The organism is Alkalihalobacillus sp. FSL W8-0930, assembly GCA_037965595.1.
Lineage (GTDB): Bacteria > Bacillota > Bacilli > Bacillales > Bacillaceae_D > Alkalicoccobacillus.
The window spans coordinates 2,882,244-2,938,628 of the sequence record CP150183.1; the positions used below are offsets into that span (position 1 = coordinate 2,882,244).

The window sequence follows — 56,385 nt, forward strand, 5'->3', positions numbered from 1 at the left end:
AACAGAACGTTAATGGATACATGGATGAGGGTGGAACATAACGTTAATGTGGGTGGCAAAACACGAATATAGCAATAAATCCGCTTCAGGAGAATCCCTCGCTTTCCACGGGAACGGCCTCAGCCCCTTTCGCGGATAAAGCGCCGCTACAGTGTCTTCACCGCGTTCTGTTCCGTAGGAGTCTCGGGTTCTCCTTCCGCTCGTCTTAATATATAATCCGAAAACACAAATGGCGAATGATTCGATCGTAGAATCATTCGCCGTTTTTTAATTGGTTTTTAGTTTTGTCTCAACCCTATTTTTATCGGCATCAAAAAAAAGCCCCTGCGTTTAACCGCAGAAGCTCTTTGTAGATTAAAGCTTATTTTTTTGCACGTTTGTTAAGATCAGCTTGGATCTCGTTAGATTGCTTTAACCATTCTTTAAGCTTGTCTTCAAGTGTGTTGAAGCCTTGTTGCTTTTGTTGCTGTTGTTGTGGCTTACGAGATCCGCCACCAAAGTTACCGCCACCGCCGCTTGGACGTGGTTTGCTCGCTGGACGAGCTGGTGCTTCTTGTGTCGCACGGATTGATAAAGAAATTTTTCCAGAGTTCTCATCAACAGAGATAACTTTAACTTTCACTTCATCTCCAACTGTAAGAACATCATTGATGTCCTTAACAAAACCGTGAGCCACCTCCGAAATGTGTACTAATCCTTGTTTTTGCTCGTCAATTGCAACGAAAGCACCAAAAGGCTTAATACCTGTGATTTTTCCTTCGATGATACTTCCTACTTCATAATTAGCCATGCACATACATCTCCCAACTATTTTTTAACCTTTTGATTTTAACATAGGTTTTGAATTTATGCAAAAAACGATTCAATAAGCTCCAATTGAATATTCGCCTTTTTCATCGTATAAACGCAACGGTTCGTCGTTAAACCTTTAAATCCTTCTCCAGTCGACCTTTTCTTAGAAAAACTTTCTCTGGAGTAAGCTTCAAATCGCGCTCTAGCTGTCCAATTTTATAGCCTTGATGTTTCTCAAGTAATGTAATGACCTGACCAGCTTTACCCACTCGACCTGTTCTTCCTGCTCTGTGCAAATATGAATCTGCCTCAGCCGGTGCATCTAATTGAATGATATGTGTAACATCTTCTACATCAAGCCCACGTGCAGCTAGATCAGTTGCCACTAAAATGTGCAGATCACCTTGCCTAAATTCCCTTAACACATTCTCTCGCTCTTGTTTTGTATGGTCTGAAGACAATGCTGCCGCTTTGATTCCTCTGTACTTTAGCTTCTCTGTTGTTTCTGCCAAACGTTCTAATTGGTTCACAAAAACAATTCCTTTTTCAATCTCTTCTGCATGAACCAATTTGCGAACTGTATCAATTTTGTCCCTGGCTTCACATTCAAGATACATATGAGTCACATTCTCATTATTCACAAGTTCACCTGAAGCTTCGATCTGAACTGTAAACGGGGCAAATAAAGCTGTTTTCTCTGTAAGATTCTCTGGTATCGTCGCTGACACAAATAAAAACTGCTTATCTCGTCCGATACGTTTAGAGATTTCAGATACCGCGTCCCACGAGGACTTCTCAGCAAGCATACGATCCGCTTCGTCTACCGTAACAGTTGCTACATCGTTTACTTTCAGCTTTTTCATTTGCATAAGCTCAAGCAAACGACCAGGAGTACCTACTACTAAATGCGGTTTTTGTTTTTTTAGCTTTTCGATTTGACGGTTCACGTTCGCTCCGCCAATAAAAGCGCCTATATCAAACGGCTCGTCCCCTATAAGCTGCTTTGCTACCCCAACAATTTGCATAGCAAGTTCTTGAGTAGGTGCGAGAATAATACCCTGGATCGCCTTTTTTGATGGGTCGAGCTTACTTAAAATAGGCAGGAGATAGGCCATTGTTTTGCCCGTGCCCGTCTGTGAGCGAGCAATCAAACTTTGACCATCCATGGCCTCAGGAATCATTTTCTCCTGAATATCTGTAGGTTCAGTGATGTTCATGTCCTTTAATGACTGTTGCAAAAAATCAGGCAAATCCTGAAAGGTAAAACGTGTACTCATTTTCGTTGCCACACTTTCGTTTATCTATTTTTTCGTTTCAATTCGTTGTAAGTTTAAAGCCTCTTCGCCTGATACTAATCCTAATTGATCAATAAAGGTTTGTCCAAATGAACCATAGCCATCTTCACTAGCTCTATCAAACGCTTTCTCTGCAGCCACACCATAATAAGAAACAGCATGTGCACAAGCTTTTGTATAGTCAGATTTGTCTGCCGTTGCAGCAAAAGCAGCTACTACTCCGCCAAGTAAGCATCCGGTCCCAACTACCTTGGTTAACCATTGATGGCCATTTGAGACCATGAATGTTTCTGTTCCGTCCGTAATAACGTCCACTTCTCCTGTTAACACGGCTATACATGAGAAAGAGGTTGCGACTTGTTTAGCAATCGCTTCCTTATCACCATCTGACGAACCATCGACACCTTTCACTACACCTTCCGCCCCAACAAGAGCCGAAAGCTCTCCAGCATTTCCTCTGACTATTGTCACATCAACTTCTGTTAAGATTCGTTGACAAATTTCTGTGCGATAGGGTGTTGCACCTGCTCCCACTGGATCAAGAACTACAGGCTTCCCAGCTTGATTCGCTGCTTTCCCTGCTATGATCATCGCATCGATTAGTTCGTTTGACGGTGTACCGATATTCAATAATAAAGCTCCGGCCACCCGCGCCATATCTCCTACTTCTTCCTTCGCATACGCCATAACAGGAGATGCACCTAAAGCGAGAAGCCCATTTGCTGTATATGTTGTCACAACCATATTGGTCATGCAATGAATCAGTGGATTATCTTGTTTCACTTTTTGAAGCATATTTAATCAACTCCCTACTTCTATCGTATCCGTTTCTACACATGAAGAAACCACTTATTGGCTCAGCCAATAAGCAGCTTCATACGTCTTATGCATATTTTGTTAAAAAACGACCCATTCTAGTCATTGCTTCTTGTAACTGCTCCATAGATGTAGCATAAGAGCATCGGATATATCCTTCTCCACCTTCACCAAATACATGGCCAGGCACAACGGCTACCCGTTCTTCAAGAAGCAGCTTCTCTGCAAACTCTTCTGAAGTGAATCCTGTATTCTGAATAGAAGGGAACGCATAAAATGCGCCTCCTGGCGAATGACAAGACAGACCAATTTCAGCGAATGTCTTCACTAGATAGTTTCTTCTTTGGCGATAAGAATTACGCATTTGTTCTACATCTTCCATCCCATTTTCCAGCGCTTCAATGGCTCCATATTGAGCCATTGTTGGTGCACACATTAATGTATACTGATGAATTTTAAGCATTGCAGCAAGAATATCCGGCGGTGCCATAACAAACCCTAATCTCCATCCAGTCATCGCAAATGATTTTGAAAAACCAGAAATCAAAATGGTTCGGTCCTTCATCCCATCGAGCTCTGCAATACTTACGTGTGGTTCATCATAAGATAGCTCGGCATAGATCTCATCAGAAAAGACGAGTAGGTTATGCTCCTCACAAAGCTTCGCGATTTGCTTTAAGTCTTCTCGACCTATTGTTGAGCCAGTTGGATTGTTCGGAAAACAAATCATTAAAGCCTTTGTTCTCGGTGTGATTGCTTGTTTGATTTGCTCAGGTGTCACTTTAAACTGATCTTCAATGCCTGTCCTGATAGGAACAGGGACACCACCAGCCATAGACACAAGTGAACGATAAGAAACAAAGGTAGGTTCAACAATAATGACCTCATCACCAGGATTTAAAATCGCACGCATACCAATATCAATGGCTTCACTAGCTCCTACTGTCACCAACACTTCGGTATCTGGGTCGTAGGAAACAGAGAAACGTGTTTCCATATAATCACAAATAGCACGGCGCAGCTTAGGAACGCCAGCATTTGCAGAATAAGACGTGAATCCTCTTTCAAGTGATGAGATGCTCGCTTCTCGTATTTTCCACGGTGTGGTAAAGTCAGGTTCACCTACACCAAGAGAAACCACGTTCTCCATTGTTGATGCTAAGTCAAAGAAACGACGAATGCCTGACGGTGGAATTTCCTGTACTCGATCTGATAACCTAGAAGTTCGGTTTAAGCTGATTGGACTCATGGAGACACCACCATACGGCGATCTTGATCAGGTTCAGCAAATACAACTCCATCATGCTTATACTTTTTCAATTGGAAATGTGTTGTTGTGGAAATGACTGAATCGATTGTTGAAAGCTTCTCTGAAACAAAACGAGCACTTTCAGACATCGTTTTGCTTTCAATGACAACTGACAAGTCATACGCGCCAGACATCAAATACAATGCCTGAACTTCTGGGAAGCGGTAAATTCGTTCAGCTACTTCATCAAAACCAACCCCACGTTTTGGTGTGACTTTCACATCTATAACGGCTGTTACACCTTCTTGGTTGCGGACTTTAGTCCAGTCAATAACAGCTGAATAACTAAGAATAATTCGTTCCTTTTCCAGTTGAAGGAGATATTGCTTTACTTCTTCTTCTGTGGCCTCTACCATCTTAGCTAAGATTGGTATTTCTACTCGGCCATTTGATTCGATAATTTGAAGGATTTCAATTGCTTTTTGATCCATTATGATGTCCCCTTCCCACCCAAGGATGTAATCTCTATATTTCGTCTATCATAACATAGTGGACACATTTGCCGAACATTCTTTTTTACCATTCTTTTCGTTCTTTTATCACAATGGAGGTGTTACCCATCGAGAAGACATCTAAGTCTAAAAATAAAACAGCACTAGTCATTATTGATATGATTAACGCAATGGATTTTGAAGATGCAGATCAATTGTATGAACACGCGCTCCCTTGCGCAAAACAGATTGCAGATTTAAAAAGAAGAACAAAAGATGCAGGGATTCCCACAATTTATGTGAATGATAATTATGGAAGATGGCAATCCGACTTTAAAGAAATTGTAGGGTTTATTATAGATGAGGATAAAAAAGGAAGGCCCATCACTGAACTACTCAAACCTGCTGATGAAGATTATTTTGTACTGAAGCCTAAATTCTCAGGTTTCTTTGCGACTCCACTTCATTTACTACTTGAGCATCTTATGGTGGAGACAGTGATTTTAACAGGGGTTGCCGGAAATATGTGCGTGCATTTCACAGCGAATGATGCATACATGCGTGACTACAAGATCTATGTTCCTGAGGATTGCACAGCCTCTAACACAACATCTGCTAACGAAGAAGCCATGCATCTAATCCGAGATGTACTTAAAAGCAGCATTACCCCGTCCTCGCGTCTAACGTTTAAAGGAAATACTACAGACGACATTGTTGAAGAGGATGAATCATAAAACACAAAAAACAGGAATATAAGAACGAATCCGCTATAGGAGAAGCCCTCCGCTCGTTTTATTAAAAATACAAATGGCGAATGATTCAATAGTTGAATCATTCGCCATTTTCTTATTGATTTTAGTTATGTCCTGGTCTCTTTTTTAATAAATCTCCCGTAACGTGGCTTTATCTTGACTCAACCAATACTTCATTAATTTTTTCGCACCTACCAGATCATGCAGCTTCGCTTGGCCACATTGCTTTTCCGTTGCAGCTGGCACTTCATCAATCTCGATTGAATACTTCATTGTCTCTTCTAACACATCAATAATGTCATCAACTGTCGGAGTTCCGTGCATAATAAGGTAAAAGCCTGTTTGGCAACCCATTGGTGATAAATCGACTACATCAAAATGGTTATGTGGTTCAGCAAAACGACGAATGTTTAAAGCAAGCAAATGCTCCATTGTATGGATCACGTCTGGCTTCATTGCTCCTTTATTCGGCTGTATAAAACGAATGTCAAACTTCCGAACCTCTCCGTCTGATCCAACCTTAATCGTTCCGCATGGACGTACGAAAGGGGCGCTTACGATGGTATGGTCTAATTCAAAGCTTTCTACTGTTGGCAAGCTACTCACTCCTTTAGCATTATTTGATCAGTATATCTGGAATCCACTTGAATGTCACTTGCCTTGTTTAAGGAAGTTCTGCTCTTTTACTGGAATAGAATTCTTTTCTGCAAAGTCTTGAATGTCTTCTATGTATGTAACTGGTTTAAACCGATGAAGCTTTAATCGTATGCTGTTTGTTATTTGGACTAATACAATCGTTTGGCGTTCATTTTTGATAAGAAGGATTTGTTTAATTGAAGCGGCCTGCACCTTCCTTTGAAACAGTTTTAAGCCAAGCACATAACACGAAAAGATAAGCCATTCTTCTTCAATTTTTAGTGTGTATGAAGAAAACAGCACCAAAACAAATACTACAGCTAGGATAAGAAATACAATTCGGAGTGCAGTATCTTGATAGAATGCATAGGTTAACGATAAGAGTAAGAGGACAATCCATAAGAATTTTGGTTCCTTGGCTTTGTAAAGCATAATACCCCTTCCTTTCTAAATGATTTTCCGCTTTTTATTATACAGGAGTTTAGACTAAGAGAAAGAAGGGGATTTAATTCAAAGAATTCATCTAAACTTTAATCATTGAGGATGATGTATATGCGCAAAAGAGAAAAGACATTTTCAAAGCAGCTTATCACTAAGCTAAAGACCGACCCTATCCCGGATTGGTCGGCAACACTTGCCTATTACTTTATGCTATCTATTTTTCCACTGATCATTTTTCTGCTGGCTATTATTCCATTCTTTAATTTAGATTCAAATGTTATTGAAGGGTTTATCGGCGATTATTTGCCTGAGGAGATTGGTTCATTATTCTCAGAAACCATTATTGAAACGGTAAACGAGCCATCTGGTGGCTTATTATCATTTGGTATCCTAGCAACCATCTGGTCTGCCTCAAATGGATTAAATGCCTTAATCCGTGCGATCAACCGCTCGTATGATTTAGAAGAAACACGTAACTTTGTGAAGATGCGCCTTTTATCCATCCTTTTAACGATCGGAATGATTGTGACCATTGTGATTACACTAATCATGCCTGTGTTTGGTAATGTCATTATCAACTTCTTAGAAACGTATTTAGCGATGCCAAACTCAACGGCTAGTTTGTTAAATTTCTTACGTTACCCAATAGGGATCATCTTCATGATTTTACTTGTTACTTTAATCTATTGGATTGCTCCAAATGTGCGTTTGAAAGTAAAAGATGTATTGATTGGAGCTATTGTTGCCACAATTGGTTGGCAGCTTGTCTCGTTTTTCTTCTCATTGTATATCAGTAACTTCGCCAATTACTCTGCCACATATGGCAGTCTTGGTGGTGTGATTATCCTGATGCTTTGGTTCTTCATCACAGGCATTATGCTCGTTCTGGGTGGCCAAATCAACGCCGTCATTTATCAACGAAAACGATTTGTGTAAGATTTTTTTAAGATGATGTATAGGACGCGCTTAATTAGGTAACGATGGTAGCAGGTCTTAACCTAGACAAAAGGAGTTGTCCATACATGAACAAATCAGAACTTATTCAAGCTGTAGCTGAACGTTCGGAGCTAACAAAGAAGGATGCAGGCTCAGCTATACAAGCGGCTTTTGACATTATTTCTGAAACACTTGAAAAAGGAGAAACCGTCCAATTAATTGGTTTCGGAAACTTTGAAGTAAGAGAACGTGCTGCACGTAAAGGACGTAATCCGCAAACGGGTGAAGAAATTAGCATTGCCGCAACAAAAACTCCAGCATTTAAAGCAGGAAAACAATTAAAAGATGCAGTGAAGTAAGTCATGTAAAAACAAAAAGGCCAATGGACTCCATGTCCATTGGCCTTTTGTCTGTTATGAGTGAGAAACAACTAGACGTGTTAACGTACGAGCCATTGCCCCTGTTGCCCCGGCTGGTCCGTTCGCTGTTGCTTTGTCCTGCCATGCAGTACCTGCAATATCTAAATGAACCCATGGTGTATTCTCAACAAATTCACCGATGAATAATCCTGCAGTGATACTTCCGCCTGCACGTCCTGGCGCGTTATTTAAGTCTGCCACGTTACTGGTTGCTAGCATCTTCTTATATGGCTTATGGTTAGGTAATTGCCAGATCCACTCACCCGCTGCCTCAGAAGCTGCGGTAACCTTTTTCATCCACGCATCATTATTTGTAATAGCACCTGTTGTATAATCACCAAGCGCAACAATGACCGCTCCTGTTAAGGTTGCAACGTCAACAAGGTAATCTACCCCAAGCTGGCGTGCATAAGCCACAGCATCGGCCAAGATCAAACGACCTTCCGCATCTGTATTACGGATTTCAATCGTTTTCCCTGTCATTGCACGAACCACATCACCTGGTTTCAATGAAGAACCATTGATTAGATTTTCAGCTGAAGGAATAACCGCAACAACATTTACATTCGGCTTAAGTTGTCCAATGGATTCCATTGCGCCAAGTACTGCACCTGCGCCACCCATGTCCATCTTCATCTCATGCATACCTGCTGCTGGCTTTAGTGAAATCCCACCTGCATCAAAGGTAATTCCTTTTCCAACGAGACCAATTGCGTTCTCCCATTTATCTGTTCCTTGATACGTTAACACGATGAGCTTGGCAGGTTGATCACTTCCTGCTGTTACTGCAAGTAGTGCCCCCATTCCAAGACGCTTCATATCTTCCTCTTCAAGTACTTCAAGCTTAAAGCCATATTTGTCAGCAAGCTGCTCTGCTTCACCTGCAAGATCAGTTGGTGTTAACAGGTTCGCAGGCGTATTCACAAGCGTTCTCGTATAGTTCGCTCCTGTTGCGTACGCATTTCCTTGTTTGGCAGCCTCAACAAGCTGAACCTCTGATTCTGTGTAGAACGTAATCGATTCAAGCTGTTTATCAGGCTTATTTGACTTTTCTTTATAATCAACGACTTCATATGTACTTAATGCTAAACCTTCACCAAAAAGGAAAGCCAATTCTTCAGTAGAAAGTGAATCGTTAGTAAACGCGTCAAGGCTAATAGCTAGATTTGTTACACGATCAGCTTTTACTTTTTTTCCAATCTTACCAGCAAGCTCTCGAATGTCTTCTTGAGTTAAGTCATCCTTAGATCCTAGACCAAGTGTCAGAATGGTAGGTGTATTTGCTTGCCCAAATGTAAAAAAGGAGCGTAGCTCACCTTTATCTGTAGAAAGCAATCCCTGCTTCTTTAGTTCGTCTAATTGTCCATTAATGATCGAATTTACTGCGGCCGCTCCTGAATCAAGATGACCGTTTTTTGACAGACCCACAACTAGCACGTCATGTGTCGTTTCCTTTGAAAACTGTCCCGCTTGTGTATACAAACAAATCCCTCCTCATTATTACACTAGTATAACATATTTTGCCGAAAAACAGCTTAAATGTATGATGACTATCTTTTTTATCTGTAGGTTGACTATGATATAATAACGGTATTCGCTACGTGAGTTTGTTTCGTTGGAAAGGACGTTATTGATAATATGGAGATCTTTTTGAACTATCCTTTGTGGTCTGCACTTATTGCGATCATTACGGCTCAATTTATTAAAATTCCGCTTGCCTTTATTGCAACTAGAAAACTCAATTTCGAGCTCTTCACAAGTACTGGAGGAATGCCTAGCTCTCACTCCGCCGCAGTGACTGCCTTATCGACTGCCGTGGCCATTGAGCTTGGACTTGATTCACCCGTATTTGCTGCAACAGCCATCCTCGGAATTATTGTTATGTTTGATGCAACAGGAGTAAGACGTCATGCGGGATATCATGCTACTGTCTTAAATCAACTGGTCGCTGACTTTAACAAACTAGTTGATGAAGTAAAAACCTGGCCTAAAAAAGAAGACTCAGACAAACTGAAAGAGCTTCTAGGTCATCAGCCCATCGAAGTGTTCTTCGGTGCCTTGCTTGGGATTTTCTTAACATTAGGTTTGTATAACTGGATTTTTTAAGTCACACTCATTCCAATGAATAAAGCAGATGATTCATTCGCAGAATCATTTGCTTTTGGTGTCTATAACTAAAAAACTGCCTTTGTCATCAACTAGATGACAAAGGCAGTTTTAAGACGTAATAAGCTAGTCTCTATTTTATTATGGATCAATTTGTTCCCTGAATACCTGTACCGCTTCATCCTCATTCATCGCGTCGAGCTCTTCTTGACTTAACGAGCCTGAGCCCTCTTCAACAATAAAGACATCAAGATCTTTTTTGCCCCATCGCTCGTACACATCATCCACCGTTTGGTAATACAGATCAATTTTGTTTCCTTTGATCGCAGAGCCCGTGTCTGCTACCACACCATATCCATATCCCGGAATATATAAAACGGTTCCTATTGGAAAAACGGATGTATCTGCAGCAATGGTTGAAAAAACATCTCGCGTGACGGGTACACCTGAATATGTAATACCGTACGCTGTATCACCAGGAACTTTACCTGTTGATTCGTACCCTGCTGTATAGCCAGTTGCTTCAACGTGATGCGTTGGATACTTAGACCAATCTTCTGATTCATCAAGATCCTTCTCGCCCTGCACGTGTGCCTCTACCCTCTCTGATAGCGTTGCATGTGCAGTCTCATAGCGAGGGATTGTCTTCTCTTGTAAAAACACCTGTTTGTGTTGATACTCACTTGCTTTGTGGGTTACGTCTTTCGCCTTCATAACCTCTGATTGAAACCACGTGTTCACCTGACTCGCTTCTACTCCTGATACAGTTGTGAAGGTTGCCCATATGGCACAAACGAGCATAATGCTCATCACGATTCGAATGGTATTCATTCCTGTATGACGCCGTTTTGGCCTATTCAAGAATATTCACTCCTCTCACAAAACAGCTTCTCCAAAATATAGAAGAAGTATTCATGAGAGAGAGTGGAGCCATTAGAACATTTGGTAGCCTCTAACACGTAACATTTTAATCACAATACCAGCTACAATGGAACCAACCATTCCAAACGTTAAGACGAGATGGTCGACTACTTTTAAGTTAATTAACGCACTTCCTAAGTTTTGTAGCTCAAGAATCGGTTGTGTTAAGTAACTTCCAAACGGACTTTGATTGACAATAATAAGAACAACGAGTGGATAGATAAACGCCATCAACCACGTTGAACGAAGCAACATATTTAACAAGAAACCGATTCCAAAAAACATGACTAAAAAGATCAGCATAGAAATTACTAGCTGGGGTATATTCATTCATTCCTCACTCCTTGTCTGCTTCTATAGTTTACATAAATGAATGAAACACCGTCAATCCAATGTTTAAAGAAACATTGAAAGAGGATGAGACATAACAATGATGTGGATAGCTAAAAATGAACATAGTACAATATCCGCTACAGGAGAATCCTTCGCTTGTTTTAATAAAATCACGAATGGCGAATGATTCGATTGTAGAATCACTCGCCATTTTCGTGTTGATCTTTAGTTATGTCCCAGGCTCTCATTAAACATAATTACTTATTAAAATGGCTTCTTCCCTTTTTTAAGGGTAAGGCCCACTCCACCTAGCATAAACAGGTAGCGGTTATCAATCATTTTTTTCATGAAGTTAGCTGTTCCGCCGTATAACTTACGGGAGCCTACTGCACCAATTGCTTCTTTTCCTCCAAGTGATGCAACCGTTCCTTTAATGTCCGGCTTAAAGGTTTTAAGTTGTCCACCACCATTTACTAATGATTGAAGATTACTTGCACATACTTCAGCCATCTGCATTGCAATTTGAGCAGTTGGTGGATACGGACGATTGATCTCTTCATTAATGATTAGTGCACAGTCACCAATAATAAAGATATTATCATGCCCTGGTGCACGAAGATCAGGTTCAACTTTAATACGCCCACGCATGTTGTCAAAACCAGAGCGTTCAATGATTGAGCTTCCACGAACTCCTGTAGCCCAAACTACTGTAGATGCTTTAATCTCTTCGCCTTCACCAACAACCACTCCAGAAGCTGTAACTTCCTTGATAGGTGTATTGATTTTGAATTCAACTCCACGGCTTTCAAGTAAATTCATTGCATATTCAACGAGTTCAGGATCAAATCCTGGAAGAGCTGTTGGAGCGGCTTCTACAACATACAGCTTCACTTTATCACGCGCAATATCATATTGTTTACAAAGCTCAGGTACACGTTCAGATAACTCTCCAATAAACTCAATGCCTGTGAATCCAGCTCCCGCTACAACAAACGTTAAGAGACCTTCTTCTTTTTCCGCTTGATTGTTGTATTTTGCAAAACAGTTATCAATGTGATCTTTAATTTGTCTTGCACCGTTCACTGTCCACTTACTATAAGCATGTTCCTTTACGCCAGGAACACCAAACGTTTCTGCTTCTGCACCGAGTCCTACTACAAGGTAGTCATAGTCTAACTCGCCATCCTTTAAAAGAACTTTTTTGTCTTCAGTTTTAATTTCAACCACTTCGTCTTGTACAAAGTTCACTTTGCGGAAGTCTACTACACTATTGATTGGCATTCTTGTTCGCTCCGGCTGCATCGTTCCAGCTGCAGGTTCATGTAACCAAGTTGTTTGATAGTGGTAGTCATGCTTGTTTACTAGTGTAATTTTTGCTTCATTGTCTCCCATTTTTTTTTGGAGTCTTGTTGCAGTAATCATTCCACCGTACCCAGCACCAAGAATAACAATATGTGGCTTATTCACAGTATCACGTCCATTGATATATTTTTTGTCAGTCTAAACTTTGTGATCCATTTCACGAACTTGTATACAGACATACTTTCGTCTAAAAATAGACACAAATTATCTACATCCTATGATATGTGTTTTCTCTAGACTTTTCAACATTTTTCGTGCGATTTATGAAAGATCTTCTGACATTCGAATGCCCTCTTTCTTATCGTATAAAAAAGATGATTAAAATATGAATGAAAAAGATTCTCATTCTTTGTTTTTCCTAGGAAGTAAAGCTATAATGGGTAAGGCAGATATTAATTCGGAGGTGTCCATAGTATGTCAGAGCAAGAAGAGTTATATGACATTACCATTATCGGAGGAGGGCCAACTGGTTTATTCGCTGCCTTTTACGCGGGAATGCGAAAAGCAAAGGTGAAAATCATAGAAAGCATGCCACAGCTCGGCGGACAGCTTTCAGCTCTTTATCCTGAAAAATATATATACGACGTAGCAGGGTTTCCTAAGGTAAAGGCTCAGGATCTTGTGGAACAGTTAACCATTCAGGCGCAGCAATTTAACCCTGATATTGTTCTTGAACAAGCTGTTAAACATCTTACGAAACAGGAAGATGAGACTTTTATCATTGAAACAGATAAAGAAACTCATTATTCTAAAGCGATAATCATTACTGCTGGTGCTGGTGCATTCCAACCCCGTCGCCTTCAATTAGAAGGAGCAGAAGCGTACGAATCGACTAATCTTCATTACTTCATTAAAGACCTTAACGCATTTGCAGGCAAACGAGTGGTTGTGTTAGGTGGAGGAGATTCCGCGCTTGACTGGTCACTTATGCTTGAGCCACTTGCTAAGGAAGTGACGATCGTGCACCGTCGAGATAAATTCCGTGCTCATGAGCATAGCGTACAGCTCCTTGAAGAGTCGAAAGTGAATGTGATGACTCCATATGAGATTACTGGATTAAACGGTGAGAATGGAGTCATTACGCAGGTAGAATTAAGTGAGGTAAAAGGTGAAGATAAACAAACCATTGATGTTGACGCACTAATCGTAAACTACGGATTCGTTTCCTCACTAGGACCAATCAAAGAATGGGGTCTTGAAATTGAAAAGAACTCCATCGTTGTGAATTCCAAGATGGAAACAAATATCAAAGGTATCTACGGAGCTGGAGACATTTGTACGTATGATGGCAAAGTCAAATTAATTGCTACTGGTTTTGGTGAAGCACCTACAGCCGTTAATAATGCGAAAGCATATATTGATCCAAAAGCCCGTCTACATCCGGGACATAGTACAAGTTTATTTTAAGTAGTATTTAACATTAAAAGCCTGACGCGTTGATAGATCAACGCGTCAGGCTTTTCTTTATAGTAATGCTTTAATTAATGGGTGATTTTCCTCAAGACCTGTAACTTGTAATAACGTTTCTTTTTTGCCTTTTTCTTTTAAGAGCTTTTGAAGCTCCTGGCTTTCTGAGTCATCAGCGACATCAAAATGTAAGGCTGCCTTTATTGCCTCGATTAGAGTGGTTGGCATGTCACCTTGCTCTATTAGCATTCTAGCTGGCTTCACTAAACGATCGTTAAATCCTAATTTTCGAATCGGTCCTCTACCTACTCGCACAATATCATCGGACAAGTACGGATTCTCAAAACGATTAATAATTTTTAAGATGTACGCTTCATGCTCTGATTGATCAAACCCGTATTCATTAACAAGCACCAGCTTTGTTTCATTTAATCCATCAACCACTTTTTGCTTAACCTCTTTATCATCCATTGCTTCTTTAATCGTCGTAAGACCTTTCTGATAGCCAAAGTAAGCGGCTAATGCGTGCCCTGTATTTACTGTGAATAATTTGCGCTCAATGAACGGAATTAAATCATCAACATATGTTACTCCTTCAATTGAGGCATTATGGCCTTTAAGGGTTGTCTTTTCAACCACCCATTCAAAAAATGGCTCAACTGAAACAGCCAATAAATCTTCATTTTTCTGATTCGGGACAATTCGATCAACTGCCGCATCAGCAAATCCCGTTTTTTCAAGAATTGTAGCCCACTCTGATTCAGATAATAGATCCTTTGTGTATTCCGCTAAAGTGGAGGTTGCGCGAATGGCATTTTCACATGCGATTACATCGACAGGACCCGCATCAGGAGAACGCTGCGTTAGACCCTTTGCGAGAACAGGTGCGATAAATTTCAAGATTGTTGGTCCAACTGCGGTTGTAATTAGATCAGCCGTTGCAATTTCATCTAGTAAAGCGGCTTCGTCTTCATTACTGTTCAATCCACGAACACCTGTAATATGCTCCTTGCCACCTTCCTCACTAGCAAGTGTAACCGTATATTCGTTACGTGCATTCAATTCATTAATAATAGCTTCATTTACATCGGCAAAAATGACTTCATAACCTGCTCTATTTAAAAGGGCGCCGATAAAACCGCGCCCAATATTTCCTGCTCCAAAATGAACAGCCTTCATTATTCATTCACCTCTGAGAAAAACGACAATACTTCTTCAGAAGACTTAGACTCTAACAGCTTCTCAACATTTTCTTCTTCAGAACATGCAATCGCAATTTTAGAAAGAATGTCTAAGTGCTCATTTCCTTTACCAGCAATACCAATGACAATGCGAACGTCATTGCCATCCCAGTCAATTGGATTGTTATATAAAAGAATTGAAATTCCAGATTCCTTTACTTCTCCTTTAGCCTCTTCTGTTCCATGAGGGATTGCAAGCATGTTCCCCATAAATGTAGAAGTTAACTCTTCACGTTCGTGCATTTTTGCTACGTACTCACTCGTTACGTATCCACGATCAGCCAGAAGTGTACCTGCTTCCTCAATTGCTTCCTCTTTCGTTTTTGCTTGTGCGCCTACTACAATATTGTCTTGTTTCAGAATTGAATTTGTCATGGTTTAAGCACTCCTTTTTGTACTAGCTTTTGTATATATTCAAAACAATGTTGACTAAGCAGCTTCTTAATCTCCCCCGCATCTCCATTTTGCATCAATTGCATGTGCTCTTCACTTGAGATAAGCATCACACTTAAGCTACTAAGTAAATCAAGCAGCTGCTGATTTGCATGACTTGGGGCGAGCATTAAGATGACTCTTTTTACAACAATAGGCTTATCACCCATTGATGCAAGTGGCTCTTCTGCATCTAGTCGAATCATTGTAAAGACCGGCTTTAACACGTGCTCTGTTCGCGTATGAAATAACGCTAAATGTGTGTCAGGTATGCCAAGCCCACCCAACCGCTCCCTTTGCAGGAGAGCCTCAAAAACGGGTACTGCATCTGCAAGGCTTCCAGACTGCTCGAGCTCCGTACAAAGATGTGCAAGAGCTTCGTCCATTACTTTACCCGGATTCAATGAAAATGAATCTAAAATCTGCGTAATATCAGTACTTAACATCGCTAACTCTTCAAAAAAAGTAGCTGAGATCTGTTTCGTTTCCACTCGTTTTTGCTTAAGCGCAGAACGACTCACAATCGGTCGTTTTTGCCCGATGAGTTGAATTTGTTTTCGGATTTGTTCCGTTTCTTCCTTTGATAAGAATGGCTTCACTAAAAAATATGGTTCATTTTGTGGCAGGGGAATCGTTGAAATGATTAAATCATAAAATCGTGCTTCCTGTTTATTAAAATCAAATAAAGACACTTGATCAATCTGTTCGATTTCAGGAAATTCCTTCTCTAATCGACTGGCTAAAAGCTTGGAGGAGCCAATTCCGCTAGAGCAAATAACAATGGCTTTAAGCGGTGTATGCTGATTCTGACGTTCAATCGCTGACCCAAAATGCATTACCAGGAACCCAATCTCTTCTTCCGGTATGGATAAAGGATCAAATACGTTCTTAGATACATTCTTAACCGCTTCATAAAGGGATGCATCGTTTTGTTTAATCCGCTCAAGTAAAGGGTTATGAATTTTCATTCCATGATTCATTCGGTATAACGCCGGTTCTAGATGTGAGATGAGCCCTGGATATAAGGATTCATCGTCGAACACGACATTCAACTTACTTTCCATTTGTTTAATCATTCGATCCGCATAATAGGAAAGCTCCGCATACTCCTCGTTGTTAAAAAGATGATATTCACGTTGAATCTTTGCTCCACGTAGATGCATCACAATGTAACCAATTTCTTCTTCAGGAATCGTAATTGAAAATAGATTTTCCAATGAGTGAGCCAACTCGTTTGCTAAACGATACACATTTTCTTGTTGGAGGGCATGTAATTGATTCGCATCCATTTGCACGTTTTCACCCTGTTGAATTCGTTCAATGGCGAGAGCAAGGTGAACAATGAGACCAATATAAGACACATCAGCCATTTGTCCATTTGAGTGGGTACGAAGATCCTCAACAGCCGCTTGCACCAGTTGAATCTTTTTCATATCAACAATACCGAGCAAGCGATCTGAAATGGACTCAGATAGTGCATGATCACTAGACTCAGTCTGAAATGATTGATAAAAAGAGCTTTCACTTACGTTTTCAGTGATTAAACTACTTAAACTCCTTCGAATGTCAGTCTCTGATCCCCCTACTTCTACTCCATAGCCCCTGCGTCTGATTAATGTTAAATGAAATGAAGAGAGCCATTCTTCGACTTTCGTCAAATCATGGCTGACTGTTGCAACTGTTACATTCAGTTCATCGGCAAGCGTAAATAATTTGATTGGTTCCTGCTTTTCTAGAAGAGCAACAAGTAAAAGCAGCTGTCGTTCCTCAGGTGTATAATCACTTGGCTCCATAGAAGATAAATCAGCTTTTAATTGCTGAATGTTCTGATCATCACCAAGCAAATAAAAACCTTTTTTTGTTGTGTCTTTTTCTAACGAGAGTTTGTACTGATTTAAAATACCGCCGAGTCCCTTCAGATCACGTTGAACGGTTCTCGTACTTACATCGAGGAAGGCGGCTAGTTCATGCAGATCATGTGGACTTTTTTCATTAAACAAAAGCTTTAACAATTGCCTTTCTCTAGCCGGGATATACATGACTACTAGCCTCCTCTCTTTGCATTTTTATTTTAAGCGATCAATTAACTCATCATACTTAGGGCTATTCATAAAGTTTTCAACAGAGATATGCTCAGCATTAGGCTGCTTAGTCTTTGCTCGTTCTGTTAAATCCTTATGAGTGACAACGACATCCGCATCATCTGGAATGTTTGAAATGGACGTGTTTGAAACAGCCACATCAAGATTTGCTTTCTTTACTTTATTTTTAAGGATAGAAGCACCCATTGCACTTGATCCCATTCCTGCATCACATGCGAAGATGATCTTTTGAATATCCTCTTTTGCTTTTTGACCAGTACTCACTTCTGATGTCTCTGCTGTTTCACCATGACTATTCTTTAGCTCTTCAATGATTTCATTGTAGCGTGGACTATTCATGAAATTATCAACGGAAACGTGGATTGCGTCGCCTTTTTTAGTCTTTGCACGATCTGTTAAGTCTTTGTGAGTAATGACTAGATCTGCATCATCCGGTATGTTTGAGATTGACGTATTTGTTACTTCAGTATCAAGATTTGCTTTCTTCACTCGGTCACGCATGATCGAAGCACCCATCGCACTTGATCCCATTCCTGCATCACATGCAAAAACAATTTTGTTTACATGAGCGTAAGAGTTAGTATGTCCTTCTGTTGCTTCAGAAGCTGTTAGAGAAGAAGAAACACTGCTCTTTTTGCCTTTCATTGCTTCCATTTTTCCTGTTGCTTCGGCAATGTCGTCTTCGCCTTTGCGATCGAGTTTAAGAATTAGAGATGCGATAGCGAATGATACGGCTGTGGCTGCGAGTACACCTAGAAGAACGCTAAGTCTGTCACCAGGATATGCTAATGCGAAGATTGGGATAATACTACCTGGCGATGCAGGACTTACAAGACCTACATTTAACAAATCAAAAACGAATACACCCGTCATACCACCAAAAATGACAGCTAAGAACATAAGTGGTTTCATTAGAACATAAGGGAAATAGATTTCATGAATCCCTCCGAAGAAGTGAATCACACCAGCTCCGTAAGACGATGCTTTTGAAGCACCTTTACCAAAGATCATAAATGCGAGTAGTACACCAAAACCAGGACCTGGGTTAGCTTCAAGCAAGTAGAAAATTGACTTCCCGGTCTCTCTAACTTGTTCAATAGAGATTGGTGTGAGAATTCCATGGTTAATGGCATTATTTAAGAACATAACTTTAGCAGGTTCGATGAAGATACTTGCTAAAGGAAGTAAGTTACGCTCAATGATTGCTTGCGCTCCTAGTCCCATTACTGTTGTTAAACCTGAAACAAGTGGTGCAACAGCTAACGATCCGAAACATGCTAAAATTGCAGCTAAAATACCTGCTGAAAAGTTATTAACAAGCATTTCAAATCCTTGTCTTACTTTTCCATCAAGCGCTTGGTCAACCTTTTTAATTAAATACCCACCTAGTGGACCCATGATCATTGCTCCAATAAACATTGGAACATCTGTTGCAGCGATAACCCCCATTGCTGCGGTTGCACCAACAACCCCACCTCGGAAATCGTGAATCATTCGACCACCAGTAAAAGCTATTAGCAGTGGTAGAAGATAAGTGATCATTGGGCCTACCATTGTATTTAAAAATGAAATGGACTCGGCCTGCGAGCTGCCTTCACCATAATAGGAAATGACCCCTGCACTAATCGCAGTAATAATCCCCCATGCAATAAATGCACCGATATTCGGCATAATCATGCTACTAAGATTACTACCGAACTTTTGAACCTTTGAACGAATGCTGGTCTTTTCTGCCATCATTGTTCCTCCTTTTTCTATATAAAAATGAATAAATGCGATTCTTACATTTAGTTTAATCGCTTGAAAACGCTTCATTCAACCAATTGTTCACACAAATTCGTCACAATTAGGTGCGACAACATTTAATAAGTCATAAATTATGTACCTTTCATACGTTTCCCTATCATTCTTGAAACAAACATCAAAAAGACCATTTAACAACAAACTGTTAAATGGTCTCGATTTATATCATTACATATGAATTAGCAATCGCCTGGTGTTCCAGCATTTGTAGCTGTTCTGAATGATGTACCGCAACCACATGATGCAATGGCATTTGGATTATCAATAGTGAATCCTCCACCCATCATGTTTTGTTTATAATCAATAACCAAACCTTTAATGACCGGTGCGCTTTCTTCATCAACCAAAACGGACAATCCGTTAATTTCGAACTTTTGATCTTCAGGAGCCTGTTCATTATCAAAGCCCATGCCATAGGAAAGACCGCTACATCCGCCACCTTTTACGCCTACGCGTAGCATCAACGAATGGTCTTCTTCGGCTTTCATCATCTCTTTAATATGCCCAACCGCTGCATCTGTTAATGTAATCATGGTCATCCTCCTATCGTTTTCTCTTCATTTATTATAGTACGATAGATACACAATCTCAACCAACTGAACTCTTCTGGGCCATCTTGGTAAAATAACAGGTGTGCAACTTATCTAATTCTTGACTAAAATGGAGGACCTCGGGATGGTTAAGACCAAATTCTTCAGCTGCTTCAAGCATCTTTTGCCTCATACGTTCTATTCGTTCTTCAAACGAATCGCTCTGACAAACCCTACACAATATGATCCCCTCTTTTCATTAGGCCATTAAAGTGATAACGAATTACACCTATTCTACTAAAATATACCTATTAGTGCAATTTAATTTACAAAAAATCATGACTGAATCTAAACTTACCATTACTTAAAATTCACTCCATATAAGCACAAACCTTTAAATCATAGAACGTGGGTAGTATAATAGTTAGAGATTACACATTTTCATGTTTAGTATATAGATTGTAATCCAGCTGACAGCTATACCTGTCAACTAGAGAGCAGGAGATGAATTGGATGAGTATATTGTTAACTGATACAAAGCTTGAAGGTATCAAAGAGAAGGTCTTGCACGGCGAACGTTTAACAATTGAGGATGGTCTATATTTATATGAAACACCTGATCTACTTGGAGTCGCACAGCTTGCAAACCAAGTGAATCTAAAGAAAAACGGAGATAATGTCTACTTTATTCAAAACATGTACATTAATCCAACAAACGTATGTGAAGCTTCTTGTAGCTTCTGCGGATTTAAGCGTAAGCCTGGACAGGAAGGCGCTTATACAATGGATTCAGAAGCTCTTCTAAACTATGTTGGCGAACGTTGGAACGAAAACATTCGCGAGTTTCATATTGTTGGTGGGCATAATGTCGAGGTAGGATTTGAATACTATCTTGATACGATTCGCACATTGAAAAAGCATTATCCTTCCGCAACAGTTAAAGCTTACACTGGAGCTGAGATTGAATTCTTTTCTCGTATTTCTGGTCTTAGCATGAAGGGTGTGCTGGAGGAGTTAATCAAAGCAGGTCTTGATACACTTCCTGGTGGTGGAGCAGAGATCTTAACTGAAAACTACCGTGCGAAGATGAGCCCTGATAAAGCGTCTACCGATCAATGGCTTGAAGCCCATGAGATCGCACATTCGTTAGGATTACGTACACATGCAACGATGCTATATGGTTCGATTGAATCAACGGAAGAACGCTTGATTCATATGGATCGTGTTCGTCAATTGCAGGATCGTACTAATGGGTTTATGGTATTCATTCCACTCGCGATGCAGCCTCGTAGTGTGAAAGCAAGCTTAAAACGCAGAACATCTGCATTTGATGACATGCGCACACTTGCTATCAGCCGTCTAATGCTTGATAACTTTGATCATATCAAAGCATACTGGATCAACATTGGTGTTCAATTAACACAAATGGCGCTGACATTTGGTTCTAGTGATATTCACGGAACATTAATTGAAGAACGCATTTCCCACTCTGTTGGTGCATTGACTTCATCAGGTATTACGCGCGATGAATTAATCCACTTAATTAAGAGTGCGAACAAAACACCAATCGAGCGTGACACGTTCTATAATGTGATTAAGACTTACTAAGAGAAAAAGCGCAGTGGCTGACGGCCATTGCGCTTTCTTTTATTTTAAAATCCATTCGCCTTCAAAAATGGTTTCAGCTGCCCCATTCATTAAGACGTCTCCATTATCTAACCAGGTAATAAATAAATCTCCACCTAATAAGTGCACAGTTACTTGTTTATTTCGAGATGAGTGGCCGTTTAAGACAGAAGCGACAACTGCTGCACACGCTCCAGTTCCACATGCTTGCGTAATCCCTGTACCACGTTCCCAGACTCTGAAGTGAAGCTCATCTTCGTTTAATACTTGTACATACTCAACATTTACCCACTCCGGAAAACGCTCATGCTTTTCAAGTGATGGTCCTACCTGCATTAAGGGAATGGTATGAATGTCCTCTGTAAAAATAACGGCATGAGGATTTCCCATCGATACCGCTGTGACATCTACACTTAACTCGCCAAGATCAATCGTTTCACTAATCACTTGATCAACAGCCGCCCCAATCATTGGAATCTCAGATCGACTCAGTCTCGGTTTGCCCATATTTACCGTCACGGTTGGGACTTGATTGTTCTCATCTGGATGAACGGTTGCTTCAACCAGCCCACCTTTTGTTTCAATAGTAAATACCGTTTCGTCAACATACCCATGCTCATATGCAAACTTTGCCACACAACGTAACCCATTCCCACAGTTCATGGCTTCAGACCCATCATTGTTAAATACACGCATACTCACCTTTGCAACATCTGAGGGACCAATTAAAATCATGCCATCAGACCCAATGCCCCGGTTCTTATCAGCCAATTGAATGGCAAGCTTAGGCATTGCTTCTTCTTTAATAGACTCTTTGAACAAATCGATATAAATATAGCTGTTACCTAAACCATGCATTTTCGTAAATTTCATGATGTACGGTCCTCCCTAAGTGCTTGGTTTGTCCAAAGATAATCTTCATCTGCCTCAAGGATAATTAACCGTCCGTGACAGCAAGGTAAATTCAGTTGCTTTTTAATTCCTTCTTTTGCTTCTTCTAATTCTTTTACTTTCATATGTGTGAGCACTTGATCCTCTCCACAAAATGGACATTCGTGCAGATAAATATCCTGGTACTGCTTTTCATAGGGCCATGAATGAGAAAACGGAATAACTGGCATACTGTGACCTCCCGGTGGATTCGTAAAAAAACCTCTAGTATTCACTAGAAGTCGCAAGTTAGAACATTGGGTTCTCTTCAAGAAATACATATATATTTGTAACGAGCTCATCGGCTGTTTCACCGGAGACGTACTCGCCATTCACAAGAGCAAATGGCTCCATCGCACAGGCCCCACAATGACTTAAGCACCCGTAATCAACAATATCTAAATTAGGATCTTTTTCAAGCTGTTCCATCGCACTTTGTGAGACACTTGCTAAATTGCTGAAACAGAACTCTATGATTGGTCTCATGTCTTCACCTCAAATTTCTACCTATAGACTACCTTTTAAGAAAAAAGAAGTCAACGACAAGAAACTAATGTCGAAATCAACCTTGTTTTCTCAAGAAATGGTCGGTATAATTTAAAAATGACCGGGGTCATTTAAGGAGAGAATAAAGTGAAACAAGTTAAAAAGGTAGAAACCAAAGAGAAAATTGAAAACGCTGCAATTGCTCTTTTTAGAGAAAAAGGGTTTGATCGTACAACCGTTCAGGAGATTACATCAGCTGCCCATGTAGCAAAAGGAACCTTTTTTAACTACTTTCCGACAAAAGATTCCATAATGCACTCCCTTGCTAAAGAACGTTTAACAAGTGTGATGAAGCATATCCAACAATACCCTAGAAATCAATTACAGCTGTCAAACCGCATTCATTCCTATTTATATTTTATTCTTGATGAGTATGACCAACATCCTACGTTAACGATTCAAATGTGGAAATTTGTTGTGGACAATGAGGATCTACTCTTATCTCATTGGCGTGACATGCTTTTTGAAGCACTAAACAAGCAAGAGCTTATCCCTGGAACGGACATTGAGCTTTGGGCACATATTATCCACTCTCATGTATCGTACGGAATTCAATTGTATGCGAAAGAACCGACACGGATCCGATTATTAACCCGCGTAATGGCATTGGTCGAAGCAAGCTTATCTGCTGTTATGGCGAAAAGGAGTAAACCTCATATGGAAAAACTAGTTATACTTGGAGCTGGGTATGGCGGTATGCGTGTTATGCAACGCCTTCTGCCTAATGACCTGCCTGACCATGTTGAAATTACCTTGATTGACCGCTTGCCGTATCACTGCTTAAAAACAGAATACTATGCTCTTGCTGCAGGAACAGCTGCAGACCATCATCTGCGTGTAGCCTTTCCAGAAGACTCTCGCTTAAAAGTGAAATATGCAAATATCGAATCTGTTGAACTTGAGGATAAAACCATTGTTCTTGATAGCGGAGAATCCGTTCCATTTGATAAATTGATCATCGGTCTCGGATGCGAGGACAAGTACCACGGTGTTCCTGGCGCAAAGGAAAATGCCTATAGCATTCAAACAATGGAAGCCACTCGCAAAACCTATGAAGCCCTAAACAACGTCCGCCCTGAAGGCGTCGTATCCATTGTCGGAGGTGGATTGAGCGGAGTCGAGCTAGCCAGTGAGCTTCGTGAAAGCCGACCAGACCTTACAATTAAGCTTTTTGACCGCGGCGAAATGATCCTATCCTCCTTCCCTAAAAAGCTTAGTACCTACGTACAAGGCTGGTTCGAGGATCACGGGGTAGAGATCGTAAACAAATCAAACATCACCAAAGTAGAGCCAAATGCCATCTATAATCACGATGAACGAATTGATGTTGATGCCGTCATTTGGACAGCAGGAATTCAGCCTGTCAAAGTGGTTCGCGAATTGGACGTCGCTTTTGACTCCTCTGGACGTGTCGAACTAACACCACAACACTTCCTCCCTGGAAACGAAGACGTTTTCGTAGTAGGTGACTGTGCGAGCCTGCCTCATGCACCAAGTGCTCAACTCGCAGAAGGGCAGGCCGAGCAAATCGTTCAAATCCTAAAGGCTCAATGGAACAACGAAACCTTACCAGCAGAGCTACCAAAAATAAAATTAAAAGGAGTCCTTGGCTCCCTAGGCAAAAAGCACGGCTTCGGCCTAATGGGCGAACGCACATTGCTCGGACGAGTACCGCGCGTCCTTAAAAGTGGTGTGCTTTGGATGTACAAGTATCACTCCGGTTGATGATTGATATGAGTAGTAGACAGTGTCTACTACTCTTTTTTTGTGGAGATGGAGGTGAGTTAGTGCGCGGGCGGGGTTTCTTGGTTAGGTGCTGATGATTCTTCTTGCTGTGCTCCCGAACGTTCTTGGTATCCCACTCTAGCCTCTTGCTATCGGAGCTCGCTTCTTGGTAATTCTGCTTTCTTGAGGTTAGTCTAAAAAGTGGACACGTTAATTTGATTCTTTGTACACTAAATCTAATCTGACAAAGGACGTGTTCCGATGACGAAAAAGTATTCCCTTGATTATCGTGAGTATGTGGCGAAGTTAATCATCGAAGAAGGTAAAAAGGCGAGCGACATGGCGTATGAATTGGAAGTTCATGTGTCCTCCATCCACCGCTGGGTTCAAGATTATAAGAAGAAACAAGAAAAGCCAAATTCAGGTGATTATTTGACGCCGTCCGAAGTGGAAAAGTTAAAAAAGCATCATGAAAAGGAAATGCTCTCTCTTCGAGAGGAGAACGAGATCTTAAAAAAGGCCATGCACATCTTCACGCAAAAGCCCAAATAAAATTTCATTTCATGGATGCTCATCAAGATGAACATTCCATTGTGAAGATGTGTTCAGTCCTTCAAGTCTCGACCAGTGGATTCTACAAGTGGAAAGCCAAGCTACGTGGTGGGAAAACAGAGAGTGAAAAACGTAAAGCGAACTTAAAAAAGAAGATTAGTCAGTCGTTCCATGAGAGCTTGGCCACGTACGGAAGTCCTCGTGTCCATCAGGATTTAATCGAATGGGGCTATGTGATTTCGCAGAAAACGGTGGCGCGATATATGCAAGAAATGAAGGTCAGCGCAAAACCTAAAGCTAGATATGTCGTCACAACGGATTCTACGCACACTCTACATGTGTATCCCAATCTGCTGAAGCGAGTGTTTGAAGCTGCGTACCCAAATGCCATATGGGTAACAGATATTACGTATGTCCGGACTTTAGAGGGCTGGTTATACGTCGCATCCATTATGGACCTGTTTTCCCGAAAAATTGTGGGCTTGAATATGAGTAACTCTATGGGAAAAGACCTTGTGTTACACGCTCTTGAGCGTGCGATAGCGACTAGACGCCCCCCGGAGGGGCTTATCCATCACTCTGATCGAGGATCTCAATATTGTTCGAACGAGTACATTGAGGTACTGACTCAAGCGAAAGCCACCATAAGCATGAGCCGAAAAGGCGATCCTTATGACAATGCGTGTATTGAATCGTTTCACGCAACCATTAAAAGAGAACTTATTTATCGCTTTCGATTTCAAACAAGAAACGAGGCGATGAAATCTATTCATCATTATATTTATAGTCGATACAATGAAACGAGAAGGCATTCCACTTTGAACTATCAATCCCCGAACCAATTTGAGAGAACCTATGCCAAAAGGATTAATCATGACTCGCAAAAAACAATTAGTTAGACAAAAGTAAGTTATCCCCCGACTTTTAGATAAGATCTCATCTGTCGAGGTAGAGCCAGTAATGTAGGCTTTGAGAGAAATCACTCTTACTTTTTAGTGTCCACTTTCTTGACAGAAGACCATTCTTCCTTGATAAGAAGGGGCTTTTCTTGTTGTAGAGTCCTCTGCTCTTGCTATTTTCTGCGTTCCTCTTAGTAACGCTCTCTCCTTCTTGCTAAATTTTAAAAAGGTCTTGGTGTTCCTCTCAAAGTTCTTGCTATTACGCCGGTTCTTGCTTGGGTGCCGGTTATTCTTGCTGTGCTCCCGAACGTTCTTGGTATCCCACACTGGCCTCTTGCGACCGGAGCTCGCTTCTTGGTAACTCTGCTTTTCTCCTTGGTATCAGGGGGCTTTTCTTGTTGCCCAGTCCTCTGCTCTTGCTATTTTCTACGTTCCTCTTGGTAACGCTCCCTCCTTCTTTTTAAATGTTCAAAAGGTCTTAGTGTTCCTCCCAAAGTTCTTGCTAACACGCCCTATGCTCACAAACGTCCTTTCAATCCCCTCCTCCCACACAAAAAAGCCACGATCTACATCGCGGCTTCGACTTTGGCTGAGACTGATTTTAAATTGGGGTTTCCTTCTGCAATGACCTCACCGTTTAATACAAGGAGAGGGTAGAAGTATTCGTCGTTTAAGATCGCTTCTGAAAAGGATTGGTGCTCTTCGTTATCAGTGGGTTGTTCAATGTCTACGTAGTGAACGTCTAGGTCTGCATTCGGGAATTTGCGGTTGAGTGCGGCCTCTAGCCATTCTTTTGTTTCAATGGCGCTCGGTAAGTGTACGCAGCTTGCGCACTTTTGTACTGCTCCATATATCGTTAGTTGAATTCCGATCGTTCTCACTTCCTCTCCTATAAAGCGTACCGAATAATGTGAAAAGATTCAATTAAATAATTTCCACCATTTCACTTAGAATGAGAACTTTTCTCGAAAAAAACGTCAAGATCATGGATTTTTTCTGCTATGACGATTATAATAGGGTCAGAAAGGAGTGTTGACCCATGGAAACAAGTACTGATATGTTAGAAGAAGTACAAGAAGTATTGGAGAAGCTTCGTCCTTTTTTACTTCGTGACGGTGGAGATGTTGAGTTAGTAGGTATTGAAGACGGGATTGTTCGTGTTCGTCTACTAGGCGCTTGCGGTTCTTGCCCAAGTTCAACGATTACACTTAAGGCGGGTATCGAACGCGCGCTTCTTGAGGAAGTACCTGGAGTAAAAGAGCTAGAGCAAGTATTTTAATAAAGATGAAACGCCTGGTCTGAGGACCAGGCGTTTTTTTACATCATAAATTGGTCAAACATTTGCTCTGCTGCTTCGTAGCTTGCAAAGATGGCATCATCTTCTTCAATGGAATGGTAATAATCATATAGAAGCAATGATAAGACAGATGGATCCATTGGATCTCGTGCAATCGTCGCCTCCTGAATGGTTGCAACAGTTGGTGTGTGAGGGTTTCTATAAATGATATAGACAGATTGACCTTCATAAAGGTTATTAACGTTTAACAATCTCATCCACCTCCAGCCTATTTACGTTCAGCCGTAGTGTATGTGATGTTTCTGTCAATTATTCCTTTTTTGTCTAATTTTCTATGATTAGTTGAACGCCGTCCTTAGATGGCTTTAGTACATCGACTTCAATACCCTTAAATGCTTTTGTTAAAGTCTGAGCTACTTGGGCACCCATTCCTTCTTTTGTGATACAAAGAATGGTTGGACCCGCTCCGCTTAAGGCGGCTCCGTAGATATCCTCCTGGGTTTCGGCAAATGTAATGACCTCATCCATGAGTGGAATCAACTGTTTTCGGTAAGGTTGATGGTATAGATCACGAGCCATCATTTCACCAACAAGTTCCCAATCCCCTGTGAGTGCTGCGGCTGTTAGTACATTTCCAACACTACCTGCTTGAACAGCGTCCGAAAAGTTGAGTGCCGCTGGAAGTACGCCGCGAGCGGTTTTTGTGAGGACTTCTTCAGTTGGAATAAGAAATACTAAGTCAATTTCAGGTACTCCAGCTTGAACGACCCTGGTCCAGTCTTGATGATGGGTTCCAATAACTAAGCCACCATACAAAGAGGCTGCTACGTTATCAGGGTGGCCCTCCCAAAGGCTTGCAAAACGAGTTTTTTGCTCTGGTGTCACCTCTTCATCGGAGAAGTAACAAGCGAGCTCAATGCCAGCGACAATGGCCGCTGCACTGCTACCTAGTCCTCGTGCCAGCGGAATATTGCTAGTCATTTTTACATGACAAGGCGGAAGACTGCTGTTTAATTGTTCAGCCGTCTGCTTCGCTACTTTGCACACTAAATTATCTACACCCGTAGGAATTCCCTTTAAATCCTTTGAATCCGATGAGAAATTCCACTCGGCGGCACGTGTGACCTCAAGTTCAAGGTAACGACTAACAGCGAGCCCAATGGAATCAAAGCCTGGTCCCAGGTTAGCTGTGCTCCCTGGGACCTTTATTTGAAACGATTGTGTGCTCATTATTGAGTCACACCTTGTTTTAAATGAGCAAGGAATGCGTCTTTTTCATTCGGTAAAAGGGTAGGCTTTACTTTCACACTGTCGATGGCCGTTGCAGGGTCCTTAAGACCGTTTCCTGTTAATACACAAACAACTTTAGATCCTTGCTTAATTTCGCCGGAATCGATTTGTTTTTTCAGTCCTGCTAGTGAAGCGGCTGAGGCGGGTTCACAAAAGACACCTTCTTTTGTAGCAAGCGTCTGGTAGGCTTCAATGATTTCTTCATCTGTCACAAAATCAATTTTACCGTTTGATTCCTCTACTGCATTAACTGCTTTATCCCAGCTTGCTGGATTCCCAATCCGAATGGCTGTAGCAATGGTTTCCGGATCTTCAATTACTTCGTTACGAACGATCGCTGCTGCACCTTCTGCTTCAAAGCCTCTCATTTGTGGAAGTCCTGTTCCTTTTGCTTCGTGGTATTCTTTAAAGCCTTTCCAGTATGCTGTGATATTGCCTGCATTCCCAACTGGAATACATAACACATCTGGCGCTTGTCCGAGTGCATCACACACTTCAAAGGCTGCTGTTTTTTGCCCTTCAATGCGGTAAGGATTCACAGAGTTTACAAGGGTAATTGGCTCTACCTCACTGATTGAACGAACGATATCAAGCGCGTGATCAAAGTTTCCTTGAATTTCAAGAACTTCAGCCCCATACATAACAGCTTGAGCGAGCTTACCAAGCGCAATTTTGCCCTCTGGGATAACAACGATACAACGCAGTCCTGCACGAGCACCATATGCCGCTGCAGCAGCAGATGTATTACCGGTAGAAGCACAGATAATAGCTTTACTGCCCTCTTCTTTTGCTTTAGCTACTGCCATAACCATTCCTCTGTCTTTAAACGAGCCCGTTGGATTGGCACCCTCGTATTTTACGTGAATGTCTACTCCCCACTCTTTGGATAATCGCTCAAGTGGAACAAGCGGTGTATTTCCCTCTGACAATGAAAGTGCAGGAGTTTCCTCCGATACCTGTAAAAATTCTGCGTATTCTTTAATAAGACCATTCCATTTACTCATCTCTTAATTTCCCCCTTCAACGCAATAGCTACTTTCAACTGATTCGACAACCTCTACGTTCTTCAATCGTTCAATTAATCCATCAAATGTCTGCTTACTTGTTTTATGTGTAACAACAATAATTTCAGCTAGTTCTTCGCCTTCAACTGGTAACTGAAGAAGTTTTTCAAAGCTAACATCAAATTCAGCGAACAATGCTGTGATGGCCGAGAATGTCCCTGTCTGGTCTAATACTCTCAAGCGAATAAAGTATTGTGAGCCGATTTCACTTGCTTCTTTTAATTTCTTTTCGTTCATTGGAGCAAGTACACTCTTTCCGTTTACCCCAAGTCTCATGTTTTTCATCACAGTGACTAGATCGGATACCACTGCTGTTGCAGTTGGCAAGGAGCCAGCACCCGGTCCATAAAACATGGTTTCTCCTACTGCTTCACCGTGAATGTACACGGCGTTGTACTCATTGTGTACAGATGAAAGCGGGTGTTCGTTTGGTAAAAGTGTTGGACGCACACTGACATCAATCTTCCCGTCCGTTCGGTCAGCAATACCAATTAATTTCATTGTGTACCCTAGTCTTTCTGCATAGTGCAGATCAGTATCAGAAATATTACTTATTCCTTCTACAGACACATCGTTTAAACTGACAGGAGCTGAGAACCCAAGCGTAGCGAGGATCGCCATTTTTCTTGCGGCATCCAGCCCTTCAACATCTGATGTTGGATCACTCTCTGCAAATCCTAGATCCTGCGCTTGTTTTAATACGTCTTCATACGAACTACCTTCTGTACTCATTTTCGTTAATATATAGTTTGTTGTTCCATTCACAATACCCATTATCTTTTTTATACGATCAGCAGACAATCCGTCTGATAAACTACGTAGAATAGGAATTCCACCGGCTACACTGGCTTCATAATAAAGATCACATTGATTTTCAACCGCTGTTTTCAGTAACTGTGCACCATGGATCGCCATTAAATCCTTATTGGCTGTGACGACATGTTTTTTTTGTTTAAGTGCATCTAAGAGCCATTCCTTTGTTTGCTCGACTCCTCCAATCACTTCCACAACTATATCAATCTCTTGATCTTGAATGACATCGTAAGGATCTTCCGTTAAAAGCGAGTCCTGGATTAAGCTCTCGCGAAATTTCTGTTTGTCTCGAACGACAACCTTTTTAATTTCAACAGGACAGCCTACTTGATGCTGTAATTCCTTTTGGTGGCGAGTAATAATGGATGCCACCCCTGTTCCTACTGTTCCTAGACCAAGAAGCCCTACTTTTACTGACTCTGCCACATCTCCCACTCCCAACTATCTCTTCGAAAATACAAATGTTTATCTATAAAGGACATTATAGACCTGATCGTAGCGTAAAACAAGAACCTTCTGAAAGTTTACAAGAGATTAAAATCCACCTAAAAAAATAAAAACCGTTCCTAAAGGAATGGAAGCGGTTTTGAATCGTTATAACCAATCAACTCTCGGAAAACCAGTTGGCGTATTAGGCATCGGACGTACATCTGCAAATCGGTGAAGAAAAATCTCATTATCTTTCTCTTGTTCGATTAACTGTAAAAAGGTTTGACCAAGTTTTTGTTGATCGATTGGTATTTGACAGCGGTAATAATCCTCGACCAGTTCAAAATAATGAACGGGATATAACAACCGGGCAAACATGAGCCTCCAGCTTGTAGAAGAAAGTGATTGATATCTTTGGTATCCCTCTAGAAAGTCTGTTGCTTGAGACCACTGATTCGAGCGCGACAGCTGACTTCGTCGTCCTCTAAGCCACTCAGCAAGATCTCTCGCAGGATGATCAAATACAAAAGCCGTAGGGGGCTTGATCATGACTCCATTCCCTGCTAGTTGAATCCATGCTCGCTCTGAAAATCTCCTGTGGCAAAGCGTACCTTCTATTGTTTCGCTTCCTGCTCCGTCCAGTGTTGTATCTGTTACATATTGAATGGCATTTTCCGATAGGCCCATAAAGTATGGATAGGTTGTTAAAAAGGTTTCGTCCACAACGGTTCTTGGTCCCTGCATATACAATTCTTCATACCAGTTCTCAAGCTGCTCAAGTCTGGTTGTCCAGATGGCTCCCCATTGTCCAAACAGTTCCTGCTGTCTGACTCTCGGCTGAATTTGCCTTCCAAAATGATGCCAAGAAGCCAAGTGTTCTCCTATACCCCTCTCATCCGTTGGCAGAGGTTGGGCACGCACATGATTCGGCAATGGCAATTGGCAGAGATACATTTCTGAGCCTTCAATTAAGCTGACATTAGCTCCTTGCACGGTTTGAACTAATTCCGGAACAGATACATCTCCTGCCTCTCTCAGAAAAGAGATAAATGTGAGCATATCTGCTTCATTTGAAGCACTCTCATCTTTTGGGAACAAAATGTAGGGAACGCCTCCCGCTTCAAAGCATTCATACCCATCTAACTTAAATCGTTTTTCACTATACAACCGATAACTGTCGTAAATGTTCCGTTCAAACATCGTTTTCCTCCTCCAGAGGTTTTGTCATTATACATAGTCTATGACCCAGTTGGATAAAATGTGTGCAGAAATCCAACACTAGAAAACACAATGATGGATCGTAAGGAGAGGACGTTATGAGAACCGTTTGTTCACAAAAAGAATTGTCAGATAAGGCAAGAGATTGGCTTACATTTAGAGGAGTCACTATAGATGACATGGCTGAGCTTGTTCACTTTTTACAGAAGGCTTATCATCCGAACCTGTCAATGGAGCTATGCAAGGAAAATGTTGAACGTGTTCTATCAAAGCGAGAAGTTCAAAATGCAATCATTACAGGCATTCAGTTAGATATTTTAACGGAGAAAAAGCTGCTCGAAGCTCCCTTGCAAGGCATTCTAGAACGGGATGAAGGCTTATATGGAATTGACGAGGTGATCGCTTTATCCATTGTGAATGTGTACGGTTCCATCGGTTTTACAAACTATGGATATGTCGACAAGCTAAAGCCTGGCATTCTAAAAAAATTAAACGAGAAAAAAGAAGGCGTTTGTCACACCTTCTTAGATGATATTGTAGGAGCCATTGCAGCAGCTGCATCCAGTCGTCTTGCACATCGAATGGAGGAAGAACCTACTATTCAAATGTCCACTGAGAAAGAGCTTGAAGTGTAATCGTTGGTTTCACTGGCAAATGAGGCAGATCAGCTTCCGTTGTGACACCCGAGAGAACAAGCATTGTATCCATGCCCGCGTTCATTCCAGCCATAATGTCTGTACGGTAGTTATCACCAACCATCACTGTTTCATTTGCAGATGTCCCTAACAATCGAAGAGCTTGTGTGATGATGAGCGTTTCTGGCTTCCCAACAAACATCGGCTTCGTTCCTGATGCTGTTGCAATTGCTGCTACAATCGAACCATTACCCGGAACTAGCCCTTCCTCCGTTGGTAATGCATGATCTTGGTTTGTTGCAATAAATGTAGCTCCTTGCTGGATGAGTAGAGACGCTTGTTTAATTTTTTGATAGGTTACTTCACGATCTAACCCAACGACGACAAAATCAACGTTCTTATCTGCTTCAACAAGACCCTCATGATGGCATGCCTCTCGGAGCCCCGCTTCCCCAATTACGTACACACGAGCCTCTTGTTTCTGCTCCCGAATGTAAGAAGCCGTGGCCATAGCCGATGTGTACAGATGTTTGGGTGTTGCGGGAATGGCTAGTGAATGCAGGTGTGCAGCTGCCATTTCCGGAGTTTTTGTTGAATTATTCGTCACAAATAAATACGGAAGCTCTCTTCGTTTCAGCTCTTTTACAAAATCGATGGCTTCTGGAATCACTTCTCCTCCACGATACATCGTCCCATCCAAATCAATTAAATACCCTTTGTATGACATGACTCCATTCCTTTCATGAGAAAAACCGCCCAATGGACGGCTTACTTTAATGCTGATTGCTTATTGATTTTATACACACAGTGCGCATCTCCATTTTCGGCCATACATGCTGTACGTTCTACGCTTTCTGTATGAAGTAATTCCTTAAATAACTTTTTCTCACATGTACAGGCGATAGGATAAGCCTTGGCCACATGTGCAATTGGACAATTGTATTCAATAAATTCGTACGAACCATCCTTGTTCTCTGACCACTGAACCATATATCCTTGTTCATTCTGAATGTCAGCTAGTGCCCGAATGCGTTCTTTTAATGTTCCAGTCACACTCGCTTCATACGAATCATGTAGGCGATTGTGCCGCTTCTCAAATAATTGATTGACAGCTTCTTTGCCATATAAATCCTGTAGATCATCAAGGAAACCAAGTGATAGCTGGCTATAATTTCGTGGGAAATTCTCGTTTCCCTTTTCGGTTAAATAGTATTTATGAACGGGCCGTCCCATGGTTTGACGAACCAATCGGGAGGTAATTAATCCTTCGTCTTCTAACCCTCGCAAATGACGTCTAACCGCCATCTCCGTAATCTTAAGCATTTCAGACAGTTCAGCTGTTGTCATCTCGTGCTTACGCTTTAATAGGGTTAACACAACTGAACGAGTTGACGTTGATTGGTCTCTCATTCTGTCCACCACCTTACGTTTATTGTAAGCGATGGGCATTCTTTTTGTAAACGAACAGGACTTGTCTACTCTTTAGGTAAAAAAGCAGATACTGGTCCTAGCTCGTTTTCCAAATAGCTACGGACATTCTCTGGGAATACTTTTAATGCTCCGCTTTGTGCTTGGAGGAGTTGATAAAGTTCGCTGTGGTTAATGGTCCCCGTTGTTTGAATGATCTCTTTTCTAGCTTGAAGAATTTCTTTTAGCGATTCTCCTTGCTCATGCGGTACAACACGTTCGTCCACTAAAATATCAACAATGTCTGCGTAACTCCCTGGATCGCGCATGATAAATCCATCAATCATACTATTTCCTACATCGATAATTGCTTCAATCATGAGGTAGCAAACACGCTCCAAAGCTAAATCCTCTACAATTGAATTACGTTCCTTTAGCGAATCCAATGTTGGAAAAAGCGATTCCATATACTGTAATGTCGTTTCAATCTTCGTACGGTCTACAAAATACATTCTATAACCCAATCCTTTCTTGTAAGCGCAGTCAACTAAAAATAAAAGAACATCTTTTGGTTACCCTATAAATAAAGGGGGCTTTCTCTTGAAAAAGACTACAGAATATCACGACTTTAAAAACGTTGAAGCGATGCATAATTATGTGACAGCTGAAGCCACTCCTGAAGGTCCTTATGGTTCTCCAATAGGTAAGGACACACCCGTGGAGGGAAAAAGCACTCCGTGGCAAAAGGGTCAACGTACCTACAGTGCATTTAATTATGTAAATAAAGATCTTCACCAACATACGCCCAGGAAATACCCTGGACATCATCCACCACATGATTCATAAAAGAGGGTTATTTACCCTCTTTTTGTTTATGTTTATTACCTTTATCTGAACGTTTTTTAATACGTTTTACGACAAAATACGCGCATCCAAAATTACAATACTCATAAAGATAATCCGGCAACGTACTAATCTTAGAATCATATGTTGATTTCTTATGTTTGTCTTCAAAAAACCTCTTAGGCGTAATTGATTGTAGCCCCAATCTCCTACAATATAATCGTATTTATTTAAGATATCGCTATAACGCGCCTTAAAGGCTTCTTCGTCCCAGCCATCTTTTATATTTTCAACGACTTCAAATTGAAGCTCCTGAATCGTAACCAACGCGTATACACCTCACGTTTCATTTTTTCCATTGTATCATAAGCATTAGGTGGCAGGAAATGTCGGGTTTTGTAAAAGGAGAACAACATTTTAACCATTAAAAAGACGGACATTTCTTTTAATCGAATGTCCGTCTTCTATTTGTTATGAATTCACGATTGATCCATCTTGAACTTTTCTGGCTTCTTCATTTACTTGTGCCTGATTCACCTGTTCATCAGCATGGTATGACGAACGAACGAGTGGTCCCGCTTCACAATGACTGAACCCTTTACTCATTGCAATTTCACGAAGCTCTGCAAATTCATCTGGGTGATAATATTTTTGTACTTTTAAATGCTTTTTAGTAGGTTGTAGATATTGGCCAATCGTCATAATGTTTACGTTGTTTGCTCTAAGATCATCCATCGTTTCAATGATCTCTTCTTTAGTTTCACCAAGACCAATCATTAAGCTTGATTTTGTTGGAATATCCTCGTGCATTTCCTTGGCACGACGAAGGAACTCAAGCGTACGTTCATAAGTCGCACGCGCTCGAACTCTTGGAGATAAGCGGCGAACCGTCTCAATATTGTGGTTCATAATATTAGGTCTGGCATCCATAAGTGTCTTCAGACTGTTTTCATTTCCAAGCATATCTGAAGGAAGCACCTCTATCGTACAGAACGGATTTTTGCGACGAATTGCTCGTACCGTTTCAGCAAAAACCTCGGCTCCTCCGTCCTTTAGATCATCTCTAGCAACTGCAGTGATCACCACATGTTTAAGACCCATATCACTAACCGAGTCTGCTACACGCTCTGGCTCTTGTAGATCAAGTTCGGTAGGTAAGCCTGTCTTCACTGCACAAAACCGACAGGCACGTGTACAGATGTCACCCAGGATCATAAATGTAGCCGTTTTTCGAACAGCCCAACATTCATGAATATTGGGACATCTTGCTTCCTCACATACCGTATGTAGTTTCTTTTCTCTCATCATCTTCTTTAAATTTGTATAGGATTCATTGGTATTAAGCTTAATTTTAAGCCATTCTGGTTTACGGACATGCTCTTCTTTCTTTGCCACTCTATCCACCATCCTTACTAATCATATCAACTTTAAAACTATTCTCTTCTTACTTTATCATGAGTAAACCATTTAGCCAAACCCCTCTAATTAAAAAATTTCCAATCATTCACTAATATATTTTTTACATTGAAGCTTACACTACCCGTATAACGCTTGATTGAAAGGAGCAGCCAAACGTGTCTCCAAAACGATTTTTTTTAGTTATTCTTCTGTTTATTATCTGTGTACAAGCGCTGCTTCCTCATTCAGGACTGGCTGCCGAACAATCCGATACAACATATGAAGATCGGATGAACTTGTATAAAAAAACAGAAACCTTAACAAATGTCCCTTGGTACTATCTTGCAGCTGTTGATACGTATGAAAGAGGGTTACGTAAAGCTTTAAGAGATCGGGACGAAGAAAAAGGATTAATTTCTATCTTTTATTCACCTTCTCAATGGGCAGGTGCAACGAATCCTGACTTAGATGATTCGAATCCACTTTCTATCAGCATCTTTGGTGGTGTGGGCATGGACGGGGATGGGGACGGAATCGCAGATCGATTTAACGATGCAGACCTCCTCTTTACGTTTGCTCATTTTCTAGAGAAGTACGGCTTTAAAGAAGAAGATATGCGTATTGCTTTATGGGAGTATTACAAACGAGAACAATCCGTTAATATTGTCCAATCTCATGCGAAAACGTATAAAGCATTCGGTACACTTGATCTACATGAACACAGCTTTGTTATGCCACTCCACGCGAACTACAGCTACCGCAGTACATGGGGCGCCAAACGTGGATGGGGCGGACGCAGAATACATGAAGGAACAGATCTATTTGCCGGATACGGGGTGCCTATTCAATCAACCTCATACGGTACCGTTGAATTAATTGGCTGGAATAACTATGGTGGATGGCGTGTAGGGATTCGAGACCTAGATAACATCTATCACTATTATGCTCATCTCAGCGGATTTGAAAAGGGCATCAAAAAAGGTGATGTGGTCAAACCTGGTCAGGTCGTAGGTTACTGTGGCAGCTCTGGCTACGGAAAACCAGGGACACAAGGAAAATTTCCTCCTCATCTCCATTACGGAATGTATCGCGATAACGGGGTAACAGAGTGGTCGTTTGATCCTTATCCTTTGCTTAAAAGCTGGGAAAGACAGGCTTATAAGAATAAAAAGAAAAACCTCTAGGAATACATTTCCCAGAGGTTTTTTATTATTTAGATTGAGCTTCTTTTCGCTTCGTTGCTTTTTTAGCATTCACGATACTGAACACCAAACCACCCCAGATAATGGTAGTACTTAGTATAAGCATGACAATTGCACTCGTACTCATTCGTCATCCTTCCCTTCTTGAATCTCTTTTACAGACAACTGGTTTTTTCCTGTTTGCCATTTTAATGCTGAGATGACAAATCCAAATACGATCGCAAGTACCGCAACACTCCAGCCAAATGTTAGTAAGAAGCCTGTATCGAGGTCTCCATAATTACTTGTAAGATTCGTTACCAAATTCTGAACGAACATAATACCCAGAATGATTGGTGTGACAACCATCAAGCAGAAAGTCCACCAGCCGCCAATTTTAAAGTCAGATACACGGTTTGTATGATCTTTAATTTCAGGTAGCTTGCGGAATACCCACCCCATGGCAACTACTGTAACTAGACCTGAAACGGCAATACCAAAGTTGTTGATAAAGTAGTCAACCGCATCAAGAATATTCACACCATTTTGAGTAGCAAATACTAATGAGATGAGTGCAGATAATCCACCACCAACAATTACGGCTTTTGTACGTGTGACATTGAATTTATCTTGAATTCCTGCCACATACGTTTCTACAATTGAGATAAGTGATGTAATTCCCGCCAGCACTAAGCATCCAAAGAATAAGAAACCAAAGAATTCATTAAACCCTGGGAATGTATTAATAATTTCCGGGAACACAACAAAGGCAAGTCCAACCCCACCTGCTGCTACATCCTCGATTCCAACTCCATTTGATACGGCCATGAAACCAAGTACTGCAAATACTCCAATACCTGCTAGAATTTCAAAACCGGAATTACTGAAAGCTGTAATAAATGCATTATTGTTAATATCTGCTTTCTTCGGTAAGTAGCTTGAGTAGGTAATCATGATTGCAAACGCAACAGATAAACTAAAGAAGATGTGGCCATAAGCCGCTACCCAGACAGCTGGGTCTTTTAATCCTTCCCAATCTGGTCTAAAGAATGCGTCTAATCCTAATGCAGCCCCTTCAAGCGTTAATGCTCGAATAACAATACATAAGAACATTAGGATTAATGTTGGAATCAAGATGCGGTTTGCAAGTTCAATTCCTTTTTTAACACCTTTAAACAAGATGGCTAGTGTAGCAGCCCAAACGATAATTAACGGAATTAAAACGCCAGGAACAAGCGACCCTAAATACCCTGAAGCTTCTCCTACCTTTAAATACTCATTAAATAAAAATCCTTCCGGGTTGTCCCCCCAGCTTAAGCTGAATGAAAAATACGTATAAGAAACGGCCCAGGCAATGATGACGGAATAATAAGTAGAGATAACAAATGCAATAGCGATCTGCCACCAGCCCATCCATTCAGCCTTTCTATTAATACGCGCATATGTTAATGGAGATGATCCACGGAACCGTTGACCCATTGTGAATTCCATAATTAAAATTGGAATACCCGCAGTTAACAATGCAAAGAGATAAGGAATTAAGAAAGCCCCTCCTCCATTCTCATATGCAACATACGGAAACCTCCAAATATTTCCTAACCCTACTGCAGATCCAATTGCAGCTAATACGAATCCAGCTCTGGACCCCCATTGTTCTCTTTCTGCCATACTGTTTGAACTCCCTTCAACTTGTTCACAAATCAGATCACCTTAGTCAAAATGATCTGACAATTCAAATTAGACATATTGTAGGAAAAATCGTCATTTTCTTAACACAATGTCAATTATTCATTATAGGCATGCTCCTTACAGTTGTCAAAGTAAGTTATATCCAAATGGAAATTTGTCGATTTATGTTTATCTATTATTAAGTTAGGGAAAAGAGTTTATTTAACTTAATCTATCGTATACTTTGCTAGTTAAGTGTGAGAGAATGAATTAACAGCTTCACGATAGGCTGAATCGATATTGAGGAGTGTGCCCCATGTACAAAGTCATTCGTACTGTAAAAGGGGTAACAGAGACTCTGAAGGATTCAAACAGCCATTTGGATAAAACCTTTACAGATTCTGTTGCCGCAGAATTGTTGGCAAAGAAACTGAACGCAAATTCATTGATGAATGCTGATCATTGGCGAGTACAACAGGTTAGATAATCTAGGTAATGAGTGGCTGCTTATTTATTTGATTATTTAGCTAGACTACTATAAAAAACGCGCATGCTGTTTGCATGCGCGTTTTATTTGTTTATGATTCAATTACTTTTTCGCTTGAACCTTTTTAATCACTACCGAAACTAATATTAGAACGAGAATCGTCACAACTAAAGTAATAATCGTTCCAAGTAATGGCAAGAGGAAGAACCCAATCGCAGCAACACCAGCGGCGATCATCGCATAAGGAAGCTGAGTCATGACATGGTCAATGTGATGACTACCAGAACCTGCCGCAGATAAGATAGTCGTGTCTGAAATTGGTGATACATGATCCCCAAAGATGGAACCAGCCATAACTGCTGCTAGCATTGGTAGAAGCAATGAACTGTCTACAGTTGCTCCCATATCTCCAGCGATCGGCAGGAGAATAGCGAATGTACCCCATGATGTACCTGTTGACACAGCAGAGATACCAGCAATGATAAACAACATTAGTGGAAGCAGAAATGGTGGAATTCCGTTACTTACAAGCGATGCAAGGTAAGCCCCTGTTCCAAGATCACCAATGATTGAACTAATCGTCCAAGCTAAAAGCAGGATACATACAGCAGGAAGCATTGACTTAACTCCCGCTTTGGCCACAACAACCACATCTTTTGCAGCTGGTTTAGTAAGCAATGTACAAATCAGTGCAGTAAGGAATCCAATAATAGCACCATACAATAAAGAACGAGAAATGTCTGTGAACTCAAAAATACTCATCATGTTCACTGCAACACCTTCATCTCTAGCGCCTGACATACCGGTTGTAATCATGAACCCAACTGTTACGACAACAAGAGTGATGATCGGGAGAATTAAGTAGCTAATCTTCCCTTGCTGCTCACCAGCTCCCGTTTCTGCAGATCCCTCTGGCTCTCCTTTAGATAAATCATAGAGCACACCTTCACGTATAGCTAAATCTTCATGCTTTTTCATAAGACCAATGTCAAACTTGTACAAGGCAACGACAAAAACCATGGCTAAAGCCGTCATTGCATACAAATTCATTGGAATCATAGAAAGAAATGCTTGAAACGCACTATAATCTGTTACTTCGTTTTTCTCAAGCACTCCAGCAATGATGGTGATAATATATGCACCCCAGCTAGATAAAGGGGCAATGACACAGATCGGCGCTGCTGTTGAATCGACATAGTAGGCAAGCTTCGCGCGTGAAATGCGGTGGCGGTCCGTAACCGGGCGACTGACATTACCAACGGTTAAACTATTAAAGTAATCATCAATAAAAATGATAAAGCCTAAAACGATTGGAAGAAGCTGAGCTCCCTTACGTGTCTTAATTCGTTTAACAGCCCACTCTCCAAAAGCTGTGCTTCCTCCTGAGAAGGAGATAAAGGAAGCAACCATTCCAAGCAAAATAAGAAAGAGTAAGATAAAAAATTCCCAGTCATTTATTGCAAAACCATTTTCTACTATTCCGTTTGCAATTCCTCCCATTGTCACGGGTTCTGCGACCTCGTAACTAAAAAATAATGAACTAAGAATGTGCACAATCTCCGTCGCTGCGCGAGGTACTGAGAAATCATAAAGCATGAGCGCTCCAAGAATAATGCTCACACCAAGAGATAAAAGAACCTTTCTCGTAAGAATGACGAGTATAAGTGCAAGAAGTGGGGGTATAATCGAGAATACATCCATATAACCATAGTTCCTTTCTACTATTCAGATAAAATAACAAGAGCCATCACGGATATCCCATGATGGCTCTCTTCATACATAAACGCCCATTCCATGTTGATAGTCCTCCACAGCTTTTACACTGTGACAGTCCAGTAGTTATTCACCACTGACCCAACAAAAAGAATATGCCACCCTTTTTGTTTCGGCGAAGCTTCCTTTCCATTTGCATCAACGTTGCCACTCCACAAATGTACTTTTAAGATTCGCGCCTCTACCTCACTCGACATGAGGTTTATACAATTTAGTTTTAATTAACTTGTATACCTTAACACACACAAATCATTCAATCAACAGGCATCAGAATTGATCTAATCTACTGATTCTTCCGTTTCTTCAATCTCTTCTGGAGTCACAACAGGAGCTGGCATGATTGCGCCTCCCCCGCCTTGCATATAGTAATTAGGAACCGGTCCATTAATGACTGAAAATCCTACAGGTAACGTAACGCTTATTGCTTCTGTTGTTACTGCAAACGGAATAACCACTTCCACTTCGATATCGACATCAATATTTAAGGAGATGCGTGTACTATTAATATTCACTGGCTCTACTTTATCACTCATATTAACCTTTACGTGACTAATCGTCTGAAGCCTAACAGGAATCGATGGACCAAGCTCTGCAAGCAACGAGTTATTTAAGGCTCGACCAAGTGGAATCTCATACAGAATGACGCGATCGTTACCAATAACTTCTCCTTCTGGTCCTGTTTTTAACTCGTCAAGCTGATGATGCACCTCAGTTAAGGTTTCTCCTAAAATGCGATTATACTCCCCGGCATCAAAGCTAAGCATTGTTACATAGCCACTATCATCTTTATCTATAATTAAGAGCTCATCCATGTTAATGGTTTGCCCTAACTTCTGGTTTAGTGCACCTTCAAGTGAATGAGTTGCGATATTTTTCAACTCCATTTCGGCAATTTGAACGATGACTGGCCGAATTTTTTGATCAATTAACCAGATTCCCTGATAGGTCATGGCACCAAAGATTAGAATGGATAGTAGAAGTACATATCGAAAAGGCAGCGGCCCTTTTTGCCTGGTTTGTCGTCGTATGGGTCGTCGATTGAACATGCCAAAAACCCCCTCCCTCTAAACTGTATGCGAGAAGATGGGGGTTTTGACCTTTTACTTTATACAACCTTAGACTCGTTCGTACACCTCGTACTTATGTTTATACTTATTCTTTTCGTCTACTACTCCTTCGCGACTTGAAACAAGCGTCCACTCTTCCTCTGGTACTTCAGGGAAAAAGGTGTCACCGTTGAATACACCTTCAATTCGAGTGATATACATGCGATCTGCATCGTCCATAAAGAGTTTAAAAAGCTCGGTCCCTCCAATGACAAACGTTTCTTCGTCAGGGTTAAACAACGCCTTTGCCTCATCAATTGTATGTACCACTTCACCGCCGTCCGCAACGTAGTCTTTATTGCGAGTTACAATGATATTCCGACGATGAGGTAGAGGTTTCTTATCTAGAGAATCAAAGGTTTTACGCCCCATCACGATCGTGTGATGTTTTGTCGTATCTTTAAAAAATTGAAAATCAGCCGGTAAATGCCATGGTAGGTCATTATTTTTTCCGATTGCTCGTTCTTCGTCCATTGCAAAAATAAAAGATATCATTTTAGGTTCCCCCCTGTTATATGGCTTGTCCTCTATCTGATAAGTAAGGAAAAATCCTTACTTATTAGGTTTCATTCCATGTAGCAAAAGCATGGCATCTTTCCCGATCGTTCCTTTTGTTACACCCTTTTCTTCAGCTGCTAAGGTAACCGATTCAAGTGGTGCCTCAAGTAATTGCTCGATCGTCCGGACACCCACTGCGCGTCCTGCTAAAATTCCTCGATCCTTTAACTTTTCATTTAACAAGGCAACATCTAATGCTCCACACATAATGTAGCCATCTGCACCGGTTACGGCCATAAAGTTTGTTTTAGGTAACTTAACGGTAATGGCTGTAAATCCTATACCCTCAATGGTAATTGGTTGAACCTCGATCATTCGAAACACCCCTTTCTCCACATACTATGGAGTAAGAGCGCCGACGGTTCCTTGATTATTGTTGATTTAATTTCCAGGCAAGGATATCTCTTAAGAATTCAGGCATAAGATAATTTTTGTCATTTGAATCAGTTAATTCAGGATACAAAAAACCAAACGTATACATATCAAGTGTGGCTAGATTGTACGTTGCGTTAAGATCAATTGGTTTACCTAGCACTGTAATGCTGACTACCTTTTCTGCGTCTGATGGATCTAGCTCAACTGATATTCCGGTATAGATCATTTTTCCTAGTACCTGACCACGAAATCCAAATCCTTTTAACTCTAGATTCATTAATTTAAAGCTAGAGGCTCGTTCAACCGTTGTCCATAGCTCACTTCCTGAAAGCTGAATAACACACGGGTTGATTGGGTGTGGACAGATACGATGGATTTCACCACGAGTTAACTGTCCTTGAGGTAAATCACTCAGTAACACTCCGGCATTTATCATCCCGATCGATTCTCCACACCATTCGGTCAGACCATCACATAACAGTCTTGTAGCCGTTGTTTCTTTGTACCAGTCAACCGGGAGCGGTTCAGGCAACGTTGCCAATGGCTGTTTTAAAATCTCTTCAGACTGCTTTTGAGCCTTCTCTAAGTAGAGAATGGTATCAGGATCTGCATCCATTTCCTTTGTTTCGTGCAGAATCGCCGTAGACTTGGTTAAAAGGTTATTTGGGTTAAAGGTTAATGTCACTTCTCCAAGATAATGACCATGCTTTCCTGCTTGAACAATAAGTGTGTCACCCACTCGTTTGCCCTGTTCAATGACATGATGAGTATGAGCTCCAATGATCACATCAATCCCTTTTATCTCCTCTGCAATTTGTTCATCTTTAAACAATCCAAGATGAGAAAGCAGAACAACGGCATCTACTTTAGGACGAAGCTTTTCGATTTCTTTTTTGATACACTCTGTTAAATCAACAACGGTCCAACCAAGCTTCTCGTAAAAGTGCGAAAGCGGAGCTGTGACGCCAAACAGGCCAATACGCAATCCATTTTTCATAACTTTAATAGACGAAGGAATGGACCATGAAGGCTGCGTTCCATTCTCGTTTAATAAATTTGCTAGCAGGATCGGAAACGACGCTTCTTCGTATAGTGTGTCTAATTGATCCTTAGAGAATGTGACGCCCTCGTTGTTTCCAATTGTCGCATAATCAACTCCAGCTAAATTAAGTAGAGCCATATTGGCCATTCCCTCTGTAGCCTCGGTAATTGGATTACTTCTATCTGCATGATCCCCTAAATCCAAAAATAAAGAATCCTTCGTACGATGTTCCTTTACATAACGAACAATCCCTGGCCACTGATTAAAATCACTGTGTATATCATTCGTATGAAAAAGAGTGAGATACTGTTCTCTCATGTTGATCCCCCTCCTACTCTAGCCATTCAATCCTTGGATGATGAGACGAATCGCAATGATCACCATAAAAATCCGTAAGATAAAGATTAAGCGATCACTTGAAATTCGGCGGTTAATGGCAGCACCCAACTGCCCACCAAACCATGCTCCTGGCACAAGAGCAAGTGCGTAAAGACAGTTCACATGACCCGCAGCCATGTGAGAAATCGAACCGATAAATGCGGATACTAATATCACAAACATTGAAGTGGCAACGGCAAAATGCGCTGGAAACCCAAATAATATAATCATAATGGGCACCATCAGTGCACCACCGCCAACACCAAATAGGCTTGAGATAATTCCTACAAAGAAACTAAGAACAATTGCGAAAACAGGCTGATAGCCATATGTAAATTCATTCCCGCTTGGATCCATGACTGTTCGCTTAAATCCTTTTGGACGTAATTTCATTGGTTTCAAATACTTGCGAACAAAAAATGTAAAAGCAACCACTAACATAAAGATTCCAAAATATAAAAGAAAATCATCTGTGTTTACAGTTCTGTTGATAATAACCCCACAAATAGCTCCTGGAATAATGCCAATAGAGAAAATGGCTCCACTTTTAAAATCAATCGTCTTTTGTTTAGCGTAAGCAACAGTAGATGAAATTCCAGTGAAAATCATAATTAATAAAGAAGTACCGGCAGCTACTTGAGGTGTAACATCATTTAAAATAGATAGTACACCATTTAGAGACAATAGTGCTGGAACAACTATAATCCCACCACCGAGACCCATCAAGCTACCAACCGTTCCTGCCGCCAATCCAATCACAACTAATAAAAACCAGCTCATGTAACAACCCTTCTTACCTTTTCATATCGTTTCACACTCAAAATAAATCCAACTGACGTGGGGCTAACCCTTGATACGTAATGCCAAGCATATCAATTAGCTGCCTTGCGTTATCCGCTGCATCCCCACCAGAATTGTTGTTGAAGATTACGTAAATGTCCTTACTTTGTGACTCTAAAGCTAGAAGATGCTTGCGCCATTCTTCTAACTCTTCTTTATTATAACGATATAAGTACCGAACTTCACGCCATTTTCCGTCTTTTGTATCATTCCAACCGTATGTATTTCTGCCATGGAGACGCACTAATGTTTTGTGCTCATCCGTTGGATGGAGCACAGTTGGGATTGAACCTATCCCAGCCTGAGGTTCATCACAAATTGAATGAATGAATTCCTCTTGCTCCATGAATTCAATCGTACGCTCCCTCATAGCCCCACTAAACCAGCTTTGGTGTCTAAATTCGAGGGCGACAGGATAACCTGCCAGCTTTTCCTTTACATAGCGTACCCACTGAACGTTCTCTTTACGACAATCAAACCAAGGCGGAAACTGACAAAGCACCATAGCAAGCTTCGAACCAAGCGGCTGCAAAGACTCGATATATGCCGCAAACATTGACTCCTTATCATCAAAAGGAGCAAAACCTGTCTGATGCCCAGTCATTCCTTGATAGGCTTTCACAATAAATGAAAACGAATCAGGTGTCTCATGCGCCCACTTCTCCATCGACCGTTTCGGCTGAACCGCATAAAAAGAAGAATCCAACTCTACAATTGGAAAGTAGCCTGCATAGGTGGAAAGCTTATCAGCTGCCCTCGTTCCTTCATATAAAGAATCGTGATCTCCCCAGCCTGTTAATCCGATGTAGATCATGTTGGTAGCTCCTTAACTCTTTTTTAGATTGAACTAGAAGAAGCGAATCCTTAAGGACTCGCTCATTTTTCACTTATGGTATGTATTATGATTTTATGATAATACTCTTTTTTACGTGAAGCAAGCTTGAAGCAATGTATTGGTTTATAATCTTAGCTTGTTTAGTAACAGCTATGAAGGGTAACATGGGTACTAGTCGGGGTGAATGTTAGGAGGTATATATGAAAGAATATAGTTTAATGATCCTCGGAACGTTATTCTTTGCGTTTTCTGTTTCTATTTTTGCCATGCCCAATTCTCTTGCTGAAGGAGGCGTAGCAGGGCTGGCGTTATTGTTTTACTTTGGTTTAGGTTGGTCGCCCGCAATTGTGACTCTACTTACAAACGGAATTATTTTACTTATAGGTTATCGTTACCTTCCACGGTCAATGATTGTGAAATCAATCATAACTGTGCCATTGTTTTCTTTATTTCTGTTCCTTCTTGAGGATTTAGCAAACCCAATTAATGATCCTCTATTAGCCGCTCTTTATTCAGGCGTCTTTACCGGCATAGGGTTTGGATTTATCTTTCGTTCAGGAAGCACAATGAGTGGGTCGTCAACCATTGCTAAAATGCTAAATTATAAGTTTGGTTGGGACTTAACCGGCACGAACTTTGTTCTTGATACGCTAGTTGTTTTAGCTGGAATCTTTGTGATTGGACCCCTCTTAACCATGTACACGGTTGTCGCACTGTTTATTGGAAAGCGAGTCACAGACTATGTGTTAGAAGGCTTTGAATCAAAAAAAATTGTTCATATCTTCTCAAAGAATCATGAATCGATCGCCCGTTCGATCCAAAAAAACTTAGGGGCGCACGCCACGATTCTACAAGGCAAAAATTACGATGTGAATGAAGAAGAAAACTTAATTTATGTTGTCGTTAAAAAACAACAGCTGTTTTTCTTAAAAAAGCTAATCCGTGAATTGGATCTTGATGCCTTCACTGTTGTACATACGGTTAAAGATGTCAGTGGCGGTTCCTTTAATAAAGCCCATCATCCAACTCAAGTGACATTTAGTTCAGATAAAAAGGAAAAAGAGTTTTATAAGGAACAGGCAGAAGAATGAGGAAGGATAAGAGGACCGTGAGAAATGAATTCTCACGGTTCTCTTTTTCATAAGAAAAATTAAATAAATCTCCCCAACTCGACCAATAATTTGGATATAATGGAAGCGGAAATCTTTTATTAAAGGAGCTTCTAAATGAAAAAGCTTGCAATCGGACTGTCGATTTTCATGTTTTCTGGGTTAACTGTAGGGTTGTTTATGGAGCAGAAAGCAATGACTTCTTTACCTGAGCAAACTCAGACTGAAACATTTGAAGAACAAGTTCAACTGACGGAAGAACAAGACCCCATTCTCCCATTCACAGACCAAGAAGTAGATTATACGATTAACCAAGATGAGTTTTTAGTCACATTTGATCAAGGTGAAAATTGGATGGATGTCCCTATTGAACCACAATCACTTTTTAACGGTGAATATAGTGGGAATTACGAAGAATTAATAAACAACAGTTATTTGTTAACAAAACAAAAAGCCATGTTTATGTACGCTATTCATGAAGGTAATGGTTTATCTGTTCGAACGATCTCATCGACTGATCAAGGGCAATCTTGGCAGGATTCAGTCGTTACTGACTCAATACCGTATATAAGGTATCGAAAAATGGAGTTAGTAAATGAGACATTTGGATATCTCATCTTTACTGGGGACAGAACGATGTCGAGTGAAATGCCGTATGTCTACCTTACCTACGATGGAGGCGTTAGTTGGACATCAGTCGGTATCCCTGACACCCTTCGCCTTGTGGCTGATGGTGGCTTTGTGGATGAATCTACAGGATTCTTATCATATGGAGTCATTAATCCTGATGCTCCAGACTTTTACGTAACCAATGATGCAGGAAACAGCTGGACGGAGGCAGAGATCCAGGTCCCAGACGAATATAAAGAGATATTTGTTCAAGCTGAATCTCCTTTTATACTCGACGATCAGTTGCTTTTACATATAAACCAAGGATCGAATGGTGATTATGCAGGTGGTCTGATAAAAGGAGAGTTTTCTTCTAAAGACAACGGATTAACATGGGAATTTAACAAGGATGTCGAACCTGATGACATCCAATAAACCATGGCAGAACATCTTAGCTGTATGCTTCCTACTTCTCTCTCTTGGACTATTTTTCTTGCAGATGGGGTATCTATTTGCGCCTCGCTTATTAAGCAGAGAACTAGAGTATATTCATAACCATCTTTTCTATTGGATAAATTGTATATGCATAATCAGTTTGATTGTCTCTTTTTTACTCTATTTTAAACGATCAAAAAAATGGCTGATGATTGGCGGAACAACTGTAACTTTATTTGTAGCTCTAAACGGCTACTTCATGTATTCTTCCAGCCAAAACGTGATGAGTACTGTCAGCTTTTCACCAGATGGCTCGAACACTCTTGTACTGAAGCAAGACCTTCAAAAAAATGAAATGATTTATTACCGTGACTATTACTATATCTTTGCAAGGCCTCTTCAAAGGCTATCTACTAATGATCAAACCTTACATGTTAAATGGCTTGCAAACGACATCGCTGCCATCACCTACGAGGATGCTGATCATCGTACACAGCAGCATATTGCTACGTACGGAGATCGTGGTGACGGAATATCTTATTATGAAGTCGGTGCGCAAATTCATGGTGTATGGGTAAATGGGGATACGAGAGTAACAAGTGGACCAGAAGGGATTACAATTGAAGAAGATGGACATACTTATGAATTTGAATGGGATCAGAGCCAGCAATATGGAACATTAGCACTAGTGTTAAAAGATGGTCAGTATCCAACTTGGACCATTGCCTTAGCTGACGATTTTGTCGCTCAATTAGAAGCCTCGACTTCTCAACCTGGGCATATCATTCTTTATCCAAGTTCAATAAACGATCATGAAGCTAAAAGCCTTGAAAGAGTAGGCAATTAAGAAAGTAAAAAAGCGAGCCCGCTGAGGACTCGCTTTTTTATATTTCTAATTATCCGATTGACCCTTCCATTTCAAAGCTGATCAGACGGTTCATCTCAACTGCATATTCCATTGGAAGTTCTTTTGTGAATGGCTCGATGAAGCCCATAACGATCATCTCTGTTGCTTCTTGCTCAGAGATTCCACGGCTCATTAGATAGAAGAGTTGATCTTCTGATACTTTTGATACCGTTGCTTCGTGCTCAAGCGTGATGTTGTTATTTAAGATTTCATTGTATGGAATCGTATCAGATGTGGATTGGTTATCCATGATTAGAGTATCGCACTCAATCTTAGATTTTGATCCTTCCGAGCGACGTCCAAAGTGGCAAATTCCACGATATGTTACTTTACCACCATGCTTAGAAATCGATTTTGATACGATCGTAGAAGAACAGTTAGGTGCAAGGTGAGTGACTTTCGCTCCTGCATCCTGGTGCTGTCCTTTACCAGCGATTGCGATGGAAAGGATTGTTCCTTTTGCACCTTCTCCACGCATGATAACAGCTGGGTACTTCATTGTTAATTTAGATCCGATGTTTCCATCAACCCATTCCATAGTTGCTCCAGCATCTGCAACCGCACGTTTTGTCACGAGGTTAAAGATGTTTGGTGCCCAGTTCTGGATGGTTGTGTAACGACAATATGCATTGTCCTTAACAATGATTTCAACAACGGCACTGTGAAGTGAGTTTGTAGTGTAAACTGGCGCTGTACAGCCCTCTACGTAGTGAACAGAGCTATCTTCATCAGCAATAATTAACGTACGCTCGAACTGACCCATGTTCTCAGAGTTAATACGGAAGTATGCTTGTAGAGGCGTTTCCGTTTTAACACCTTTAGGTACATAGATGAATGATCCACCAGACCATACAGCTGAGTTTAGTGCAGCGAACTTATTATCCGCCGGAGGGATAATCGTTCCGAAGTGCTTTTTGAAGATATCTTCATTTTCACGAAGAGCAGAATCTGTATCCTTAAAGATAATTCCAAGATCCGTAAGCTCTTGCTTCATGTTGTGATAAACAACCTCAGACTCATACTGTGCAGATACACCAGCTAGATACTTTTGCTCTGCTTCAGGAATTCCGAGCTTATCAAATGTGTTTTTAATTTCTTCTGGTACTTCATCCCAAGAGCGTTCTGTTTGCTCAGATGCTTTTACGTAATACGTAATGTCATCAAAGTCTAGCTCTGAAAGATCGCCGCCCCATTGAGGCATAGGCATTTTGTAGAAAAGCTCAAGAGATTTCAGACGGAAGTCAAGCATCCATTGAGGCTCTTCCTTCATACGTGAAATTTCTTCAACGATTTCTTTTGTTAGGCCACGTCCAGAACGGAAGATCGATACGTCACGGTCTGAAAATCCATATTTATATTCACCAATATCAGGCATTTTCTTTGCCATTGTGAATCCCTCCTAATGAGAATCAACTTGCTTATTTGTCTTTCTCGTTCAGCCCTTGTTCCATTGCCTTCCAGGCAAGAGTGGCACACTTTATGCGAGCAGGGAATTTAGTCACTCCCTGTAATGCTTCAATGTCACCCAAATCAAACAAGTCTTCATCATAGTCCTTACCAAGCATCATGTTAGAGAAGATCTCAGACATCTTTAATGCATCTTCGACTTTCATGCCTTTAATGGCCTGAGTCATCATGGATGCAGATGCCATACTGATTGAACAGCCTTCTCCTTCAAATTTAGCGGCTTCAACCTGTCCATCTTCCACTTTCATTTGAATTTGAACACGATCTCCACAAGTAGGATTATTTAAGTTCACGGTTAATGTATCATCAGAGAACTCACCCTGGTTACGAGGGTTCTTATAGTGATCCATAATCACCTGACGATAGAGCGTGTCGAGATTATTAGAAGCCATCACCGAAATACTCCTTTGTTTGAACTAATCCATCTTTTAAAGCGTCGATGTCTTCCTTTGTATTGTACACATAGTAGCTAGCACGTGCGGTTGCAGATACCTTAAGCCACTTCATTAAAAGCTGTGCACAATGATGTCCGGCCCGAACAGCAATGCCTTCAGCATCAAGTACTGTTGCAATATCATGCGGGTGAATATCATCCAATTGGAAAGTCACGACACCGGCCCGTTCTTTAGGGCCAAAGATTGTTAATCCGTCAATTTCTGATAAGCGCTCAAACGAATAAGAAACAAGCTCCTGCTCGTGAGCCTTAATTGTATCAAGTCCTAAATCTTCTATAAAATCAATGGCTGCACCAAGTCCAATTGCTCCTGCAATAATAGGTGTACCACCTTCAAACTTCCACGGAAGCTCTTTCCACGTGGATTCATATAACCCAACAAAGTCAATCATTTCGCCACCGAACTCATACGGTTCCATGTTCTGAAGCAATTTCTTCTTCCCATATAATACACCGATTCCGGTAGGTCCACCAAGCTTATGTCCTGAAAAAGCAAAGAAATCACAATCCAATTCCTGGACATTCACCTTCATGTGAGGAGCTGATTGAGCTCCATCCACGACCATAATGGCTCCATGCTTATGAGCAAGCTGCGTTAATTCCTTAATTGGATTAATCGTTCCTAGCACATTTGACACTTGCATCACAGATACAATTTTCGTATTGGATGTAATTGTCGTCTGTGCCGCATTCATATCAATTGTGCCATCTTCAAGTAGTGTTAAATACTTAAGAGTCGCTCCTGTCGCTTTAGCTACTTGTTGCCAAGGAATGATATTACTATGATGCTCCATCGGAGTGATCACAATTTCATCGTCTTCCGTTAGATTCGCTGTTCCGTAACATCTAGCAACAAGGTTAAGCGCCGTTGTAGTCCCACGAGTAAAGATGATTTCTTCAGTAGAAGCCGCACCAAGAAAAGCGCGAACCTTTTCTCTTGCCCCTTCGTACTCATCCGTTGCTATGGTACCAAGTGTATGAACGCCTCTGTGTACATTTGAATTGTAGCGACGATAATAATCATCCAGCTTCTCAATCACGGTATAAGGCTTTTGAGAAGTGGCTGCACTGTCAAGGTAAACAAGTGGTTTACCATTGACATGTTGATCAAGAAGCGGGAAAAGCTTCTTGATTTCAGCCGCATGCATTACTTCACTTTCCTTTCAATCGCTTCACGTAGACGTTCTTTTACGGACTCGATTGGCAGTTCGTTTACAACAGGGGCAAGGAACCCGTGAATAACCAAGCGCTCTGCTTCTTTACGAGGAATTCCACGACTCATCAAGTAGAACATTTGAAGTGGATCAATACGTCCAACAGATGCAGCGTGACCTGCCGTTACATCATCTTCGTCAATTAGAAGGATAGGGTTAGCGTCCCCTCTTGCCTTCTCACTAAGCATTAGAATACGTTCTGTTTGCTCACCGTTTGATTTAGATGCGCCGTGCTCTATTTTAGAAATACCATTAAAAATAGTGGAAGCAGATTCTTTCATTACACCATGCTTTAAAATTTGTCCGTCAGAGTTTTTACCATGATGGAAAATCGTTGTTGTGATGTTTTGTTTTTGAGAACCTGTTCCGACTGTTACAGATTTCGTATCAGCTGTAGAACCATCACCAATTAGGTGAGTTGTATTTTCAGCCACTGTATTCCCGTTATTCATTAGACCAAGTGCCCATTCTAGACGGCCATCTCGAGCTACATGTCCGCGACGTACAATATACGAAGTGACTTGATCATCCAAGTTATCTACTGCACCAAAGGATACACGTGCGTTTGCACCAACGTGTACTTCAGCAATAATGTTTGCAAGAGAAGCTTTATCCCCTGTAGATGAATAGTTCTCAACGTAAGTCACAGAGCTGTTATCTTCAGCCACAATCACCACGTGGTTAAACAACCCACCATCTGCTTGGTTTTGCGCATAAACAGCTTGTAATGGAAGCTCTACTTCCACGTTTCTTGGAACGTAGACAAATACTCCACCAGCCATAAGTGCTGCATTAATAGCCGTTAAACGGTTTTCAGTAGAATCAACGACTTCAGTAAAGAGGTATTTTTTCAACAGATCAGCATGTTCTTGAACCGCTGTACGTAGATCCGTGAAGATAACACCTTGCTTAGCAAGCTCATCAGATACTTTACTGAATGTTGTATCTCCATTTTCTTGAACGATGACGTTTTGGACATCTTTCTCAATAAGAGATTGGATGCTCTCAGGAAGAGCTTCAAGAGATGTTACCACTTTATTCTCAACTAGCTCATGTGTAAAAGAAGTGAAGTTCCACTTCTCAATCTTTGTTTTATCTGGTTTAGGCAATTCAAGTGATTCCACTTGAGAAACGGCGTTCATACGCAGTTCATTTAGCCATTTTGGTTCGTTCAGTTCATTAGATAATGTTTGGACAGCATCCTGCCAAACTTGTACGTTTGTCTCAACTGGCATATATACCCACCCTTTATTGTTGATCTACTTTTATTATGCTTCCTGATTTACGCGCTCGTCTTCAATACCAAGCTCTGCTTTGATCCAGTCATAACCTTCTGCTTCAAGACGCTCTGCAAGCTCTGGACCACCAGATTTAACAATACGTCCTTGCATCATAACGTGGACTTTATCAGGAGTAATGTAGTCCAACAGACGTTGGTAGTGAGTAATAATTAAGCAACCGAAATCTTCTCCGCGCATTTCGTTTACACCTTTTGAAACAACTTTAAGTGCATCAATATCAAGACCAGAGTCAATTTCATCAAGAATCGCAATTTTAGGCTCAAGCATAAGTAGTTGAAGAATTTCGTTGCGCTTCTTCTCTCCGCCTGAGAATCCTTCGTTCAGGTAACGTTGAGAGAAAGACTGATCCATATCTAGTACATCCATTTTTGAATCCATTTTACGGATGAATTTCATTAGAGAAATTTCTTCGCCTTCTTCTTTTCCAGCATTGATTGCTGAACGAAGGAAGTCTGCATTTGTAATTCCGCTAATTTCACTTGGGTATTGCATTGCAAGGAAAAGACCAGCTTGTGCACGCTCGTCCACTTCCATTTCACGTACATCTTCACCATCAAGGTGGATAGATCCACTTGTGATTTCATACTTAGGATGACCCATGATTGCAGAAGCTAACGTTGATTTACCTGTACCGTTTGGCCCCATGATTGCATGGATTTCTCCACCTTTTACGTCTAAGCTAAAGTCTCTTAGAATGTGCTTTCCTTCTATTGAAACGTTCAAGTTCTCAATTTTTAAATGTGATGCTGCCATTTTCACTACCTCCAATGTATGTGCTGTACAAACAGAATTTACACAGCCGTTCAATTTACTTATTATCATTCTATTCTCATTCTAATCTTATAACAAATCCAACTTGAGTTCAAGGCGTCAAGCCTACTAGGCGAAACTTCATTATAACAAAAAAAGTAGCAACACCAAAGGGTGCTGCTAGATCTCACTCTTATTATTGAAACGCCTGCTTTGATGATTTGTTTCCAAGCTTCTGAATGGCCTCTTGCACAAGGGTTACACCTTGGCTCATTGCAGCTCCTCCACCGAACGCTGCTGCTACTCCAACCGACTCAAGAATCTCCTCTTCACTACAGCCTTGATCGAGACATCCTTTTGTGTGGTAGATAATGCAATACTCATCCTGAGAATAGACACTAATGCCAAGAGCAATTAATTGTTTTCCCTTTTTCGTTAGTGTGCCTTCTTCAAAGCAGGACTCTGTAAACTTATTATAACTTTTTGCAATGTGAGGTAGCTTCTGTGTAAATGAATGGAGTCCTTCTTTGTACGTATGAAGTGCCTCTTGAATCGTGTTATCTTGTTGTGATTGTTGCTGTTCCATGAGCCTCAAACTCCTTCTACTTATAAAATCGTATGTCAGTAGTATGAGCGGGAGGATGAGAAGTTATGCGATATTATTAGGAGGACTACTTTGTAAAAAACATTAGAGAGGAATGTGAGTAAGCAGTTGCTGCATTGGAGTCTTCGCTAAAGATAAAAGAAAGCGAGACATAATATTGATGTGGGAGCAAAACAAGTACATAGCAATAAATCCGCTACATGAGAATCCCTCGCTTTCCACGGGAACGGCCCATAGCCGTCAAGTTAAGAAAGGAAAAAGAAAGAGCTCATCCTTTCTCTTGTAGTGGATCTAGTATTTTCCATCAGGGTACGTATGGGTAGATTGGCTCTTTTTCTATTTTTTTTTGCACCGGATTCTACCGTTTTACTCCACACGCGCATGTGTTTCATAGGCGATCTGTAAGATGTCATAGGGACTTTGATGGCGGTGGCGATGGTCTTTTCGTCCATGTCGGTAAATGCTCTCGTAGATATTTTCTAGAACGTCTTCTAATGAAGAACGATGATAGAGAGCGTATCCTTTTGACTCTTCTATAGCCCTTTTGGCATGATGG

The 56,385-nt window shown here is 41.0% G+C and carries 64 protein-coding genes, 2 pseudogenes and 1 riboswitch (2 of these 67 running past the window's edge); of the genes and pseudogenes, 20 read left to right on the top strand and 46 right to left on the bottom strand.

What is annotated here, in order from left to right:
• Positions 1–13 carry the end of a DUF378 domain-containing protein gene (locus NSQ54_15225; protein WYP25659.1) on the top strand. The gene continues 215 nt to the left of window position 1, outside the view, so only the last 13 of its 228 coding nucleotides appear in the window; the start codon falls outside the window, past its left edge; it ends in the stop codon at positions 11–13.
• A 348-nt stretch (positions 14–361) separates the two neighbouring features.
• On the opposite strand, the gene yugI is transcribed toward NSQ54_15225, so the two are convergent.
• The 5 genes from yugI to NSQ54_15250 all read right to left on the bottom strand — a co-directional run bounded on the left by yugI (position 362) and on the right by NSQ54_15250 (position 4,643).
• On the bottom strand, positions 362–790 hold the full coding sequence (gene yugI / locus NSQ54_15230; GenBank protein ID WYP25660.1) for a S1 domain-containing post-transcriptional regulator GSP13: 429 nt from the start codon (positions 788–790) through the stop codon (positions 362–364).
• Between the two features lie 130 nt (positions 791–920).
• The gene (locus NSQ54_15235) at positions 921–2,069 is read right to left on the bottom strand and encodes a DEAD/DEAH box helicase (GenBank protein ID WYP25661.1); all 1,149 of its coding nucleotides are present in this window, start codon (positions 2,067–2,069) and stop codon (positions 921–923) included.
• A 24-nt stretch (positions 2,070–2,093) separates the two neighbouring features.
• Positions 2,094–2,882, bottom strand: coding sequence for a hydroxyethylthiazole kinase (thiM, locus tag NSQ54_15240; GenBank protein ID WYP25662.1), 789 nt, complete (start codon positions 2,880–2,882; stop codon positions 2,094–2,096).
• Positions 2,883–2,970: 88 nt separating this feature from the next.
• Positions 2,971–4,152: an aminotransferase gene (locus NSQ54_15245; GenBank protein WYP25663.1), complete on the bottom strand. Its 1,182-nt coding sequence runs from the start codon at positions 4,150–4,152 to the stop codon at positions 2,971–2,973.
• The gene (locus tag NSQ54_15250) at positions 4,149–4,643 is read right to left on the bottom strand and encodes an Lrp/AsnC family transcriptional regulator (GenBank protein WYP25664.1); all 495 of its coding nucleotides are present in this window, start codon (positions 4,641–4,643) and stop codon (positions 4,149–4,151) included. The genes NSQ54_15245 and NSQ54_15250 overlap by 4 nt, the downstream gene beginning before the upstream one ends.
• Positions 4,644–4,711: 68 nt before the next feature.
• Between NSQ54_15250 and NSQ54_15255 the strand changes: the two genes are divergently transcribed.
• Positions 4,712–5,377: an isochorismatase family cysteine hydrolase gene (locus tag NSQ54_15255; GenBank protein ID WYP25665.1), complete on the top strand. Its 666-nt coding sequence runs from the start codon at positions 4,712–4,714 to the stop codon at positions 5,375–5,377.
• 144 nt (positions 5,378–5,521) lie between these two features.
• Here NSQ54_15255 and NSQ54_15260 read toward each other — a convergent pair whose 3' ends face one another.
• Both NSQ54_15260 and NSQ54_15265 read right to left on the bottom strand, forming a co-directional pair.
• Positions 5,522–5,992 carry an S-ribosylhomocysteine lyase gene (locus tag NSQ54_15260; protein WYP25666.1) on the bottom strand — a complete coding sequence of 157 codons (471 nt, stop codon included), beginning with the start codon at positions 5,990–5,992 and terminating at the stop codon, positions 5,522–5,524.
• A gap of 54 nt (positions 5,993–6,046) precedes the next feature.
• Positions 6,047–6,463, bottom strand: coding sequence for a hypothetical protein (locus tag NSQ54_15265; protein WYP25667.1), 417 nt, complete (start codon positions 6,461–6,463; stop codon positions 6,047–6,049).
• A 120-nt stretch (positions 6,464–6,583) separates the two neighbouring features.
• On the opposite strand from NSQ54_15265, the gene NSQ54_15270 reads away from it, so the two are divergent.
• On the top strand, positions 6,584–7,408 hold the full coding sequence (locus NSQ54_15270) for a YihY/virulence factor BrkB family protein (protein WYP25668.1): 825 nt from the start codon (positions 6,584–6,586) through the stop codon (positions 7,406–7,408).
• Between the two features lie 86 nt (positions 7,409–7,494).
• Positions 7,495–7,767 carry an HU family DNA-binding protein gene (locus NSQ54_15275; protein WYP25669.1) on the top strand — a complete coding sequence of 91 codons (273 nt, stop codon included), beginning with the start codon at positions 7,495–7,497 and terminating at the stop codon, positions 7,765–7,767.
• A gap of 54 nt (positions 7,768–7,821) precedes the next feature.
• On the opposite strand, the gene NSQ54_15280 is transcribed toward NSQ54_15275, so the two are convergent.
• A complete protein-coding gene (locus NSQ54_15280) occupies positions 7,822–9,309 on the bottom strand; it encodes a leucyl aminopeptidase (protein ID WYP25670.1) in 1,488 nt (495 codons plus the stop codon).
• A 156-nt stretch (positions 9,310–9,465) separates the two neighbouring features.
• Here NSQ54_15280 and NSQ54_15285 point away from each other — a divergent pair, with 156 nt between their 5' ends.
• The gene (locus NSQ54_15285; GenBank protein WYP25671.1) at positions 9,466–9,933 is read left to right on the top strand and encodes a divergent PAP2 family protein; all 468 of its coding nucleotides are present in this window, start codon (positions 9,466–9,468) and stop codon (positions 9,931–9,933) included.
• Between the two features lie 141 nt (positions 9,934–10,074).
• Here the strand turns inward: NSQ54_15285 and NSQ54_15290 are convergent, their stop codons facing one another.
• Together NSQ54_15290 and NSQ54_15295 are read right to left on the bottom strand one after the other, a co-directional pair.
• A complete protein-coding gene (locus NSQ54_15290) occupies positions 10,075–10,794 on the bottom strand; it encodes a 3D domain-containing protein (protein WYP25672.1) in 720 nt (239 codons plus the stop codon).
• Between the two features lie 72 nt (positions 10,795–10,866).
• Positions 10,867–11,184, bottom strand: coding sequence for a YuiB family protein (locus NSQ54_15295; GenBank protein WYP25673.1), 318 nt, complete (start codon positions 11,182–11,184; stop codon positions 10,867–10,869).
• 119 nt (positions 11,185–11,303) lie between these two features.
• On the opposite strand from NSQ54_15295, the gene NSQ54_15300 reads away from it, so the two are divergent.
• Positions 11,304–11,438 (top strand): hypothetical protein, encoded by a 135-nt coding sequence (locus tag NSQ54_15300; GenBank protein ID WYP25674.1) that lies wholly within the window; start codon positions 11,304–11,306, stop codon positions 11,436–11,438.
• Positions 11,439–11,451: 13 nt separating this feature from the next.
• On the opposite strand, the gene NSQ54_15305 is transcribed toward NSQ54_15300, so the two are convergent.
• Positions 11,452–12,654 carry an NAD(P)/FAD-dependent oxidoreductase gene (locus NSQ54_15305; protein WYP25675.1) on the bottom strand — a complete coding sequence of 401 codons (1,203 nt, stop codon included), beginning with the start codon at positions 12,652–12,654 and terminating at the stop codon, positions 11,452–11,454.
• Between the two features lie 309 nt (positions 12,655–12,963).
• On the opposite strand from NSQ54_15305, the gene NSQ54_15310 reads away from it, so the two are divergent.
• A complete protein-coding gene (locus tag NSQ54_15310; GenBank protein WYP25676.1) occupies positions 12,964–13,956 on the top strand; it encodes an NAD(P)/FAD-dependent oxidoreductase in 993 nt (330 codons plus the stop codon).
• A gap of 57 nt (positions 13,957–14,013) precedes the next feature.
• Here the strand turns inward: NSQ54_15310 and NSQ54_15315 are convergent, their stop codons facing one another.
• The 5 genes from NSQ54_15315 to NSQ54_15335 form a co-directional block, all read right to left on the bottom strand.
• A complete protein-coding gene (locus NSQ54_15315; protein ID WYP25677.1) occupies positions 14,014–15,135 on the bottom strand; it encodes a mannitol-1-phosphate 5-dehydrogenase in 1,122 nt (373 codons plus the stop codon).
• Positions 15,135–15,572, bottom strand: a complete 438-nt coding sequence (locus NSQ54_15320) for a PTS sugar transporter subunit IIA (GenBank protein WYP25678.1) — start codon at positions 15,570–15,572, stop codon at positions 15,135–15,137. Before NSQ54_15320 ends, NSQ54_15315 begins: the two co-directional genes overlap by 1 nt.
• A complete protein-coding gene (locus NSQ54_15325; GenBank protein WYP25679.1) occupies positions 15,569–17,668 on the bottom strand; it encodes a BglG family transcription antiterminator in 2,100 nt (699 codons plus the stop codon). Before NSQ54_15325 ends, NSQ54_15320 begins: the two co-directional genes overlap by 4 nt.
• A gap of 27 nt (positions 17,669–17,695) precedes the next feature.
• Positions 17,696–19,468, bottom strand: a complete 1,773-nt coding sequence (locus NSQ54_15330; protein ID WYP25680.1) for a PTS mannitol-specific transporter subunit IIBC — start codon at positions 19,466–19,468, stop codon at positions 17,696–17,698.
• Between the two features lie 245 nt (positions 19,469–19,713).
• On the bottom strand, positions 19,714–20,067 hold the full coding sequence (locus NSQ54_15335; protein WYP25681.1) for an iron-sulfur cluster assembly accessory protein: 354 nt from the start codon (positions 20,065–20,067) through the stop codon (positions 19,714–19,716).
• Between the two features lie 510 nt (positions 20,068–20,577).
• Here NSQ54_15335 and mqnE point away from each other — a divergent pair.
• On the top strand, positions 20,578–21,672 hold the full coding sequence (gene mqnE / locus NSQ54_15340) for an aminofutalosine synthase MqnE (GenBank protein WYP25682.1): 1,095 nt from the start codon (positions 20,578–20,580) through the stop codon (positions 21,670–21,672).
• Positions 21,673–21,711: 39 nt separating this feature from the next.
• Here the strand turns inward: mqnE and dapF are convergent, their stop codons facing one another.
• The 3 genes from dapF to NSQ54_15355 are packed head-to-tail and all read right to left on the bottom strand — an operon-like array spanning position 21,712 to position 23,106.
• Positions 21,712–22,563, bottom strand: coding sequence for a diaminopimelate epimerase (gene dapF / locus NSQ54_15345; protein ID WYP25683.1), 852 nt, complete (start codon positions 22,561–22,563; stop codon positions 21,712–21,714).
• Positions 22,560–22,811, bottom strand: coding sequence for a hypothetical protein (locus NSQ54_15350; protein ID WYP25684.1), 252 nt, complete (start codon positions 22,809–22,811; stop codon positions 22,560–22,562). The genes dapF and NSQ54_15350 overlap by 4 nt, the downstream gene beginning before the upstream one ends.
• A 58-nt stretch (positions 22,812–22,869) precedes the next feature.
• On the bottom strand, positions 22,870–23,106 hold the full coding sequence (locus NSQ54_15355; protein WYP25685.1) for a YuzB family protein: 237 nt from the start codon (positions 23,104–23,106) through the stop codon (positions 22,870–22,872).
• A 147-nt stretch (positions 23,107–23,253) separates the two neighbouring features.
• Between NSQ54_15355 and NSQ54_15360 the strand changes: the two are divergent.
• The 4 genes and pseudogenes from NSQ54_15360 (at position 23,254) to NSQ54_15375 (ending at position 26,342) form a co-directional block, all read left to right on the top strand.
• A pseudogene (locus NSQ54_15360) lies at positions 23,254–23,364 on the top strand (TetR family transcriptional regulator).
• A 459-nt stretch (positions 23,365–23,823) separates the two neighbouring features.
• Positions 23,824–24,891 (top strand): NAD(P)/FAD-dependent oxidoreductase, encoded by a 1,068-nt coding sequence (locus tag NSQ54_15365; GenBank protein WYP28574.1) that lies wholly within the window; start codon positions 23,824–23,826, stop codon positions 24,889–24,891.
• A 261-nt stretch (positions 24,892–25,152) separates the two neighbouring features.
• Positions 25,153–25,443: a transposase gene (locus NSQ54_15370; GenBank protein ID WYP25686.1), complete on the top strand. Its 291-nt coding sequence runs from the start codon at positions 25,153–25,155 to the stop codon at positions 25,441–25,443.
• A gap of 11 nt (positions 25,444–25,454) precedes the next feature.
• On the top strand, positions 25,455–26,342 hold the full coding sequence (locus NSQ54_15375; GenBank protein WYP25687.1) for an IS3 family transposase: 888 nt from the start codon (positions 25,455–25,457) through the stop codon (positions 26,340–26,342).
• Positions 26,343–26,908: 566 nt separating this feature from the next.
• Here NSQ54_15375 and NSQ54_15380 read toward each other — a convergent pair.
• Positions 26,909–27,223, bottom strand: coding sequence for a YuzD family protein (locus NSQ54_15380; GenBank protein WYP25688.1), 315 nt, complete (start codon positions 27,221–27,223; stop codon positions 26,909–26,911).
• Between the two features lie 158 nt (positions 27,224–27,381).
• On the opposite strand from NSQ54_15380, the gene NSQ54_15385 reads away from it, so the two are divergent.
• Positions 27,382–27,621 (top strand): NifU family protein, encoded by a 240-nt coding sequence (locus NSQ54_15385; protein WYP25689.1) that lies wholly within the window; start codon positions 27,382–27,384, stop codon positions 27,619–27,621.
• A 38-nt stretch (positions 27,622–27,659) separates the two neighbouring features.
• Here NSQ54_15385 and NSQ54_15390 read toward each other — a convergent pair whose 3' ends face one another.
• The 5 genes from NSQ54_15390 to yutH form a co-directional block, all read right to left on the bottom strand.
• Complete coding sequence (locus NSQ54_15390; GenBank protein WYP25690.1) at positions 27,660–27,890, bottom strand: transcriptional regulator SplA domain-containing protein; 231 nt, start codon at positions 27,888–27,890, stop codon at positions 27,660–27,662.
• Positions 27,891–27,963: 73 nt separating this feature from the next.
• On the bottom strand, positions 27,964–28,869 hold the full coding sequence (gene thrB / locus NSQ54_15395; GenBank protein ID WYP25691.1) for a homoserine kinase: 906 nt from the start codon (positions 28,867–28,869) through the stop codon (positions 27,964–27,966).
• Complete coding sequence (gene thrC, locus NSQ54_15400; protein ID WYP25692.1) at positions 28,869–29,933, bottom strand: threonine synthase; 1,065 nt, start codon at positions 29,931–29,933, stop codon at positions 28,869–28,871. Before thrC ends, thrB begins: the two co-directional genes overlap by 1 nt.
• A 3-nt stretch (positions 29,934–29,936) precedes the next feature.
• Complete coding sequence (locus tag NSQ54_15405) at positions 29,937–31,232, bottom strand: homoserine dehydrogenase (protein WYP25693.1); 1,296 nt, start codon at positions 31,230–31,232, stop codon at positions 29,937–29,939.
• A 168-nt stretch (positions 31,233–31,400) separates the two neighbouring features.
• Positions 31,401–32,435: a spore coat putative kinase YutH gene (gene yutH, locus NSQ54_15410; GenBank protein WYP25694.1), complete on the bottom strand. Its 1,035-nt coding sequence runs from the start codon at positions 32,433–32,435 to the stop codon at positions 31,401–31,403.
• A 116-nt stretch (positions 32,436–32,551) separates the two neighbouring features.
• On the opposite strand from yutH, the gene NSQ54_15415 reads away from it, so the two are divergent.
• A complete protein-coding gene (locus NSQ54_15415) occupies positions 32,552–33,088 on the top strand; it encodes a phosphatidylglycerophosphatase A (protein WYP25695.1) in 537 nt (178 codons plus the stop codon).
• On the opposite strand, the gene NSQ54_15420 is transcribed toward NSQ54_15415, so the two are convergent.
• The 3 genes from NSQ54_15420 to NSQ54_15430 all read right to left on the bottom strand — a co-directional run bounded on the left by NSQ54_15420 (position 33,051) and on the right by NSQ54_15430 (position 35,007).
• Positions 33,051–33,815, bottom strand: coding sequence for a TIGR01457 family HAD-type hydrolase (locus NSQ54_15420; GenBank protein ID WYP25696.1), 765 nt, complete (start codon positions 33,813–33,815; stop codon positions 33,051–33,053). The two genes, NSQ54_15415 and NSQ54_15420, sit on opposite strands and share 38 nt — an antisense overlap.
• A 41-nt stretch (positions 33,816–33,856) precedes the next feature.
• Positions 33,857–34,498: a metalloregulator ArsR/SmtB family transcription factor gene (locus NSQ54_15425; GenBank protein WYP25697.1), complete on the bottom strand. Its 642-nt coding sequence runs from the start codon at positions 34,496–34,498 to the stop codon at positions 33,857–33,859.
• Positions 34,499–34,563: 65 nt separating this feature from the next.
• Complete coding sequence (locus tag NSQ54_15430) at positions 34,564–35,007, bottom strand: DUF86 domain-containing protein (protein WYP25698.1); 444 nt, start codon at positions 35,005–35,007, stop codon at positions 34,564–34,566.
• A gap of 133 nt (positions 35,008–35,140) precedes the next feature.
• Between NSQ54_15430 and NSQ54_15435 the strand changes: the two genes are divergently transcribed.
• Entirely contained in the window at positions 35,141–35,341 is a 201-nt protein-coding gene (locus NSQ54_15435) for a hypothetical protein (GenBank protein WYP28575.1), read from the top strand.
• Between the two features lie 7 nt (positions 35,342–35,348).
• On the opposite strand, the pseudogene NSQ54_15440 reads toward NSQ54_15435, so the two are convergent.
• Positions 35,349–35,665: pseudogene (locus tag NSQ54_15440) on the bottom strand (YutD-like domain-containing protein).
• Positions 35,666–35,809: 144 nt separating this feature from the next.
• Complete coding sequence (gene lipA / locus NSQ54_15445; GenBank protein ID WYP25699.1) at positions 35,810–36,733, bottom strand: lipoyl synthase; 924 nt, start codon at positions 36,731–36,733, stop codon at positions 35,810–35,812.
• Between the two features lie 179 nt (positions 36,734–36,912).
• Here lipA and NSQ54_15450 point away from each other — a divergent pair, with 179 nt between their 5' ends.
• Entirely contained in the window at positions 36,913–37,920 is a 1,008-nt protein-coding gene (locus NSQ54_15450; GenBank protein WYP25700.1) for a M23 family metallopeptidase, read from the top strand.
• Between the two features lie 25 nt (positions 37,921–37,945).
• Here the strand turns inward: NSQ54_15450 and NSQ54_15455 are convergent, their stop codons facing one another.
• Both NSQ54_15455 and NSQ54_15460 read right to left on the bottom strand, forming a co-directional pair.
• A complete protein-coding gene (locus NSQ54_15455; protein ID WYP25701.1) occupies positions 37,946–38,065 on the bottom strand; it encodes a methionine/alanine import family NSS transporter small subunit in 120 nt (39 codons plus the stop codon).
• Entirely contained in the window at positions 38,062–39,585 is a 1,524-nt protein-coding gene (locus NSQ54_15460) for a sodium-dependent transporter (protein ID WYP25702.1), read from the bottom strand. Before NSQ54_15460 ends, NSQ54_15455 begins: the two co-directional genes overlap by 4 nt.
• 316 nt (positions 39,586–39,901) lie before the next feature.
• Here NSQ54_15460 and NSQ54_15465 point away from each other — a divergent pair, with 316 nt between their 5' ends.
• Entirely contained in the window at positions 39,902–40,072 is a 171-nt protein-coding gene (locus NSQ54_15465; protein WYP25703.1) for a hypothetical protein, read from the top strand.
• A 102-nt stretch (positions 40,073–40,174) separates the two neighbouring features.
• On the opposite strand, the gene NSQ54_15470 is transcribed toward NSQ54_15465, so the two are convergent.
• The 7 genes from NSQ54_15470 to NSQ54_15500 all read right to left on the bottom strand — a co-directional run bounded on the left by NSQ54_15470 (position 40,175) and on the right by NSQ54_15500 (position 46,958).
• Entirely contained in the window at positions 40,175–41,773 is a 1,599-nt protein-coding gene (locus tag NSQ54_15470) for a Na+/H+ antiporter NhaC family protein (GenBank protein ID WYP25704.1), read from the bottom strand.
• A gap of 92 nt (positions 41,774–41,865) precedes the next feature.
• Positions 41,866–42,037: riboswitch (Lysine riboswitch) on the bottom strand.
• An 86-nt stretch (positions 42,038–42,123) separates the two neighbouring features.
• A complete protein-coding gene (yunB, locus tag NSQ54_15475; protein WYP25705.1) occupies positions 42,124–42,891 on the bottom strand; it encodes a sporulation protein YunB in 768 nt (255 codons plus the stop codon).
• A 69-nt stretch (positions 42,892–42,960) separates the two neighbouring features.
• Positions 42,961–43,446, bottom strand: a complete 486-nt coding sequence (locus tag NSQ54_15480; protein WYP25706.1) for a dihydrofolate reductase — start codon at positions 43,444–43,446, stop codon at positions 42,961–42,963.
• 57 nt (positions 43,447–43,503) lie between these two features.
• Positions 43,504–43,824 (bottom strand): DUF1805 domain-containing protein, encoded by a 321-nt coding sequence (locus NSQ54_15485; protein ID WYP25707.1) that lies wholly within the window; start codon positions 43,822–43,824, stop codon positions 43,504–43,506.
• A gap of 55 nt (positions 43,825–43,879) precedes the next feature.
• Positions 43,880–45,244, bottom strand: coding sequence for a bifunctional UDP-sugar hydrolase/5'-nucleotidase (locus tag NSQ54_15490; protein WYP25708.1), 1,365 nt, complete (start codon positions 45,242–45,244; stop codon positions 43,880–43,882).
• 18 nt (positions 45,245–45,262) lie between these two features.
• Positions 45,263–46,084: a sulfite exporter TauE/SafE family protein gene (locus NSQ54_15495; GenBank protein WYP25709.1), complete on the bottom strand. Its 822-nt coding sequence runs from the start codon at positions 46,082–46,084 to the stop codon at positions 45,263–45,265.
• A gap of 37 nt (positions 46,085–46,121) precedes the next feature.
• Entirely contained in the window at positions 46,122–46,958 is an 837-nt protein-coding gene (locus NSQ54_15500) for a DUF72 domain-containing protein (protein ID WYP25710.1), read from the bottom strand.
• Positions 46,959–47,179: 221 nt separating this feature from the next.
• Here NSQ54_15500 and NSQ54_15505 point away from each other — a divergent pair, with 221 nt between their 5' ends.
• From NSQ54_15505 to NSQ54_15515, 3 genes are all read left to right on the top strand, one after another.
• Positions 47,180–48,070, top strand: coding sequence for a YitT family protein (locus tag NSQ54_15505; GenBank protein ID WYP25711.1), 891 nt, complete (start codon positions 47,180–47,182; stop codon positions 48,068–48,070).
• Positions 48,071–48,205: 135 nt separating this feature from the next.
• On the top strand, positions 48,206–49,132 hold the full coding sequence (locus NSQ54_15510; GenBank protein WYP25712.1) for a sialidase family protein: 927 nt from the start codon (positions 48,206–48,208) through the stop codon (positions 49,130–49,132).
• A complete protein-coding gene (locus NSQ54_15515; GenBank protein WYP25713.1) occupies positions 49,119–49,979 on the top strand; it encodes a hypothetical protein in 861 nt (286 codons plus the stop codon). Before NSQ54_15510 ends, NSQ54_15515 begins: the two co-directional genes overlap by 14 nt.
• A gap of 49 nt (positions 49,980–50,028) precedes the next feature.
• On the opposite strand, the gene sufB is transcribed toward NSQ54_15515, so the two are convergent.
• From sufB to NSQ54_15550, 7 genes are all read right to left on the bottom strand, one after another.
• Complete coding sequence (gene sufB, locus NSQ54_15520) at positions 50,029–51,426, bottom strand: Fe-S cluster assembly protein SufB (protein ID WYP25714.1); 1,398 nt, start codon at positions 51,424–51,426, stop codon at positions 50,029–50,031.
• 31 nt (positions 51,427–51,457) lie between these two features.
• Complete coding sequence (gene sufU / locus NSQ54_15525; protein ID WYP25715.1) at positions 51,458–51,898, bottom strand: Fe-S cluster assembly sulfur transfer protein SufU; 441 nt, start codon at positions 51,896–51,898, stop codon at positions 51,458–51,460.
• Positions 51,888–53,108, bottom strand: a complete 1,221-nt coding sequence (locus tag NSQ54_15530; GenBank protein WYP25716.1) for a cysteine desulfurase — start codon at positions 53,106–53,108, stop codon at positions 51,888–51,890. The genes sufU and NSQ54_15530 overlap by 11 nt, the downstream gene beginning before the upstream one ends.
• Complete coding sequence (sufD, locus tag NSQ54_15535; protein ID WYP25717.1) at positions 53,108–54,409, bottom strand: Fe-S cluster assembly protein SufD; 1,302 nt, start codon at positions 54,407–54,409, stop codon at positions 53,108–53,110. The genes NSQ54_15530 and sufD overlap by 1 nt, the downstream gene beginning before the upstream one ends.
• Before the next feature lie 33 nt (positions 54,410–54,442).
• Positions 54,443–55,228 (bottom strand): Fe-S cluster assembly ATPase SufC, encoded by a 786-nt coding sequence (sufC, locus tag NSQ54_15540; protein ID WYP25718.1) that lies wholly within the window; start codon positions 55,226–55,228, stop codon positions 54,443–54,445.
• A 193-nt stretch (positions 55,229–55,421) separates the two neighbouring features.
• A complete protein-coding gene (locus NSQ54_15545) occupies positions 55,422–55,811 on the bottom strand; it encodes a carboxymuconolactone decarboxylase family protein (GenBank protein ID WYP25719.1) in 390 nt (129 codons plus the stop codon).
• 384 nt (positions 55,812–56,195) lie between these two features.
• Positions 56,196–56,385: the 3' end of an IS4 family transposase gene (locus NSQ54_15550; GenBank protein ID WYP25720.1), read on the bottom strand. It continues 1,157 nt past the right edge of the window; only the last 190 of its 1,347 coding nucleotides appear in the window; the start codon falls outside the window, past its right edge; its stop codon occupies positions 56,196–56,198.

Bases quoted from the DNA above. Each gene is read 5' to 3' on its own strand.
- NSQ54_15370 (WYP25686.1), top strand. From the start codon at position 25,153: ATGACGAAAAAGTATTCCCTTGATTATCGTGAGTATGTGGCGAAGTTA.
- NSQ54_15420 (WYP25696.1), bottom strand. From the start codon at position 33,815: ATGTCATACAAAGGGTATTTAATTGATTTGGATGGGACGATGTATCGT.
- mqnE (WYP25682.1), top strand. From the start codon at position 20,578: ATGAGTATATTGTTAACTGATACAAAGCTTGAAGGTATCAAAGAGAAG.
- sufU (WYP25715.1), bottom strand. From the start codon at position 51,898: ATGGCTTCTAATAATCTCGACACGCTCTATCGTCAGGTGATTATGGAT.
- yutH (WYP25694.1), bottom strand. From the start codon at position 32,435: ATGTTTGAACGGAACATTTACGACAGTTATCGGTTGTATAGTGAAAAA.
- NSQ54_15265 (WYP25667.1), bottom strand. From the start codon at position 6,463: ATGCTTTACAAAGCCAAGGAACCAAAATTCTTATGGATTGTCCTCTTA.
- NSQ54_15455 (WYP25701.1), bottom strand. From the start codon at position 38,065: ATGAGTACGAGTGCAATTGTCATGCTTATACTAAGTACTACCATTATC.
- NSQ54_15510 (WYP25712.1), top strand. From the start codon at position 48,206: ATGAAAAAGCTTGCAATCGGACTGTCGATTTTCATGTTTTCTGGGTTA.
- NSQ54_15435 (WYP28575.1), top strand. From the start codon at position 35,141: ATGCATAATTATGTGACAGCTGAAGCCACTCCTGAAGGTCCTTATGGT.
- NSQ54_15385 (WYP25689.1), top strand. From the start codon at position 27,382: ATGGAAACAAGTACTGATATGTTAGAAGAAGTACAAGAAGTATTGGAG.
- NSQ54_15470 (WYP25704.1), bottom strand. From the start codon at position 41,773: ATGGATGTATTCTCGATTATACCCCCACTTCTTGCACTTATACTCGTC.
- NSQ54_15545 (WYP25719.1), bottom strand. From the start codon at position 55,811: ATGGAACAGCAACAATCACAACAAGATAACACGATTCAAGAGGCACTT.
- NSQ54_15295 (WYP25673.1), bottom strand. From the start codon at position 11,184: ATGAATATACCCCAGCTAGTAATTTCTATGCTGATCTTTTTAGTCATG.
- NSQ54_15415 (WYP25695.1), top strand. From the start codon at position 32,552: ATGAGAACCGTTTGTTCACAAAAAGAATTGTCAGATAAGGCAAGAGAT.
- NSQ54_15490 (WYP25708.1), bottom strand. From the start codon at position 45,244: ATGAGAGAACAGTATCTCACTCTTTTTCATACGAATGATATACACAGT.
- NSQ54_15270 (WYP25668.1), top strand. From the start codon at position 6,584: ATGCGCAAAAGAGAAAAGACATTTTCAAAGCAGCTTATCACTAAGCTA.
- NSQ54_15235 (WYP25661.1), bottom strand. From the start codon at position 2,069: ATGAGTACACGTTTTACCTTTCAGGATTTGCCTGATTTTTTGCAACAG.
- sufC (WYP25718.1), bottom strand. From the start codon at position 55,228: ATGGCAGCATCACATTTAAAAATTGAGAACTTGAACGTTTCAATAGAA.
- NSQ54_15310 (WYP25676.1), top strand. From the start codon at position 12,964: ATGTCAGAGCAAGAAGAGTTATATGACATTACCATTATCGGAGGAGGG.
- NSQ54_15505 (WYP25711.1), top strand. From the start codon at position 47,180: ATGAAAGAATATAGTTTAATGATCCTCGGAACGTTATTCTTTGCGTTT.
- sufD (WYP25717.1), bottom strand. From the start codon at position 54,409: ATGCCAGTTGAGACAAACGTACAAGTTTGGCAGGATGCTGTCCAAACA.
- NSQ54_15460 (WYP25702.1), bottom strand. From the start codon at position 39,585: ATGGCAGAAAGAGAACAATGGGGGTCCAGAGCTGGATTCGTATTAGCT.
- NSQ54_15515 (WYP25713.1), top strand. From the start codon at position 49,119: ATGACATCCAATAAACCATGGCAGAACATCTTAGCTGTATGCTTCCTA.
- NSQ54_15325 (WYP25679.1), bottom strand. From the start codon at position 17,668: ATGTATATCCCGGCTAGAGAAAGGCAATTGTTAAAGCTTTTGTTTAAT.
- thiM (WYP25662.1), bottom strand. From the start codon at position 2,882: ATGCTTCAAAAAGTGAAACAAGATAATCCACTGATTCATTGCATGACC.
- yugI (WYP25660.1), bottom strand. From the start codon at position 790: ATGGCTAATTATGAAGTAGGAAGTATCATCGAAGGAAAAATCACAGGT.
- thrB (WYP25691.1), bottom strand. From the start codon at position 28,869: ATGAGCACACAATCGTTTCAAATAAAGGTCCCAGGGAGCACAGCTAAC.
- NSQ54_15375 (WYP25687.1), top strand. From the start codon at position 25,455: ATGGATGCTCATCAAGATGAACATTCCATTGTGAAGATGTGTTCAGTC.
- NSQ54_15355 (WYP25685.1), bottom strand. From the start codon at position 23,106: ATGAGACCAATCATAGAGTTCTGTTTCAGCAATTTAGCAAGTGTCTCA.
- NSQ54_15245 (WYP25663.1), bottom strand. From the start codon at position 4,152: ATGAGTCCAATCAGCTTAAACCGAACTTCTAGGTTATCAGATCGAGTA.
- NSQ54_15495 (WYP25709.1), bottom strand. From the start codon at position 46,084: ATGAGCTGGTTTTTATTAGTTGTGATTGGATTGGCGGCAGGAACGGTT.
- NSQ54_15530 (WYP25716.1), bottom strand. From the start codon at position 53,108: ATGCATGCGGCTGAAATCAAGAAGCTTTTCCCGCTTCTTGATCAACAT.
- NSQ54_15430 (WYP25698.1), bottom strand. From the start codon at position 35,007: ATGTATTTTGTAGACCGTACGAAGATTGAAACGACATTACAGTATATG.
- NSQ54_15465 (WYP25703.1), top strand. From the start codon at position 39,902: ATGTACAAAGTCATTCGTACTGTAAAAGGGGTAACAGAGACTCTGAAG.
- NSQ54_15315 (WYP25677.1), bottom strand. From the start codon at position 15,135: ATGAAGGCTGTTCATTTTGGAGCAGGAAATATTGGGCGCGGTTTTATC.
- NSQ54_15350 (WYP25684.1), bottom strand. From the start codon at position 22,811: ATGCCAGTTATTCCGTTTTCTCATTCATGGCCCTATGAAAAGCAGTAC.
- thrC (WYP25692.1), bottom strand. From the start codon at position 29,933: ATGAGTAAATGGAATGGTCTTATTAAAGAATACGCAGAATTTTTACAG.
- NSQ54_15275 (WYP25669.1), top strand. From the start codon at position 7,495: ATGAACAAATCAGAACTTATTCAAGCTGTAGCTGAACGTTCGGAGCTA.
- NSQ54_15285 (WYP25671.1), top strand. From the start codon at position 9,466: ATGGAGATCTTTTTGAACTATCCTTTGTGGTCTGCACTTATTGCGATC.
- NSQ54_15335 (WYP25681.1), bottom strand. From the start codon at position 20,067: ATGATTACATTAACAGATGCAGCGGTTGGGCATATTAAAGAGATGATG.
- dapF (WYP25683.1), bottom strand. From the start codon at position 22,563: ATGAAATTTACGAAAATGCATGGTTTAGGTAACAGCTATATTTATATC.
- NSQ54_15320 (WYP25678.1), bottom strand. From the start codon at position 15,572: ATGACAAATTCAATTCTGAAACAAGACAATATTGTAGTAGGCGCACAA.
- NSQ54_15425 (WYP25697.1), bottom strand. From the start codon at position 34,498: ATGAGAGACCAATCAACGTCAACTCGTTCAGTTGTGTTAACCCTATTA.
- sufB (WYP25714.1), bottom strand. From the start codon at position 51,426: ATGGCAAAGAAAATGCCTGATATTGGTGAATATAAATATGGATTTTCA.
- NSQ54_15480 (WYP25706.1), bottom strand. From the start codon at position 43,446: ATGATATCTTTTATTTTTGCAATGGACGAAGAACGAGCAATCGGAAAA.
- NSQ54_15485 (WYP25707.1), bottom strand. From the start codon at position 43,824: ATGATCGAGGTTCAACCAATTACCATTGAGGGTATAGGATTTACAGCC.
- NSQ54_15250 (WYP25664.1), bottom strand. From the start codon at position 4,643: ATGGATCAAAAAGCAATTGAAATCCTTCAAATTATCGAATCAAATGGC.
- NSQ54_15500 (WYP25710.1), bottom strand. From the start codon at position 46,958: ATGATCTACATCGGATTAACAGGCTGGGGAGATCACGATTCTTTATAT.
- NSQ54_15330 (WYP25680.1), bottom strand. From the start codon at position 19,468: ATGGCAGAAAAGACCAGCATTCGTTCAAAGGTTCAAAAGTTCGGTAGT.
- yunB (WYP25705.1), bottom strand. From the start codon at position 42,891: ATGTTCAATCGACGACCCATACGACGACAAACCAGGCAAAAAGGGCCG.
- NSQ54_15300 (WYP25674.1), top strand. From the start codon at position 11,304: ATGAACATAGTACAATATCCGCTACAGGAGAATCCTTCGCTTGTTTTA.
- NSQ54_15365 (WYP28574.1), top strand. From the start codon at position 23,824: ATGGAAAAACTAGTTATACTTGGAGCTGGGTATGGCGGTATGCGTGTT.